This window comes from Campylobacter hyointestinalis subsp. lawsonii, from assembly GCF_013372165.1.
GTDB lineage: Bacteria > Campylobacterota > Campylobacteria > Campylobacterales > Campylobacteraceae > Campylobacter > Campylobacter lawsonii.
Map to the genome: position 1 here is coordinate 1,438,847 of NZ_CP053828.1, position 57,671 is coordinate 1,496,517.

General features: G+C 33.7%; 65 protein-coding genes (2 of these 65 running past the window's edge). 25 read left to right on the plus strand and 40 right to left on the minus strand.

Features of this window, described 5'->3' with window-relative positions; translation table 11 throughout:
- The 4 genes in view from CHLWT_RS07415 to CHLWT_RS07430 are tightly spaced (at most 11 nt apart) and all read left to right on the plus strand, a layout consistent with a single transcriptional unit that may run on beyond the window.
- Window positions 1-510: the end of a prohibitin family protein gene (locus CHLWT_RS07415; protein WP_111982840.1), read on the plus strand. The gene continues 579 nt to the left of window position 1, outside the view; the window shows 510 of its 1,089 coding nt (coding positions 580-1,089); its start codon lies beyond the left edge, outside the window; it ends in the stop codon at window positions 508-510.
- Window positions 511-521: 11 nt separating this feature from the next.
- Window positions 522-1,262 (plus strand): phosphoribosyl-AMP cyclohydrolase, encoded by a 741-nt coding sequence (hisI, locus tag CHLWT_RS07420; protein ID WP_112000702.1) that lies wholly within the window; start codon window positions 522-524, stop codon window positions 1,260-1,262.
- Window positions 1,246-1,779 (plus strand): DUF2393 family protein, encoded by a 534-nt coding sequence (locus tag CHLWT_RS07425; protein WP_111986001.1) that lies wholly within the window; start codon window positions 1,246-1,248, stop codon window positions 1,777-1,779. The genes hisI and CHLWT_RS07425 overlap by 17 nt, the downstream gene beginning before the upstream one ends.
- Window positions 1,779-2,309 carry a DUF2393 family protein gene (locus CHLWT_RS07430; protein ID WP_170253169.1) on the plus strand — a complete coding sequence of 177 codons (531 nt, stop codon included), beginning with the start codon at window positions 1,779-1,781 and terminating at the stop codon, window positions 2,307-2,309. The genes CHLWT_RS07425 and CHLWT_RS07430 overlap by 1 nt, the downstream gene beginning before the upstream one ends.
- Window positions 2,310-2,311: 2 nt before the next feature.
- On the opposite strand, the gene purF is transcribed toward CHLWT_RS07430, so the two are convergent.
- The 16 genes from purF to CHLWT_RS07510 all read right to left on the minus strand — a co-directional run bounded on the left by purF (window position 2,312) and on the right by CHLWT_RS07510 (window position 16,329).
- Window positions 2,312-3,652: an amidophosphoribosyltransferase gene (purF, locus tag CHLWT_RS07435; RefSeq protein WP_111949933.1), complete on the minus strand. Its 1,341-nt coding sequence runs from the start codon at window positions 3,650-3,652 to the stop codon at window positions 2,312-2,314.
- 52 nt (window positions 3,653-3,704) lie between these two features.
- Window positions 3,705-5,303, minus strand: a complete 1,599-nt coding sequence (locus CHLWT_RS07440) for a class I SAM-dependent methyltransferase (protein WP_112000701.1) — start codon at window positions 5,301-5,303, stop codon at window positions 3,705-3,707.
- Window positions 5,304-5,328: 25 nt separating this feature from the next.
- A complete protein-coding gene (gene dapB, locus CHLWT_RS07445; protein ID WP_112000700.1) occupies window positions 5,329-6,093 on the minus strand; it encodes a 4-hydroxy-tetrahydrodipicolinate reductase in 765 nt (254 codons plus the stop codon).
- 111 nt (window positions 6,094-6,204) lie between these two features.
- Window positions 6,205-6,987, minus strand: coding sequence for a complement resistance protein TraT (locus tag CHLWT_RS07450; RefSeq protein ID WP_151062146.1), 783 nt, complete (start codon window positions 6,985-6,987; stop codon window positions 6,205-6,207).
- A gap of 76 nt (window positions 6,988-7,063) precedes the next feature.
- Window positions 7,064-8,005: a thioredoxin-disulfide reductase gene (trxB, locus tag CHLWT_RS07455; RefSeq protein ID WP_063997772.1), complete on the minus strand. Its 942-nt coding sequence runs from the start codon at window positions 8,003-8,005 to the stop codon at window positions 7,064-7,066.
- A gap of 131 nt (window positions 8,006-8,136) precedes the next feature.
- The gene (gene trxA / locus CHLWT_RS07460) at window positions 8,137-8,451 is read right to left on the minus strand and encodes a thioredoxin (RefSeq protein ID WP_063997771.1); all 315 of its coding nucleotides are present in this window, start codon (window positions 8,449-8,451) and stop codon (window positions 8,137-8,139) included.
- Window positions 8,452-8,519: 68 nt separating this feature from the next.
- Window positions 8,520-8,858 (minus strand): YraN family protein, encoded by a 339-nt coding sequence (locus tag CHLWT_RS07465; RefSeq protein ID WP_112000225.1) that lies wholly within the window; start codon window positions 8,856-8,858, stop codon window positions 8,520-8,522.
- A 2-nt stretch (window positions 8,859-8,860) separates the two neighbouring features.
- Entirely contained in the window at window positions 8,861-10,129 is a 1,269-nt protein-coding gene (locus CHLWT_RS07470; protein WP_111968871.1) for a homoserine dehydrogenase, read from the minus strand.
- On the minus strand, window positions 10,126-11,334 hold the full coding sequence (locus CHLWT_RS07475) for an LL-diaminopimelate aminotransferase (protein ID WP_111996168.1): 1,209 nt from the start codon (window positions 11,332-11,334) through the stop codon (window positions 10,126-10,128). The genes CHLWT_RS07470 and CHLWT_RS07475 overlap by 4 nt, the downstream gene beginning before the upstream one ends.
- Window positions 11,335-11,343: 9 nt before the next feature.
- Window positions 11,344-12,156 (minus strand): hypothetical protein, encoded by an 813-nt coding sequence (locus tag CHLWT_RS07480; RefSeq protein ID WP_112000226.1) that lies wholly within the window; start codon window positions 12,154-12,156, stop codon window positions 11,344-11,346.
- The gene (locus CHLWT_RS07485) at window positions 12,150-13,067 is read right to left on the minus strand and encodes a hypothetical protein (protein WP_170253170.1); all 918 of its coding nucleotides are present in this window, start codon (window positions 13,065-13,067) and stop codon (window positions 12,150-12,152) included. The genes CHLWT_RS07480 and CHLWT_RS07485 overlap by 7 nt, the downstream gene beginning before the upstream one ends.
- Complete coding sequence (gene rlmB / locus CHLWT_RS07490) at window positions 13,060-13,740, minus strand: 23S rRNA (guanosine(2251)-2'-O)-methyltransferase RlmB (protein ID WP_112000227.1); 681 nt, start codon at window positions 13,738-13,740, stop codon at window positions 13,060-13,062. Before rlmB ends, CHLWT_RS07485 begins: the two co-directional genes overlap by 8 nt.
- 36 nt (window positions 13,741-13,776) lie before the next feature.
- Window positions 13,777-14,592, minus strand: coding sequence for a 16S rRNA (cytidine(1402)-2'-O)-methyltransferase (rsmI, locus tag CHLWT_RS07495; RefSeq protein ID WP_112000228.1), 816 nt, complete (start codon window positions 14,590-14,592; stop codon window positions 13,777-13,779).
- A 4-nt stretch (window positions 14,593-14,596) separates the two neighbouring features.
- Window positions 14,597-14,797 (minus strand): 50S ribosomal protein L31, encoded by a 201-nt coding sequence (gene rpmE, locus CHLWT_RS07500; RefSeq protein WP_059427610.1) that lies wholly within the window; start codon window positions 14,795-14,797, stop codon window positions 14,597-14,599.
- A gap of 60 nt (window positions 14,798-14,857) precedes the next feature.
- Window positions 14,858-15,118, minus strand: a complete 261-nt coding sequence (locus tag CHLWT_RS07505; protein WP_111982617.1) for a hypothetical protein — start codon at window positions 15,116-15,118, stop codon at window positions 14,858-14,860.
- On the minus strand, window positions 15,115-16,329 hold the full coding sequence (locus CHLWT_RS07510; RefSeq protein WP_063997763.1) for a saccharopine dehydrogenase family protein: 1,215 nt from the start codon (window positions 16,327-16,329) through the stop codon (window positions 15,115-15,117). Before CHLWT_RS07510 ends, CHLWT_RS07505 begins: the two co-directional genes overlap by 4 nt.
- 119 nt (window positions 16,330-16,448) lie before the next feature.
- Here CHLWT_RS07510 and CHLWT_RS07515 point away from each other — a divergent pair, with 119 nt between their 5' ends.
- Window positions 16,449-17,018, plus strand: a complete 570-nt coding sequence (locus CHLWT_RS07515) for a hypothetical protein (protein WP_112000229.1) — start codon at window positions 16,449-16,451, stop codon at window positions 17,016-17,018.
- 20 nt (window positions 17,019-17,038) lie between these two features.
- On the opposite strand, the gene CHLWT_RS07520 is transcribed toward CHLWT_RS07515, so the two are convergent.
- The 10 genes from CHLWT_RS07520 to CHLWT_RS07565 all read right to left on the minus strand — a co-directional run bounded on the left by CHLWT_RS07520 (window position 17,039) and on the right by CHLWT_RS07565 (window position 25,691).
- Window positions 17,039-17,782, minus strand: coding sequence for a TonB family protein (locus tag CHLWT_RS07520; protein WP_112000230.1), 744 nt, complete (start codon window positions 17,780-17,782; stop codon window positions 17,039-17,041).
- Window positions 17,748-18,131 carry a TonB system transport protein ExbD gene (exbD, locus tag CHLWT_RS07525; protein WP_063997760.1) on the minus strand — a complete coding sequence of 128 codons (384 nt, stop codon included), beginning with the start codon at window positions 18,129-18,131 and terminating at the stop codon, window positions 17,748-17,750. The genes CHLWT_RS07520 and exbD overlap by 35 nt, the downstream gene beginning before the upstream one ends.
- Window positions 18,125-18,547 (minus strand): TonB-system energizer ExbB, encoded by a 423-nt coding sequence (gene exbB, locus CHLWT_RS07530; RefSeq protein ID WP_112000231.1) that lies wholly within the window; start codon window positions 18,545-18,547, stop codon window positions 18,125-18,127. Before exbB ends, exbD begins: the two co-directional genes overlap by 7 nt.
- A 10-nt stretch (window positions 18,548-18,557) precedes the next feature.
- The gene (locus tag CHLWT_RS07535) at window positions 18,558-19,349 is read right to left on the minus strand and encodes a class I SAM-dependent methyltransferase (RefSeq protein WP_112000232.1); all 792 of its coding nucleotides are present in this window, start codon (window positions 19,347-19,349) and stop codon (window positions 18,558-18,560) included.
- On the minus strand, window positions 19,346-20,074 hold the full coding sequence (locus tag CHLWT_RS07540) for an ABC transporter ATP-binding protein (RefSeq protein ID WP_111948047.1): 729 nt from the start codon (window positions 20,072-20,074) through the stop codon (window positions 19,346-19,348). Before CHLWT_RS07540 ends, CHLWT_RS07535 begins: the two co-directional genes overlap by 4 nt.
- The gene (locus tag CHLWT_RS07545; protein ID WP_112000233.1) at window positions 20,071-21,045 is read right to left on the minus strand and encodes a FecCD family ABC transporter permease; all 975 of its coding nucleotides are present in this window, start codon (window positions 21,043-21,045) and stop codon (window positions 20,071-20,073) included. The genes CHLWT_RS07540 and CHLWT_RS07545 overlap by 4 nt, the downstream gene beginning before the upstream one ends.
- Window positions 21,032-22,045 (minus strand): ABC transporter substrate-binding protein, encoded by a 1,014-nt coding sequence (locus CHLWT_RS07550; protein WP_170253171.1) that lies wholly within the window; start codon window positions 22,043-22,045, stop codon window positions 21,032-21,034. The genes CHLWT_RS07545 and CHLWT_RS07550 overlap by 14 nt, the downstream gene beginning before the upstream one ends.
- 94 nt (window positions 22,046-22,139) lie before the next feature.
- Window positions 22,140-24,143 (minus strand): TonB-dependent receptor plug domain-containing protein, encoded by a 2,004-nt coding sequence (locus CHLWT_RS07555; RefSeq protein ID WP_112000234.1) that lies wholly within the window; start codon window positions 24,141-24,143, stop codon window positions 22,140-22,142.
- 258 nt (window positions 24,144-24,401) lie between these two features.
- A complete protein-coding gene (locus tag CHLWT_RS07560) occupies window positions 24,402-25,016 on the minus strand; it encodes a non-canonical purine NTP pyrophosphatase (protein ID WP_111948044.1) in 615 nt (204 codons plus the stop codon).
- 36 nt (window positions 25,017-25,052) lie between these two features.
- The gene (locus CHLWT_RS07565) at window positions 25,053-25,691 is read right to left on the minus strand and encodes a TVP38/TMEM64 family protein (RefSeq protein ID WP_112000235.1); all 639 of its coding nucleotides are present in this window, start codon (window positions 25,689-25,691) and stop codon (window positions 25,053-25,055) included.
- Window positions 25,692-25,873: 182 nt separating this feature from the next.
- Here CHLWT_RS07565 and CHLWT_RS07570 point away from each other — a divergent pair, with 182 nt between their 5' ends.
- The 10 genes from CHLWT_RS07570 to CHLWT_RS07615 are packed head-to-tail and all read left to right on the plus strand — an operon-like array spanning window position 25,874 to window position 36,988.
- A complete protein-coding gene (locus tag CHLWT_RS07570) occupies window positions 25,874-26,938 on the plus strand; it encodes an LptF/LptG family permease (RefSeq protein WP_112000236.1) in 1,065 nt (354 codons plus the stop codon).
- A 57-nt stretch (window positions 26,939-26,995) separates the two neighbouring features.
- Window positions 26,996-28,207, plus strand: coding sequence for a diaminopimelate decarboxylase (gene lysA / locus CHLWT_RS07575; protein WP_112000237.1), 1,212 nt, complete (start codon window positions 26,996-26,998; stop codon window positions 28,205-28,207).
- Window positions 28,207-28,980, plus strand: a complete 774-nt coding sequence (locus CHLWT_RS07580; RefSeq protein WP_063997750.1) for an HAD-IIA family hydrolase — start codon at window positions 28,207-28,209, stop codon at window positions 28,978-28,980. The genes lysA and CHLWT_RS07580 overlap by 1 nt, the downstream gene beginning before the upstream one ends.
- Window positions 28,973-30,049 (plus strand): prephenate dehydratase, encoded by a 1,077-nt coding sequence (gene pheA, locus CHLWT_RS07585; RefSeq protein ID WP_112000238.1) that lies wholly within the window; start codon window positions 28,973-28,975, stop codon window positions 30,047-30,049. The genes CHLWT_RS07580 and pheA overlap by 8 nt, the downstream gene beginning before the upstream one ends.
- Before the next feature lie 2 nt (window positions 30,050-30,051).
- The gene (gene hisC, locus CHLWT_RS07590) at window positions 30,052-31,152 is read left to right on the plus strand and encodes a histidinol-phosphate transaminase (protein ID WP_111971157.1); all 1,101 of its coding nucleotides are present in this window, start codon (window positions 30,052-30,054) and stop codon (window positions 31,150-31,152) included.
- Window positions 31,153-31,158: 6 nt separating this feature from the next.
- On the plus strand, window positions 31,159-32,862 hold the full coding sequence (gene fliF / locus CHLWT_RS07595) for a flagellar basal-body MS-ring/collar protein FliF (RefSeq protein WP_111985559.1): 1,704 nt from the start codon (window positions 31,159-31,161) through the stop codon (window positions 32,860-32,862).
- Window positions 32,862-33,890 carry a flagellar motor switch protein FliG gene (gene fliG, locus CHLWT_RS07600; protein ID WP_063997746.1) on the plus strand — a complete coding sequence of 343 codons (1,029 nt, stop codon included), beginning with the start codon at window positions 32,862-32,864 and terminating at the stop codon, window positions 33,888-33,890. Before fliF ends, fliG begins: the two co-directional genes overlap by 1 nt.
- The gene (fliH, locus tag CHLWT_RS07605) at window positions 33,887-34,687 is read left to right on the plus strand and encodes a flagellar assembly protein FliH (protein WP_112000239.1); all 801 of its coding nucleotides are present in this window, start codon (window positions 33,887-33,889) and stop codon (window positions 34,685-34,687) included. The genes fliG and fliH overlap by 4 nt, the downstream gene beginning before the upstream one ends.
- A 2-nt stretch (window positions 34,688-34,689) precedes the next feature.
- Window positions 34,690-36,519, plus strand: coding sequence for a 1-deoxy-D-xylulose-5-phosphate synthase (dxs, locus tag CHLWT_RS07610; protein ID WP_112000240.1), 1,830 nt, complete (start codon window positions 34,690-34,692; stop codon window positions 36,517-36,519).
- Between the two features lie 58 nt (window positions 36,520-36,577).
- A complete protein-coding gene (locus CHLWT_RS07615) occupies window positions 36,578-36,988 on the plus strand; it encodes a Fur family transcriptional regulator (RefSeq protein ID WP_063997743.1) in 411 nt (136 codons plus the stop codon).
- Between the two features lie 20 nt (window positions 36,989-37,008).
- Here CHLWT_RS07615 and CHLWT_RS07620 read toward each other — a convergent pair whose 3' ends face one another.
- From CHLWT_RS07620 to CHLWT_RS07635, 4 genes are read right to left on the minus strand one after another with little or no spacing between them, the layout of a single operon-like run.
- Entirely contained in the window at window positions 37,009-38,052 is a 1,044-nt protein-coding gene (locus CHLWT_RS07620) for an ABC-2 transporter permease (protein ID WP_112000241.1), read from the minus strand.
- A complete protein-coding gene (locus CHLWT_RS07625; protein WP_112000242.1) occupies window positions 38,049-39,098 on the minus strand; it encodes an ABC transporter permease in 1,050 nt (349 codons plus the stop codon). Before CHLWT_RS07625 ends, CHLWT_RS07620 begins: the two co-directional genes overlap by 4 nt.
- Window positions 39,088-40,737 (minus strand): ATP-binding cassette domain-containing protein, encoded by a 1,650-nt coding sequence (locus tag CHLWT_RS07630; protein WP_112000243.1) that lies wholly within the window; start codon window positions 40,735-40,737, stop codon window positions 39,088-39,090. The genes CHLWT_RS07625 and CHLWT_RS07630 overlap by 11 nt, the downstream gene beginning before the upstream one ends.
- The gene (locus tag CHLWT_RS07635; protein ID WP_111948030.1) at window positions 40,721-41,707 is read right to left on the minus strand and encodes an HlyD family secretion protein; all 987 of its coding nucleotides are present in this window, start codon (window positions 41,705-41,707) and stop codon (window positions 40,721-40,723) included. Before CHLWT_RS07635 ends, CHLWT_RS07630 begins: the two co-directional genes overlap by 17 nt.
- Before the next feature lie 142 nt (window positions 41,708-41,849).
- Here CHLWT_RS07635 and CHLWT_RS07640 point away from each other — a divergent pair, with 142 nt between their 5' ends.
- The 4 genes from CHLWT_RS07640 to serC are packed head-to-tail and all read left to right on the plus strand — an operon-like array spanning window position 41,850 to window position 46,204.
- On the plus strand, window positions 41,850-43,241 hold the full coding sequence (locus tag CHLWT_RS07640; protein WP_112000244.1) for a CYTH domain-containing protein: 1,392 nt from the start codon (window positions 41,850-41,852) through the stop codon (window positions 43,239-43,241).
- Window positions 43,242-43,952, plus strand: a complete 711-nt coding sequence (gene ubiE / locus CHLWT_RS07645) for a bifunctional demethylmenaquinone methyltransferase/2-methoxy-6-polyprenyl-1,4-benzoquinol methylase UbiE (protein WP_111948028.1) — start codon at window positions 43,242-43,244, stop codon at window positions 43,950-43,952. It begins immediately after the preceding gene.
- Complete coding sequence (gene xseA / locus CHLWT_RS07650; RefSeq protein WP_112000245.1) at window positions 43,953-45,116, plus strand: exodeoxyribonuclease VII large subunit; 1,164 nt, start codon at window positions 43,953-43,955, stop codon at window positions 45,114-45,116. It begins immediately after the preceding gene.
- An 11-nt stretch (window positions 45,117-45,127) separates the two neighbouring features.
- On the plus strand, window positions 45,128-46,204 hold the full coding sequence (gene serC / locus CHLWT_RS07655; protein ID WP_111948026.1) for a 3-phosphoserine/phosphohydroxythreonine transaminase: 1,077 nt from the start codon (window positions 45,128-45,130) through the stop codon (window positions 46,202-46,204).
- Window positions 46,205-46,211: 7 nt separating this feature from the next.
- On the opposite strand, the gene CHLWT_RS07660 is transcribed toward serC, so the two are convergent.
- Both CHLWT_RS07660 and CHLWT_RS07665 read right to left on the minus strand, forming a co-directional pair.
- On the minus strand, window positions 46,212-46,547 hold the full coding sequence (locus CHLWT_RS07660) for a hypothetical protein (RefSeq protein ID WP_111971147.1): 336 nt from the start codon (window positions 46,545-46,547) through the stop codon (window positions 46,212-46,214).
- A gap of 96 nt (window positions 46,548-46,643) precedes the next feature.
- Window positions 46,644-47,240: a peroxiredoxin gene (locus tag CHLWT_RS07665; protein ID WP_063997733.1), complete on the minus strand. Its 597-nt coding sequence runs from the start codon at window positions 47,238-47,240 to the stop codon at window positions 46,644-46,646.
- A gap of 228 nt (window positions 47,241-47,468) precedes the next feature.
- On the opposite strand from CHLWT_RS07665, the gene accD reads away from it, so the two are divergent.
- From accD to recO, 6 genes are read left to right on the plus strand one after another with little or no spacing between them, the layout of a single operon-like run.
- On the plus strand, window positions 47,469-48,350 hold the full coding sequence (accD, locus tag CHLWT_RS07670) for an acetyl-CoA carboxylase, carboxyltransferase subunit beta (protein ID WP_111971146.1): 882 nt from the start codon (window positions 47,469-47,471) through the stop codon (window positions 48,348-48,350).
- Window positions 48,350-48,799 (plus strand): 23S rRNA (pseudouridine(1915)-N(3))-methyltransferase RlmH, encoded by a 450-nt coding sequence (locus CHLWT_RS07675; RefSeq protein WP_063997688.1) that lies wholly within the window; start codon window positions 48,350-48,352, stop codon window positions 48,797-48,799. Before accD ends, CHLWT_RS07675 begins: the two co-directional genes overlap by 1 nt.
- Before the next feature lie 9 nt (window positions 48,800-48,808).
- Window positions 48,809-49,177, plus strand: coding sequence for an RNA polymerase-binding protein DksA (dksA, locus tag CHLWT_RS07680; protein ID WP_063997687.1), 369 nt, complete (start codon window positions 48,809-48,811; stop codon window positions 49,175-49,177).
- The gene (locus CHLWT_RS07685; RefSeq protein ID WP_112000246.1) at window positions 49,174-50,178 is read left to right on the plus strand and encodes a hypothetical protein; all 1,005 of its coding nucleotides are present in this window, start codon (window positions 49,174-49,176) and stop codon (window positions 50,176-50,178) included. The genes dksA and CHLWT_RS07685 overlap by 4 nt, the downstream gene beginning before the upstream one ends.
- Window positions 50,175-51,092, plus strand: a complete 918-nt coding sequence (locus tag CHLWT_RS07690) for a tRNA dihydrouridine synthase (RefSeq protein WP_111948021.1) — start codon at window positions 50,175-50,177, stop codon at window positions 51,090-51,092. Before CHLWT_RS07685 ends, CHLWT_RS07690 begins: the two co-directional genes overlap by 4 nt.
- Complete coding sequence (recO, locus tag CHLWT_RS07695) at window positions 51,093-51,707, plus strand: recombination protein RecO (protein ID WP_111948020.1); 615 nt, start codon at window positions 51,093-51,095, stop codon at window positions 51,705-51,707.
- Here recO and CHLWT_RS07700 read toward each other — a convergent pair whose 3' ends face one another.
- The 8 genes from CHLWT_RS07700 to CHLWT_RS07735 form a co-directional block, all read right to left on the minus strand.
- On the minus strand, window positions 51,708-53,144 hold the full coding sequence (locus CHLWT_RS07700; RefSeq protein WP_063997683.1) for a Ppx/GppA phosphatase family protein: 1,437 nt from the start codon (window positions 53,142-53,144) through the stop codon (window positions 51,708-51,710). It lies immediately after the preceding gene.
- Complete coding sequence (locus tag CHLWT_RS07705; RefSeq protein WP_034962533.1) at window positions 53,144-53,395, minus strand: YfhL family 4Fe-4S dicluster ferredoxin; 252 nt, start codon at window positions 53,393-53,395, stop codon at window positions 53,144-53,146. Before CHLWT_RS07705 ends, CHLWT_RS07700 begins: the two co-directional genes overlap by 1 nt.
- A 78-nt stretch (window positions 53,396-53,473) precedes the next feature.
- The gene (locus CHLWT_RS07710) at window positions 53,474-54,697 is read right to left on the minus strand and encodes a sensor histidine kinase (protein WP_176320885.1); all 1,224 of its coding nucleotides are present in this window, start codon (window positions 54,695-54,697) and stop codon (window positions 53,474-53,476) included.
- Window positions 54,698-54,735: 38 nt separating this feature from the next.
- A complete protein-coding gene (gene hsrA, locus CHLWT_RS07715) occupies window positions 54,736-55,407 on the minus strand; it encodes a homeostatic response regulator transcription factor HsrA (RefSeq protein ID WP_034962532.1) in 672 nt (223 codons plus the stop codon).
- Between the two features lie 79 nt (window positions 55,408-55,486).
- On the minus strand, window positions 55,487-55,804 hold the full coding sequence (locus CHLWT_RS07720; RefSeq protein WP_112000247.1) for a dihydroneopterin aldolase: 318 nt from the start codon (window positions 55,802-55,804) through the stop codon (window positions 55,487-55,489).
- Window positions 55,801-56,418, minus strand: coding sequence for a glycerol-3-phosphate 1-O-acyltransferase PlsY (gene plsY, locus CHLWT_RS07725; protein ID WP_112000248.1), 618 nt, complete (start codon window positions 56,416-56,418; stop codon window positions 55,801-55,803). Before plsY ends, CHLWT_RS07720 begins: the two co-directional genes overlap by 4 nt.
- A gap of 21 nt (window positions 56,419-56,439) precedes the next feature.
- Entirely contained in the window at window positions 56,440-57,570 is a 1,131-nt protein-coding gene (locus CHLWT_RS07730; RefSeq protein WP_111948017.1) for a PilZ domain-containing protein, read from the minus strand.
- 61 nt (window positions 57,571-57,631) lie between these two features.
- A protein-coding gene (locus tag CHLWT_RS07735) for a beta-ketoacyl-ACP synthase III (RefSeq protein WP_112000249.1) crosses the window boundary here: on the minus strand, window positions 57,632-57,671 show its 3' end. Its footprint extends 947 nt past the window's final position; 40 of the gene's 987 nt are visible here — the last part of the coding sequence; its start codon lies beyond the right edge, outside the window — the gene reads right to left on this strand; the stop codon is at window positions 57,632-57,634.

The following is a 57,671-nucleotide window of genomic DNA, read 5'->3' on the forward strand; positions in this document are numbered from 1 at the left end:
CCAGAGCGTCGTAACGATATAGCAGTAGCCATAGATAATGGTATAAGAACAGACATAGACAGCCAGCAAAACAAGCCTGTTGAGCTTTTAAGTGTTCAACTTCGCGAGATAATACTTCCACCAAAAGTAAAAGAGCAAATAGAACGCGTTCAAATAGCAAAACAAGAAGCTGAACGAACAAAATACGAAGTAGAACGAGCAAATCAAGAAGCGCTCAAAAAAGCAGCCCTTGCTAAAGGTAACGCAGAAGCTGTTAAGATAGAAGCTCAAGGTAAAGCAGACGCTGTTAAGATAGAAGCAAACGCTCAAGCTTATGCAAATAAAGAAATAGCAAATTCACTCAATTCAAATTTACTTCAACTAAAACAAATTCAAACTCAAAAAGAGTTTAACGAAGCTCTAAAAGTAAATAGCGATGCTAAGATATTTTTAACACCTGGAGGAGCCGTGCCAAATATCTGGGTAGATACGAAAGATAAGCCTAAACAAAGTATGATAGAACAAAAATAAAAGGAAAAAATGTGTGCGTGAATTGGGATAAAATAGACGGACTTTTACCTGTTATCGTTCAAGAAGAGAGCTCAAATGAAGTTTTGATGTTGGCTTATATGAATGAAGAAGCTCTAAATTTAAGCCTAAAAACAGGTTTTGCTCACTATTTTTCACGCACAAAAAATAGAATTTGGAAAAAAGGTGAAGAGAGTGGAAATATCCAAATAATCAGATCCGCTTTACTTGACTGCGACAATGACTCATTACTCATAAAAGTCGAACAAAAAGGCGGTGTAGCTTGTCATACCGGTAAAAAATCTTGCTTTTTCAATGAAATTTCACTCACTTCAAAAACACTTACAAATACCAAATTTATAAAAAATGAAAAATACGATATCTTCGATCATCTATACCACGTCGCGCTTGATAGAAAACTAAACTGCGATACACAAAACTCATATATAGCAAAACTCTACTCAAAAGGGCAAAACGCATATCTAAAAAAAATCTGTGAAGAAGCCGGAGAGTTTTGTTTTGCACTTAAAGATCTATCTAAATTTAAAAAATACAAGGAATTTGGCAAGGAAAGTTTTGGCGAACATAAAGTTGGTGATCCTAGCTATGACGTGATATATGAAGCCGCAGATATATTTTTTCATGTCATAGTTGCGTTAGCAGACTTTGATTTACATCCATCGCGTATTATAGATGAACTAAAAAGAAGAGAGGGGATAAGCGGTATAGAGGAGAAAAATGCACGCGATAAATAGTCTAAAAGAGATGATGCGATTTTATGCAGCACATTTTGCATTTATTGACTATTTTGCCATACTTTGGGTTTTAGCTGTTTTTTTAGTAGTACTTTTTTTAGTTATCATTTTGATAGTAAAAAGACCATTTTTTGCTAGTTTTATACTTATACTAGATGCTTGTTTTCTCATTTTTGGCATCATCTACACGCATAAGATAATTGATGAAAATATAAGAAAAAGAGAGCTAGAACTAAATTTTATCAAACAGCTAAGTTTTTCAGATACTCTTATAGTGGATTTAAATTTAACCAATCTATCCAAAAAACCATTTTCTTATTGTAGTGTAAAAGTCAAATTCTACACCCATTCAGATAATAAATTTAAAAATTATATAAACTCTCTAAAGCCATTTAAAGTGCAAAAAAGCGTTATCAACGAGCAGATAGACATAAACACTACAAAAAATGTAAGGCTAATCATAAATAATTTTAAGCCGATAGATTATAATACAACTATAAATTCGGAGTGTTTCTGATGTATTTTACAATTTTTCATATCATAGCGTTAGTTATTATCTTCGTGTTTTTTATACTATTTTTGATTTTGACTTTAAAAGAAAAACGGATATCTGTTGTAATCAGTATGGTAGGACTAAATATATTCGTGATGACGGCTATAGCGATATTTTCAATGCTTAGCATAGATCAATATACAAAAAAAGCTAGGATAGAAAATCTTAATTATGATCGAGTTTTGCTAAATGAAAGCATAATGTTTTTTGGCACCATAAAAAATATCGGGGATTACGCGATCGCAAGTTGTACTCTTGAGATAAAACTCACAAACTCACCGGTAGAAAAAGGCGGTTTAGACGGAAATCTATTTAAACAAAAAGGCTTTTTAGATGCTTTAAAACCAAAGCCAGAAACTAAAAGTTCAGTAGAGAAGGAGTTCAAAATAGGCACAAATTTAAAACCAAGAGAATCAAGAGCTTTTAGCGTCTCTTTACCATACCCAGCCACTTTTAGAACCCCAACTTATCATTATAAACTCTATTGCCATTAGGATTATTTTATAAAATAATCACCATCAAAGCTAACAAGTGAGTATTTTCTCTCATTTCCAAGAGCGTTTGTAAGCTCATCTATACTTAAAAACTCCAAACTATCAGCACCTATGAATTTACATACTTCGTTAGAATTCATATTTGCACTTATGAGTTCGGCAAAGCTCGGTGTATCTATGCCATATTTTTCAGGAAATTTTATCTCTGGAGCTGCGATTTTCATATGAATCTCTTTTGCCCCTGCGTGTCTTAAAAGCTCTACGATCTTCTTACTAGTCGTTCCTCTTACGATGCTATCATCTATCACGACTACGCTTTTACCTTTTAAAACATCGCTCATAGGATTTAGTTTGAGTTTGACTTTGAGATTTCTCATCTCTTGAGTAGGCTCGATAAATGTTCTTCCTACATAGTGGTTTCTTACTATTGCCATCTCAAAAGGAATTCCGCTCTGCCTTGCATATCCAAGAGCTGCTGGCACGCCTGAGTCTGGTACTGGTATGATGAGATCAGCTTTTATTTTTGATTTTTTAGCTAGAGTTTCGCCTAGCTTTTTGCGGATATTATAGACATTTTTACCATCTATCACGCTATCTGGTCTAGCAAAATATATATACTCAAAAGCGCAAATTCTAGGATCTGTTTGTCCAAAAAGCTGTATGCTTTTAAACTCACTTTTTCCCTCTTCAAAAATCAGCATTTCGCCTGGCTTTACATCTCTTAAAAAAGTAGCCCCAACAAGATCGAACGAACAAGTCTCACTAGATACGATATATCCACCATCTTTAAGCCTACCGATACTCAGAGGTCTTACGCCATAAGGATCACGTAAAACAAACATTTTTGATCTACTAAGTATCAAAAGGCAGTAAGCCCCTTTTATCTGCTTTACGGCTTCTACTATGCGGTCTTGCAGATGCTCTTTTTTGCTTCTTGCTATCAAATGAAGTATGTTTTCTGTGTCCATATTTGACTGAAATATCGCACCGCCATCAACAAGACTTTTGCGAACTTCATCTTTATTTATCAAATTTCCATTATGGACTATACTTATCTCACCCAAAGAATACTTAGCGCTCACAGGTTGAGCATCTAGCACACTATCGCTTCCAGCTGTGCTATAGCGATTATGTCCGATAGCCATTTCACCTTTTAGCACTTCAAAGCTGCTACTATCAAATACTTCAGTTACTAGACCGCGATTTTTTATAGTTTTGATATGATGATTATTGCTTGCACTGATGCCACTAGCTTCCTCTCCTCTGTGCTGCATAGAAAATAACCCATAATAAGCCGTTTTTGCAGCGTCTTTTGAATTTATAACACCGACTATTGCACACATTGTCTGCCTTAAATTTTTGAACTTATAGTGTATATTTTACTATAAAAATTCTTTATATTTTTTCAAAAAAATGTCCATTAGTTAAATTTTTAGAAAAATCTTTTATCAACTTTCTAAAATGCATTATCTGTGCTTGTTTATCTTTTATAACCTCTACTATCTTGCCATCTTTTTCTATAGTCGGAAGCATTTCGGCTTTTTGAAACTTCTCATATATAAACTTAACTATATTATCTATGCTATTTTTTCCATCAAATTTTAATGCTGTTTCAAGAGTATTTTTATCAAAATAGATAGGCATATTAAATATACTTGAAACTCCTAAATGCTCACTTTGGGTATCTAAAAAATACTTTATATAAGGAATATAATTTTGCTTTATTCTAGCTTTATTTTCTTTATAATACACCGCTTCAAATTTGGTAGTTCTTAGCCTTATGACGATTTGGGCATAATTAGACAGATCAAAAAATGCTCTTAATAAAGCATTTTTTGGAACTATCTCGCCAAGCTCTTTAACACTAAGTGAAGCTGGATAAGCTTCATAAAGAGCATTTACTAAAGGCTCATCTATCGTTCCTTTGGCTCGTTCTTTTAAATTTATATCTTGTTGTGTAAAAATCATATGAAAATCTTTGATATTTTCTAGCATTTTTTCTTCGTTTAACTCTATTTTATTTGAAGCGTGAGTTATGATTGAGTTGCGAAATCTAGAGTTGTTTAAAAAGTCAAAAATTTGCTCTTTTTGATGATGCTCAGGGTAGTTTAGCATAGCAAACTCAACTAAAGTTTTATCGTTTAGATCTTCATAATACGGCTCTATAAATGAATCACAAACATAACCCAAACCAAACTCACCTATATCATCTACAAAATCTAAAAAGTAAAAAGGCTGATTGCAAATTTCTAAATATTCGTGATATAAATAGCTTTTATTTGGAGTGTTAAGTATCGCATCACAATGTGTTTTTTCAATATTTATTCTAAATTCGTTGTATAGATCGCTACATACATAAGCCATTTTATCTAATGCAACTTTTTTAAACGTTAGCGAGTCAAGTGCTGCTTGAAATTTATCATCTCTTGGGGTAGCAGCTGCACTAAATCTCATAAAATCACGCTGGATTTCTAGATACTTCCAGCCTGGATAACAGTTATAACTCACAAAGCAAATGCCCTGCGGTGCTAGAAAATCACGAACTATTTCTAAAAATTTTGCTCTAACAAAAGTCGGAATCCAGCTATAGACACCGTGCATAATGATAAAATCAAATTTAATATCACTATTTTTTAAATTTAAAAATTCGCTAAGCCCCCCCCCATTTATAAAATCAGCAAATTCGCACATATCAATATCTTTAAAATATATATTGCTAATTTCCATACGCTTAGCCGCATCTTTAGCGATTTCAATCTGTTTGCTACTTAGATCTATACCAACAAATTTAGCATTTGGCGTATTTAAAGCCTGAGGTAAGATATTTCCTCCACATCCGCAACCTATCTCTAAAACAGCTGAATTTTGCGGTAAGCAAATGTCTAATCCGTGCATTTTAGCTAAGCAGTGTAGATAGTCGATATCACACTGAACAAACGAAGATGAGCTATAAACAAGATCTTCGTAGGTTGTTTTTATCTCATCGTTTATCATAATTATCCTCTTAAATTTAGTATTTTTAAATTCCTAAGCAATCATATATAGTATAAAGCCCTGCTTGTCTGCCATCTAGCCAAATAGCAGCCTTTATAGCACCTTTTGCGAAAGTAGCCCTAGAAGTTGCAGTATGATTTAGCTCTATAAACTCTCCGTCATTGTAAAATCCCACAGTATGGCGACCTACTATATCTCCACCGCGAAGAGCCATAACAGCTATCTCATCTTTGCTTCTTGCTCCCACCATTCCATCTCTACCACTCACTCTGACACTACTTAAATTTAAATTTCTAGCTTTTGCTGCATGAGTAGCTAAGGTAAGTGCCGTGCCACTAGGAGCGTCTTTTTTATGCCTGTGATGCATCTCTACTATCTCGATATCAAACTCACTAAGAGCTTTACTAGCAAGCCCTACTAGTCTATTTAGCACAGCTACGCCTAAACTCATATTTGTAGCTTGAAGAACTGGCATAAGAGAACTTGCAAGTCCTAAAAGCTCCTCGCCTTCGCTGCCAAGCCCAGTTGTACCGATAACTAGAGGTTTTGGATATGTCCTTGCGTAGTTTATCAAATTTATCGCGCCGTCTTTTATGGTAAAGTCTATGATAACATCGCTATTATCAAATAAAACTTTTAAGTCATCAGTGACCAAAGCATCGCCCACATTACAAAGCACCGGATCTATGCTATAAGCTACGCTGAGTTTTGCTAAATCGCTATTTTTTAAATTTGAGATTATCTCAGTGCCCATTTTACCGCTTGCGCCGTGCAAACCGATCTTTATCATACTAAACCTTAAGTGTAATTTTTGTGGATTTTAGCATAAAGTTATTTATAAAATGGTTAATAAATTTAGATAATTTTTATATATAAAGCCGGAGAAGATCTCCGACTAATATCAAAACAGACCTACTATCTGTGAAGCTATCTTTTCTTCTAGTATAGGAGTTGCTTCTGAAAGCTGAAGTCCTGTTTTTGTAGCTTCGGCAAATATCATAGTTTTTTTCTCTATATAATCTGTCTCATAAGTCTGATTTTTAGTATCTATTTGATTGCTTTGTAAAGCGCCTGTGGCATTTACATTTCTTATATCGCCACCAAATGAGTTTATAAAGCCTGACTTTGATCTATCTTTTACGCTAGATTGTCCGCTTACATTTCCTGTCTCACTAAGAACAGTGCCATTTTTCGCTTTTTGTCTGATATTTATATCGACTTGCATCTGCCAAATAGTGTCTTCTGTAAGCTTTCCTAATACTCCGCCCACCAAAGCTCCTGCAGCTCCTGCAGCTATCATACTACCAGCACCGCCATTATTATAACCGCTGATAGCAGCTCCTGTGGCACCTAAAGCCACAGCACCGCCAACGGCATTATTTTCTGATTTTTCATCGCAATACAAAACATTAGTCATTAACACGTAAGTAGCGACTTCTGGATCATCTGTTATAGTATAACCTTTTGCCTGTAAGCCTTGGATAATTTTTTGTTCCAAATTTATGTCATGTCCGCTAGTATTTTTTATACTGACAAAGATGACTCTTTTGTCTTTAGCGACTGGATCTATAAATATACTTTGCGTCATTTTAGCGCTTGTTTGCAAGGTTGTAGTAGCACAACCAGCTATCAATGAAGCCGCAACGACACTGCTAAGTATAGCTTTAAATGATGTTCTCATCATAATACCTTAATTGATAAATTTAAGCCTAAATTATATCAGATAACTATAAATTTGGCTTAAATAAATTCTTTTTATATCAATGCAAACTCTCTATATAGCTCATCGCTGAAAGTGCCGCTACTGCCCCATCTGCCGCCGCACAAACGACTTGTTTAGGAGCGTCTTCTCTAAGGTCACCCGCTGCAAAAAGCCCTGGAATATTTGTTTGCATTTTTAAATTTACTCTTACTTGTCCAGTTGGCAAGATATCGCAGATAAATTTGCCATCTTTATCTTTTAAAACCTCATTTCTTACATTTAATCCAACAAAGGTAAATATGCCAGGAACTTGCAAATCACGCACACTTCCATCTTTTAGTTTGACTTTTACACCTTTTACTCCGGCTATATTGTCGCCATAAACTTCATCAACGCTAGCATTTGTTATAAACTCGATTTTAGGATTTTTCTTAGCTTTTTCCACCGTAACAGGAGCTGCTCTAAACTCATCTCTTCTATGTATCAAATACACTTTTGAGCAGATATTTGCTAGATATTGAGCTTCTTCAAGAGCAGTATCGCCACCACCTAAAACAGCAACTTCTTTATTTTTGTAGAAAAATCCATCACAAGTCGCGCAAGTAGAAACGCCTTTTCCAAAGAATTCATCTTCGCCTTTAAATCCTGCTCTTTTTGGAGTAGAACCGGTGCAAACAATGACCGCTTTTGCTTTTTCTTCTTTACCGCCTTCTAAAAAAATACTAAAGCTACCATCGCTATTTTTCGCTACTTTTTCTACGTTTGCCATTTCGTGTTTTAAACCAAACCTAGTGCATTGCTCAGTCCATGGCGCCATAAAACTCATACCATCCATCACAGTAGCGACACCTGGATAGTTTTCCATCTCAGAGCTACTAGTGATCTGACCGCCAGGCATTCCTTTTTCAAACATAACCACGTTTTTAAGTCCGCCTCTAGTCGCGTAAAGTCCTGCGCTTAGTCCTGCTGGTCCGCCACCTATTATTGCTACATCTAACATAATTAAACTCCTTTAATATAAATTTATATATGTATAATTACGTAAAATTGATAATTATAAAAAAATAAATTTTAAAATCAGATTGATAGATAGTGAGCGTAAAGGGGATATCTTCCCCTTTTTTAGTTATATTATAAAAGCGAATTGATTTTATCTGCGATAGCCACTTTTGATTGAGCGCCTATCATTTGATCTACTATTTGTCCGTCTTTAAAGAAAAGTAGAGTTGGAATAGAGCGAACACCATACTCAACAGCCAAATCTTGAGCCTCATCTGTATTTACTTTGCAAACTTTAGCTTTTCCCTCAAACTCGCCAGCAAGCTCATCAATAACTGGTGCTAGCATTCTGCAAGGTCCGCACCAAGGTGCCCAAAAATCAACCAACGCAACGCCTTCTTTTGCTACATTGAAGTTTTCTGAAGTAAGTTCAATATATTTACCCATTTTTTTCTCCTTAATAAATTTTAAAAAATTATACATTAAAAATCTTAAATTAAAAGATAATATAAATTTTAAAAACTTATATTTTCTAAAAATTTAAATTCACCTTTTTCTACGCATATTAAATCTATCTGATAATCTGAATTTATGTTAAATTTTAACATATAAAAGTTAATAGTTTTTATTATCTTATAAATTTTCTTTTTAGTGACTCTATATACAGTCTCATAATCCTTAGATGTAGATTTAACCTCTATAAAATGATACACATCATCTTTTTTTGCGATTATATCTATCTCACCAAATTTAGAGTGGAAATTTCTGCAGATTATCTCAAAACCCAAACTTTTAAGATAATCTGCAGCTAAATCTTCACTCCTAAATCCAAAAATATACTCTTTTAAACTCAAATTTATTCTTCGATTCGTATCATAAAAGGTCTATCTTTTATAAAACTCTCGCTCTGAAGAAGACCTACTACTCTTAACATATCAGCTTCTAAACAAGTATGCGTTGTAAAATACAAAGTACTAAAATCAAGGCTTTTATCGATTCTAGGTTTTTGTAAAAAACTATCTATAGAAAGATTGTTTTGACTCATTAAATTTGTTATTTTAGCTAAAACACCTATTTCATCAACCACTTTTAGCCTTAGATAATACTTTGTTTTTATCTCATTTGGCTTAAAAAGTCCAAGAGGCAAAACTTCTAGTGGAGCTTTATAGCCTAGCATAGGATTTTTAACTTCCCTAGCGATATCGATAAGATCGCTTATAACAGCACTTGCAGTAGCACTTCCACCAGCCCCAGCCCCATAAAACAAGCTCTCGCCAACAGCGTCTCCAGTGACGCTTACTGCGTTCATCACGCCATCTACTTTTGCTATCATTTTTTCTTTTTGAATAAGTGCTGGATGTACGCGAAGTTCTACTTTATCTTCTCTTCTTTTTGCTATAGCTAGTAGCTTTATAGCATACTCAAATTCATTTGCAAAATATATATCTTCATTCGTGATGCCTTCTATACCTTCTATAAGTATATCTTCTGGTTTAGCATGAACAGAATACGCAAGACTTGCCAAAATAAGCAGCTTATGAGCAGTATCAAAACCACCAATATCAAATGTAGGATCGGCCTCAGCGTAACCTAATTCTTGAGCTTTTTTAAGCACTTCATCAAATTTAACGCCACCTTGCATCATATTTGTAAGTATATAGTTACTAGTACCATTCATAATACCGACTATCTTTTGGATATGGTTTGCACTTAAACCTTCTCTTAAAGCCTTTATGATAGGAATGCCACCAGCTACGCTAGCTTCGTAACCAAAAGGAGTGTCTCCAGCTAGTTTTTCAAGCTCATTTCTATGATATGCAAGCATAGCTTTGTTTGCGGTAACTACAGGCTTTTTCTTTTCTAAGATTTTACTAACGACTTTATAAGGTTCATCTATACCACCCATAAGCTCGACATAAACATCTATATCATCTCTATCGATCACGCTATTTATATCATCGCTTAGAGGTATTTTAGAATCTCTTTTTTTATTTAGATCGCGAACAACGCCAACAACAGGAGTTATATTCATACCAGATCTAGCAGAAATTAATTTTTGATTTCTAAGCAAAACATTAGCAACCTCACTGCCAACGGTTCCTACTCCAAGTATCGCTACTCTCATTCAAATTCTTTTAGATATTTTTTAATGTTTCTCGCAGCTTGCCTGATACGGTTTTCATTTTCTATAAACGCGATCCTTACGTATTTATCACCCGCTACGCCAAATCCAGCGCCGGGGCTAACTGCTACGCAAGCTTTTGTTAGTAACTGTTTTGCAAACTCTTTGCTACTGATATTTCCCACTTGAGTAGGAAGCTTTGCCCACGCAAACATACTAGCTCTTGGTTTTGCTATCTCCCATCCAGCAGAACAAAACGTATCTATCAATATATCTCTTCTTTTTTCGTATGTTTGACGAATTTGCTCAACACAATTTTGATCGCCATCAAGTGCTACAGTAGCTGCTACTTGAATAGGAGTAAACATACCATAATCAAACCACGATTTTATCTTTTTAAGAGCAGCAACTAGTTTTTTATTTCCACATACAAAACCGACTCTCCAACCTGCCATATTGTATGATTTTGATAGCGTATAGCACTCTACTGCAACGTCTTTTGCACCTTCAACCTCAAAAATACTAGGAGTTTTATACCCATCAAAAGTAAGTTCTGCGTAAGCTATATCGCTTATGATATAAAATCTCTCTTTCTTTGCCATTGCAACTAAACGCTCATAAAAACTTTTTTGACAAGTTACAGTAGTAGGATTGTGAGGAAAATTTACTACTATATATTTTGGTCTTGGGATACTTTCATCAATAGTATGTTGTAAATTTTCAAAAAATTTATTTTCATCTAGCTCAAATTCGGCATTATAATCAAGAGGCATCTTCGCTACATTGCCACCGGCTATGATAAATGCTTGAGTATGTATAGGATAAGCAGGATCAGGCACGATCGCAACATCTCCTGGATTTATTATAGCTTGAGTTAAATGAACAAATCCCTCTTTGCTTCCCATGGTTGCGACTGCTTCAGTTTCAGGATCAAGCAAAACTCCGTATTTTCTTTTATACCAATTGCAAATTGCTAAACGAAGTTTATATATACCTTGAGAGACGCTATAACCGTGAGTTTTGTCTTTTTTAGCACTCTCACAAAGTTTATCTATGATATGCTCTGGCGTTCTGCCATCGGGATTTCCCATAGAAAAGTCGATTATATCGGCACCATCACGCCTAGCAGCCATTTTTATAGCATTTACTTCGGCAAAGGCATAGTTTGGTAATCTTTCAATTGTATTAAAACGAATCTCGTCAAACATAAAAACTCCTTATGATTTTATATAAATTTTTAAACCGCGTTTTATATTTTCCAAACTAAAAGCATCGTCTATTAGTATATAAAATGCATCGTCTGGAAATTCAATATTTAAACTTTTTTCTTTCATATCAGATTTTATCTGACTTATGAGTTTTAAATTTCTATCATATATTTTTACAAGCGATATCCAATTATCAGCCGGATTTGCCATTATTTCTATATTTTTTTTACCATTGATATTTAAAAAATATGGCTCTAATGGTTTAGAAAGCTCAACTGTTGTGTCTGATTCATAAGGCAATGTTTTTAAAATCGCCCTACTCATATCTATATCATAAGTATAAGAAAACGCACCTGTTTTATAAATACCTTTTATATATACATTATTTTGTTTTAGCTCTTTATATAAACTTCCAGGATTTAAGATAAACTTAGTATTTATAGTCACAAGCCATGAAATTTGTGAGTTTTGAGTAGAAAAGTTTTTTGTAAGAAAGTAGTTATATCCAAGATTATTTAAACTTTGAGTTATGACTTTTAAAAAAAGTATGGTAGGACTAGTGCTTTTAAACGTAAGATCCATATATGCAGGAGATGAATAACTCAAGCTTAAAATAGAATTTGTTCTTAGTAAATTTGTGATCTTATCGTAGTTTGGATTTGAGTTTTCATCCAAAAACATAGCTTCATTTGAAAAAAGCGTTCTAAGCTTAACCAAGTTTTGTTCATAGACTTTATCGCCCAATAAATTTTTTAAATTTAGATCTAAATTTGCACTAAAACATAGGCTTGAAACAAGAAAAAATAGTAATACCCTTACCACTCTTTGCCTTTGTTTATAGTAACATACTCATCGTAATCTATCTGTCTTATTTCGCCGTTTTGAACTAAAAATCTGATGGAATTCTTTGAATTATAACTTCTATTTTGATCACTAAGCTCAAGAGTTATATCGCCGTGCCCTGCTACTACTATAGCATTTCTACTTAGATCTATTTCAAAAGGTTTATTTGTGGTTTTAGAACTTTTTTCATTTGTATCTAGGTACTTGATGCCTATCCAAACGCTTTTTCTAGGATTTATAGTGGCAAATAAATTTGATTTTGAAATTTTTAGTATATCATCTACTTGCGATGAAGTGATGTTGTCTTCTGTTTGCGTAGCAACTTGTTCAGTAGATACTTCATTCATCTGGCTACTTTGAGATTCATTTATATCTGTGATATTTGCGTCTATTATCTTTTCATCAAACGGAATGGTTATATTTGTTTCTATTTTTAAATTCTCTTTAGCATCTTCTACTACTGGGCTATTAGAGTACGTAACGCTTTTATTTTTATCATCAAAAAACGAGCCGATATCATCAAAATATTTTGTAAAACCAAACAGCCATATAAATCCACAAATAATAACAACAAAAGCAACAGCCAATATCCACGACCCACTATTAGAACTATTAGTAGATGTATAAGCAGGAATTTTTGGAGCTACGCAGAACACAGGGTCGCCCTCTTCTGGATGCTCTAGACAATAAGCCTTAAACTCCTCAGTCCAATCGCTAAGATCCCAATCATACTCTCTTGATAGAATTTTGACAAAACCTATCGCGTTTAGCTTTTTAAGCTTATCAAAGTTTTTATCACACATATACTCTAAATATTCAGCTTCTATATGAGTACGCTTTGATACTTCCTTTGCACCAATATCTCTAATTTTCAATATATCATTAGCCATTTATCATCCTATTAAATAATATTCCAAACGCCACGCTGACATTTAAGCTATCCCAGCCTTCACGCATTTTTATGCCTAAACTTTCATCGCATTTTTCAAGAGCTTTTTTATGGATTCCTTCGCCTTCATTGCCCATCACAAGTACGATTTTTTTATCAAATTTACACTCGTTAGGATTTTTACCTTTGGCATCAGAGCCGTAAATTTTATATCCCACTTGTTTTAGTTCATTTAAAAGACTTAGCCCGTCATTTACTAAAGCTATCGGAATCTCATAAGCAGCACCGCTACTAGTTCTAACTATACCCTCCATAGCAGCATTTTTTGCTACTATGATAACACCACCCCCGCCAAGCGCGTAAGCACTTCGCACTATACTGCCTATATTTCCAACATCACTAAGTCCATATAAAACTGCTATAAAATCTTGTTTTTTGATAAGATCTAAATTTGCAAACTCAAATTCACTGACTTCGGCCAAAAAGCCTTGATGATTTCCACCCCGAGCCAAAGCTTGAGCTTTTTTATTATCTACTTTTTGAATTTTGATACCGCTTTTAGCGATCTTACTAAAGATATCCTTTTCAACTTCTTTAGCTAAGTAGATATTTATAAACTTATCTTTATGTTTATCTAATAAATGTAAAAATAATTGTTTTCCATAAATAATCATAACTATGATGATATCCTAAAGCCGTTAAAAATTAGCTTATTTTATCAAATTTTGATATATTTTTTTTGAGTTCTCGCCTGTGATTTTGCAAAGTAATTTCGCCTTTTGTTTTGGCGGTATATCAAGAGCTAAGATATCGCTCTGACTTATACGCTCAAATGCACTAACAAAAGATCTATCTACGACTATGCACCACTCTCCGTTTAAATTTGATTCTTTTAAGATAGTGAGTAAATTTGTAGCATTGTCTTTAAATTTGGTTTCAAATTTCTTCGTAGCTTCTTTTATGGCAAAGATCTCTCTATCTGGCGATAATTTTGCTATATCTTCTACTAGACTTAAAATTCGTTTTGGAGACTCATATATAATCACCGGATATAGTGAATTTAACGCATTTTGGATCGCTATGCGTCTTTCTTTGCCCGAATTTGGTAAAAATCCTAAAAATATAAATTCTTTTTCTATTATCCCACTAGCTGCAGCTGCTAGTAAAAGAGCGTTTGCACCACTTAAAACTTCATATTTTATACTATTTTTCTGAGCAAATTTCACTAGCGAAATTCCTGGATCACTTATACAAGGCATTCCTGCGTCGCTTGCATAAACACAAATCCTAGTTTCAAGCTTAGATTTATCAAATTTATCAAAAAAATCTTTTTCGTTGTGAGTATGAAGAGAATAAAACTCTTTTGGGCTGATCTGCAAATTAAATTTAGCGTTCAAAAGAGTTATAAGAGATTTTGTTACTCTAGTATCTTCACAGATGATGATTTCACAAAGTTCTAAGACGTCCAGGCATCTCTTTGAGATATCATCTAAATTCCCTATCGGGGTCGGAAGAAAATAGAGCAAGGTTTTATTTCATATTGTATTTTTTCTTGAATTTATCAACACGTCCTGCACTATCTACGATTTTTTCGCTACCTGTAAAAAACGGATGGCATGCGTTGCAGATATCGACTCTGATCTCTGGTTTATTTGACTTGCTTTTAAATGTGTTTCCACAAGCGCAAGTAACTGTGCATTCAACATACTCTGGATGTATATCTTTTTTCATTGCTTGTCCTTTTAAATTTTATAAAGTTTGGCATTATAGCTAAAAATCCTTAAATTCAATTTACTTCGCATCGCAAAGCAGTTCACAAGATGTTTTAGTGCGTAAATTTAAATACTTAGCATTTAGGCATCTTGCATTTTTATCGCCACTTAAAATCTCAAGTTCATCACCTATTTTCCAGCCTTTGCAAGGTAAATTTAAAGCCAAATAGTCTTTGGCATCTATGGTGAGTTTTAGACCATCTTCGCTTATAAAGTCTATTTTTAAATTCCCGGCAAATAAAGAAACACAAAAGAGAGATATAACGATGATATATTTCATTTTACTATCCTATTGCTATTTGGATCCATTTCGATGATTTCCCACGGCAAACCTTGTTTATTTAGCTCGTCCATAAATGGTTTTGCATCAAAATCTTCCATATTAAATACGCCTTTACCGCTCCAAATTCCATTAGCGACCATCATACTTCCTATCATCGCAGGAACTCCTGTGGTGTAGCTCACTGCTTGAGCACCTGTCTCTTTGTAGCACTCTTCATGATCACAGACGTTGTAGATATAAACTTTTCTTGGTTTATTATCTTTTATACCTGTTATCACGCAACCGATGTTTGTTTTACCTTTTGTACGCTCCCCAAGACTAGCAGGATCTGGTAAAAGTGTCTTTAAAAATTGTATAGGTACGATTTTTACGCCGTTATGTTCTACTTCATCTATGCGTAGCATTCCAACGTTTTCAAGGCATTTCATATGAGTTAGATAACTCTGCCCAAATGTCATAAAAAAGCGAATTCTTTTAAGCGTAGGTATATTTTTTACTAAGCTCTCAAGCTCTTCGTGATAGAGCAGATAGCTATCTTTTACGCCGACTTTTGGATAGTCCCATTTAAACATTATCTCCATAGGATCTGTCTCTATCCATTTGCCATTTTCCCAGTATCTACCCTTTGCGCTTACTTCGCGTAAATTTATCTCAGGATTAAAGTTTGTAGCAAAAGGGTATCCATGATCTCCAGCGTTACAATCTAAGATATCGATCTCATAAATTTCATCAAACAAATTTTGTTTTGCATAAGCACAAAATACATTTGTCACGCCCGGATCAAATCCACTGCCAAGAAGCGCCATAGTCTTAGCACTCTTAAAATCGCTATCTTTTGCCCATTGCAACTTATATTCAAATTTAGCAGTATCTGGATGCTCGTAGTTTGCAGTATCGATATATGGGATTCTAGCCTCCACGCACGCATCCATAAGGGTTAGATCTTGATAGGGCAAAGCAACGTTTAAAAGCAAATCAGCTTTTATATCTTTTATCAAATTTACGACTGCTTTTGTATCATCAGCGTCGATTTTGACCGTGTTTATATCCACGTTTAAACGCTCTTTTATAAATTTAGCTATTGCGTCGCATTTGCTTTTTGTTCTACTTGCTAGAGTTATCTTTGTGAAAGTTTTTGTATTCATAGCACATTTTACGGTCGCTACTTGACTCACGCCACCAGCGCCGATGATCAAAATATGACTCATTTTAATCCTTTGATAAATTTTTAGCAATTGTATCAAATTTTTGCTAAAATACCATATAAGACAAGCCTTAAATCAAATCAAATTTGAACGATATTATATAAAAGTTCTAAGGAGAAATTATGCAAATCAATACAGCTTTAAACAGATATGATCAGACATTTGCCACTAAAAGTTCTACTTTTAGCACAAAAGATAAAAGCATAGATGAGCTAAAACAGATGGGTGCTAAAGGTATAAGCACTGCGTATTTTATGGAATTTTCACAGCAAAGCTTAAGTATATCTTCAAACAACACAGCAGCTCAAAGCTCACTTATGGATATACTTAGTGGTGCAAGTGAAAAAGGAAAAGAATTTATCTCTAGTATGGCTTTGCTTAGTGGATATAGCGGTAAAGACATAAGTACTATGGATCAAAATGAGCTTAAAGATTTAGTAAGCGAAGATGGATTTTTTGGCATTAAGCAAACAAGCGAACGCATCGCAAATTTTGTTATAAGTGGCGCAGGAGATGATACAAATAAATTACAAAAGGGTTTTGAAGGTATGAAAAGAGGTTTTGAAGAGGCTAGCAAACTTTGGGGCGGAAAACTTCCTGATATATCAAATCAAACCATAGACAAAGCCATACAAAAAGTTGCTTCAAGGATCGAAGAGTTAGGCGCAAATGCACTTAATATAAATGCTTGAGCTTTAAATTTAGTAGCATTTTACTTGAGTTCAAAAGCGATATCAAGTGAAATTTGATACTCGCTATCTACTTTTGGAAAGTTTGAACTCGCATTTTTCAAAGCTTTAAGAGCTGCGGCATTTAGTGAGCTAAAGCGGCTCTGTTTTTTTAATCCGTAGCTCTTTAGCCCATTTTTATCCAAGACAAACTCCACTTTTACCACGCCTTGTTGCCCTAGTTTTCTTGCTGCTCTTGGATAAGTTACGTTTTTGACGATCTCGTTTTTTATCTTTATAAATAGCTCATCATCACTTTTTAGATAAATAGGCTTTGAGATATCGCCGGTAGTAGTTGTTCTTTCATCTTGCAAAAGAGCGCTTGAAGTTGTATTTACGTCTATTGCGTTTTGATCTGATGCCGTTTTTTGGGTTGTATTATCTGCTTTATTTGAAATGTTTTCTTTTGGTGTTTGCTTTTTTTCCACTTTTTTTGGTATAGGTTTTTTAGGAGTTTTTGGGTTAGGTTCTTGTTTTGGCTCTTCTAGTTTTTTAGCCATTTCTGGAATAGTTGTTGGCTTCTTGGCTTTTTCATCACTTTTTACATTGTCATTTAAAGCTTCAAATTTATTGAGAGATAGCTTAAGGCTGTGTTTAGTTTGCTCTTTTGGAGTTTTGATATCCAAATTTAGAGCGTAAGCAAAAACGCAAACGTGCAAAACGACCGATATCAAAAACGCTAGTAAATTTATACTAATCGTTTTTTGTGACGATGGAGAAATTCTCATGGTTTTTCTCTTTTAATATATCAATGATCCACACGAAAGTCTCAAATTTACTCTCTTTATCGCTTTTTATCTCTATAAAATCACTATTTTCTAGTTTAAATATTTCGTTTTTTAAGGCTTCTTTATCTACCAATCTGTCATTAAAATATAAGTTATTTTCTTTATCTACGCTTATTACAATCTGGCTTTTTTCTATATTTTTTATACTAGAATCTGCATTTGGCAAACTTAGCTTTATGTGTCCGCTAGTTATAAACGTCGATATGCTAAGCACAATGCAGAGCAATACTAGCATAATATCTATAAAAGGAACTATATTTAGACCATCATTTTTAGGAAGTCTCAAAATGTTTCCTCAAATTTAGCGAGTAAAACATCTACTTTTCTATTTAGCAAATTATATACCGCCAAAGTTGGGATCGCCACTGCGATACCAAGAGCGGTAGCTTTAAGGGCTAAAGAAAGCCCTATCATTATAGTATTTGCGTCTATGTTTCCTGAGGCACCCATATCATAAAACGTTATCATTATCCCACAAACCGTCCCTAAAAGCCCTACGTAAGGAGCGTTTGAGTATATCACATACAAAAAAGTTAAATTTTTAGTAAGCGCTATCTCAAGCTCTTTAACACTCTTATAATGCTTAGTATCGATCAAGCTATAAAACAGAACTCTTTCTATGCTAAAATATAGTGCGAAAAAGCTCATAAAACCAAGAATTCCCATAATGACAACATTTTGTTTTAAAAACAGAACCACTTCCATAATGCAAACCTTAAACTAAAATTTCTATAAAAGCCCAATTCATTTCTTTATATATAGTGCTGTTTTTTTCATAATAAACTCTTAAATTTTGCTTATCAGCTTCGCTCAGATTTTTACCATAACTCCACTGCACTGCAGCGATAAACTCATCAAAACTACTAGCTTTAAATTTACAATCACTATGGCTTATAAAATCAACTTTTGCAAGATAACCCATCTGATAAAGTATGTTTAAAATATAAATATAATCAGGCTTTGGATAGACTTTATCACTTAAGATATTGCTTATCTCATCGCCTAAAAAACTTCTTCCGATATTGTAAGTTATATAGACTGCTTTATTTGCTTTGCTAATAAGCTTTGTTAAAGCGTCTTTTGCATCATCTACTTCAAGACACCTTGAAGCAGTGACTATGTCGCATTTTGGAAGATCTTTCCAGCTATCTTCAAATGATATCTTTTTAACGCTTACATTATCTAAATTTAAATTTTTTGCATTTTGCTTGACGCATTTTAGCATCTCGTCGCTATAATCGCAGCAAAGTACGTTTTTAGCATCTTTTGCAAGTCTAAGTCCTATAGTTCCAGGGCCACATCCCATATCTAAAACACTAGTAGAACTATCAAATTTTATCTTAGAGATAAAATCATCAACGTAATGACTTTTATGCACACTTTCATTCATACTAGAAGCTTTTTTATCCCAGTCCGCACTACTTTTTGGCTTAAAAGTGCTTATCTTTTTTTGCTCTATATAAAGTCCAGCAAAATCTATCTCATCGTAATTTGAACTCATCATCATAGTAACTCCTCATATTTTTTATAATCAACTCCATATAATTTGGATATCAAAGAGCTATCTAAAAGCTCACTAGCAGTGTCTCTAAATATCTCACCATTTTTTATCAAAATCGCCCTTCCACCTATAAATCTAGCGTGTCTTGGGTGATGTGTGGTTATGATAAAATCATACCCGCTACTAGCGACCATTTTTATCATCTCTAAAAGCCTTATTTGATTGCCAAAATCAAGCCCGTTTATAGGCTCGTCCATTATGATAGTTTTTGCTCTGCTAGCTAGAGCTCTAGCTATCAAAACAAGCTGCTTTTGTCCTCCGCTAAGGTTTAAAAACTCATCATTTACTAAATTTAATATACCAAGACTTTCTAAGGATTGTATAGCTATAAGTCGGTCATTTTTAGAGTAGTTATCAAAAAGCCCTTTATACGCAAGTCTTCCCATCAAAACCATATCAAGTACGCTATAGTTAAACGGCGTGAAATTTGATTGAGGTATATAGCTTATAAGACTTGCTAATTCTCTTGAACTAAAAGAACGTAAATTAGCTCTGTTTATCAAAACATCTCCGCTAAATTTGATAAGCCCCAAAATAGCTTTTAAAAGGCTCGACTTGCCAGAGCCGTTTTCACCAAGTATATTTAAAATTCCACCCTCAAACTCAAAACAAATTTGCTTTAATACCTCTTTTTTAGCATATTTCACGTTTAAATTTACTAACTTTATCAAGCTCTTCTCCTAAGTAAAACAGCTAAAAATATAGGGATTCCAAATAGGCTTGAAACTATACCAATAGGAACTTCGTAAGTAAAAAGCTCCCTACTTAAAAGATCACAAACAAGCAAAAACAAAGCTCCTATAAATGCCGAACTAAACAGCATAGTGCGTGAGTTTGCCCCATAAATAAATCTAGCTATATGAGGCACGATAAGTCCTATCCAGCCTATGATTCCAGCTAACATTACGCTTAAAGCAGATATCAAAGTAGCAAAAAATATAACACAAATTTTAAGCATCTTCACATTTACCCCAAGACTTTTTGCTTCTTCTTCGCCCATACTAAGAGCGTCTATCTGCTTGCCAAAAAGTATAAGAGATAAAGTACCAAAAACCATAGGTATAAAAACGACAAAAACAACTTCTTTTGTAGCAAAACTCAGGCTTCCCATAAGAAAATAAGTTATCGCAGGAAGTGTTTCATTTGGGTCTGCTGCGTATTTTAAAACTGCTAAAAACGAGCTAAAAAGAGAGCTTGATATAACGCCGCCAAGAACTAGCATTATCATATTTTTACTTTCGCCAAACAGAGCAATGATCACTGCTAAAAAAACAGCGACAAAACCAAATATAAAAGTAAAAAGCATCTGATAAAACACACCAAAACCCATCACCATAGCAAGTGCCGCGCCAAAACTAGCACCACTCAAAACTCCAAGGATAGACGGACTTACTAATGGATTTATAAACATATTTTGATAAGCACCACCTGCTACGCCAAGAGCCGCGCCTATGATGATAGCTGCGATCACTCTAGGAAGTCTTATATCAAGCACGATAACAGAAGCAGGAATTTGCTCACCGCTAAAAATCCCCGTAAAAACTCTCAGATATTCACTCATACTTATATCAAATTTACCATTAATCAAAGATATAACGCTAAATATAACAAGCAGAGCAAAAATAAAACTAATTTTTTTCATTTAATATAAAATCCAGATCGTCTTTACTTAGATCCACATACAAAAATAGCCTGTAAAACTCACTAGCTTCACGCCTTATATCTAAGCCTAAAGCGTCTTTATGCAAAACGTCTATAAGCCATCTAAGCCCTAAAAGCTTTGTAAAACTAGCAGGTTTTCCTACCCACGAAAAAGGGCTTCTGGGTATGAGATAGACTCTTTTATTTTTTACTGCGTTTATCAAGCTCCACTTTTTATCACTCCAAATTTTATCAAAAAATTCCTTTTCATAGACTAGTATGACTTCAGGGTTTGCCGCTAAGATCTTTTCAAAATCCGCCTTTACTCGGCTCATTTTGTTTTTCGATTTACATTTAAATTTGGCACTGTCTCCACCTGCTAGATCTACTAGTTTTATAAAACTTGAGCTTCCGCACTCAGTCTCAAGCCCATCACTACCAAAAGCGTAATAAACGCTTGGTTTATCTAAACTTAGTTTTGCTAAACTATCAGCCATTTTTTGACTTTGGTTAGCGTAAGCTATCAGCTCATCTGCTCTTTTTTGGTTGCCAAAAACCTCTCCAAATGCCTTGTATAATTCAACTCCAAAGCTATCTTCATCATCTATATACAAAACTGGGATTTTTAAAGCTCTAAAAATTCCTCCGTATTTTGGATCGTCTTTTGTGCTTCTGCTAGTTATGATGAGATCTTGTTTTAAGCTTAAAACCATTTCGATATTTGGCACTCTACCTTGTCCGTAAAATCCACCTACAACTGGCAAACTATACACATTTTTATCAAGATATCTTTTTTCGATATCCCAAAACTCAAAAACAAGTCCTGCTATCAAGCTTTTATCAAAGCTATAGAGGCAGTAGAGCAAAGTCGGATTGCTCGCATAGACTTTTTTGATATTTTGCGGATTTAAATTTTCGCAGTTTTGACACTCAAATTTACCTAAAATCAAACTCGCATTAGCCACTATAGCTAAAAAACACAAAAGTATAAATTTAAACATAAGGCATTATCCTTCTAGCGTAATCTTTTAAAATTTCTTTATGGCGTTTGTAGCTTAAAGCTGCTGGTTTAAAACGCAAAGATCCCGTGTCTCATTAGTATTTGTACCTCGCATTAAACACGAAAGTTCTACCATTTTCATAATAACCATCTGTATAAGCATAAGCTTTATCAAACAAATTCTCAACACCTAAATCAAAACTAAGATTTTTTGTAGCATCATAGATAAGCTTTAGATTTGTCACTGCAAAACCTGCTGGAGAGTAAGTGCCGTCGCTATTTGATTTGGCACCAGTTTGTCCATACTCGCTCAAATAAACTCTAAATTTAGAGTTAAGTTTGAGATCTGCATAAGCAAAGAATTTATGTTTTGGGATATCTGTAAGATATATGCCCTCTTGCTTTGCGTCTGAATGCATATAAGTATAGTTTGTTCCAATTTTTAGGTTATCAAGAAGCATAGCATTTGCTCCTAGCTCCACACCATAAATTTCAGCTTTGCCAACATTTTGGTTTTGTTCTAGAGCCCCTACTTTTATGGCTTCGATCTTGTCACTAATATCTGAGTAAAATAGTGCTGAACTAATATCAAAGCTATCAAAGTCTCTTTTGTAGCCTATCTCATAATTTAGTGATTGCTCCGGAGCTAAATTTGGGTTTTGTAAGTATCTATTAAATCTTGAACTATATCTTTCCTTTAGCGTAGGAAAATATGTCTTTTTAGCAAAACTTGCATAAATGCTGTCTTTATCATCAAAACTATGCTCTAAAAGTGCTTGATAGTTAAATGCGTCATCGTCTTTTGTAGGAAAGTTAAATAGATAGTTAGCTGATCCACCCCACTCAGGCACTCCAAATTCCTGAGCAGATACGGCGTCTCTTTTATCATATCTAGCGCCAATGGTTAAAGACGTCATCTCACTAAAACTATATGTATCTTCTATAGCAAAGCTATACATCCTATCTTTGCTTTTTTGCCACGGCTCATTATTCGTAGGTAGTTTTGGATATAGATTGCGTTCTTTATGGACATCCTCTTTAAAACTAGGGGCAAATTTGATAATATTATTATCGCTTGTATTTACACCTACTTCAATCCCGCCGCCAAAGCTATAATCATCATAATAGCTTACCCATCCTTGCTTTGCTATGGTATTAAATTTGCTATTAGCCATATTTTGTAGCTCATTTATAAATTTATCATAGTAAATTTTGCTTTTGATATACCAGCCATCAAACTGAGTATCTGAGAGAAAATACCAACTCTCTTTATTCCAATCAGGCCAATACCAATACCTATCTTTTCCTAAGCTATTTGGATTTTCTCCTTGATAAATTTTGCCTGTTTTATCACCTTCTTGTTTAGCGTAAGTAAGGCTATACTCGTCCGTATCATTTGGAGTAAAACCTGCTTTTAGCCCTATCTTTTTATCTCTTGTTTCATTTGAATGGCTAAGATCAGTAGTTGAATATATACCATCAGGAGTAGGACCGTTGTAGCCTTCTCTAAATGAGCCAGTAGCTTGCAAATAAAACTTTTCTTGCTTAGTTCCTACTCTAAAATCCTCTCTGCTATCAAATAAATTTTTGCTAGCTTCGCCTTTTGTGGAGCCGTATTTCATACCATAGTGAAGTTCTGCTTCAAGCTCTTTTGTAGGCTTTATAGAAACTAAATTTATAACGCCGCCAAGCGAGTTTGGTCCGTATAAAACACTACTTGCGCCTTTTGAAATATCGATTTGAGATAGATCTGCAGTCGTAAATCTACCAAGATCCATATTTCCATCGTATGGTACGTAAGCAGGAATTCCATCTATATAAATAGGAACTCTAGTAGAAGTAAATCCACGTACGTTTATCATACTTTCATTTCTGCTACCACTAGCACCCTTTATGCTAACTCCTGGCGTAGCTATAGCGACGTCTGTTACGCTGATAGCGTTATTTAGCTCCATCTGGGATTTTGAGATCTTTTCTACACCGGGGGGGGGTGTAGCGTTTTTGTTGGTGCTGATCTCGACTACACCAAGATCAAATACATCATCAGCTCCAAATAAAACAGAGCAAAGAGCAAAGCTTAAAAATAGATGTTTTTTCATATAAATTCAAATCCTTTCAAAAATTTAGATTTGTTATTATAACTATTTTTTTAAAAATAGTAAAATTTATATTTTAAGTTTTATTTATCTATATATAGATATTTTATCAGTATATTTTATTAATTTCATAAATTTGATAAACGAAATTAACATAAAATTTAGTAAAGCGTTATATTTATATTCTACACATTTTATATATTTTTGTATATTTTGTAGATAATAAGTCTAAATTTTTATATAAATTTAGACTTAACTGGATTATTTGTAGTGTTTGCTAAGACTTTTTAATATGTATCTTGCTAACGCAAGCCCACGAGATCTATGGGAAATAGCTAGTTTTACGCTCTCATCTAACTGACTTATTGTTTTATCATATCCATTTGGTATAAACATAAAATCATACCCAAATCCATTATCTCCAAGCTCTCTATCAATAACCTTGCCATACATAAATCCATGCGTACTAAACTCACCAAATTTACTCACGACTGCTATACAAGCAGTATAAAATGCTCTGCTTTTTTTAAGCCCGAGTTTATGAAGTTCACGGGTAAGCTTTTCTCTGTTGCTTGCATCAGTAGCACGCTCACCGCTATATCTAGCTGAGTAAATTCCTGGCGCAAAACCAAGCGCTTCTACGCTTATCCCACTATCATCACTAAGACTTACAAACTCATTTTCAAGTCCAAGCTCACAAAGCTTTGTATATACTGCTCTTGCTTTTATAAGCGCGTTTTCCTTAAAGCTTTTTCCATTTTCTTCTATTTCAAAAGGCTTACAAATTTCACTCAAGGCATAAATTTCATAATCCTTATAAAATGCTTTTATCTCTTTTACTTTATCTTTATTGTTTGTCGCAAGAACTATTTTCACGATTTTTCCTTAAAAAAGTAGAATTTTAGGCTTAATCTAAGTTTTATCTTTTTCATAGATCTTATCATATCCAAATCTTAGAACAACAGATAAAACAACCAAAACAAACACCCAAAAAACAGCCCAAAAGAACTTTGTCGAGCCTATATCAGTTACGTTTAAACCTAAATTTAAAAAGACAACGCTACTTATTATTTTGCCTAAAAAGCTTCCCCAAAAAAATCTCCAAAATTTAAAAGCAAACGCTCCAGCAAAATAATTTATAGCGTTATATGGGATAAGTGGGATAAGTCTAAGTAAAAATATAGTAAAAAACTCATCTTTTATGAAAGCTTTTTTAAATTTATTCACATCAAAAAATCTAGCCAAAAAGTCCTTGCCTAAATATCTGCCTATAAAATACATAATAACCGAGTTTATAGCAACTCCTACCATAGTCAAAACAAGACCTTTAAAAAGACCAAAAAAGACTCCGCCAACTACAGCTAAAACAGCTGCTGGAAACATAAAAATAGGTAAAATAATCCATAAAAGTATATAAATAATCTCACTAAATTTACTCTGTTTTTCTATATACAATCTTAGAGTTTGGGTATCTAAATTTAAATAAACAATTACGCAGATACAGCACAAAGCAGAAAACACACAGAATTTAACGATATTTTTATTTGTCATTTTTGACCTATTTATCTATTTTATTTTTACGAATAATTTTGATATATACACATAAAAGACCATAAAATCAAAGCCGCCTACGTTTATACAGATAAATTACTGGCAAATTTTAGCTTGTTTTAGTTAATAATTTAAGTCAAATTTTGCTAAAATCGAGCCTTAAGTTACAATTTGGATATATTATGAAATTATTTGCAAGATATACTAGCGCGGTTTATTTAAAATACTTTTTTATTATTTTTATAGCTTTAGAGCTATTTTATGTAGGTATAGATACTTTAACGAATTTAAAAGATTTTCCAAAAAGTGCAAATTTAGCTCTCATTTATGTTAGTTTAACAGCACTTACGGCGGTAAATTATGTATTGCCTCTAAGCCTTATTTTTGCACTCATAGTCTCAAAAATAAATATGATAAGAAGCAATGAACTAGTCAGTTTTTACTCACTTGGCATTAGTAAAAACGCACTTATAATGCCACCTTTTCTCATCTCTTTGTTTATAACGTTTTTCTACATTTTTCTTTCAGCCACGCCATTTGCCTATGCTAGAGATTACCAAAAAAATCTGATGAATTTCCAGTCTTCTTCAAGCATATCTAAAAATAGTATATTTTTAAAATACGAAAATAAATTTATATATATCGAGTCCTTGCTTCCTGAGATAGGAGTTGCAAATAACGTCAAGATATTTGAGACTACAGATAGCGAGATAACAAGTAAGATATTTGCAAAAAAGGCTGATTTTAAATACAATGCATGGGCGCTACAAGGTGTTTCTATCATCACTTTACCACAAAATCTTGACCTAAATAAAAGCGGTTATACAAAAACTGAAGAAAAAGAACTTCTAGTTTTAAACGGATTTAAACCAAAAACAATCGACAACATATACCAATCAAACTCTAATTATTCAATTATCGATGCCATAGACTCTCTTCTAGCTCTTAAAAAAGAAAATTTGAATTTAAATAAAATCAAATCAACCCTGTATTCTTTACTATTTTTTCCGTTATTTGCACCACTTATGGTGATGATATTGTATTATTATCTACCAGTCACAGGTAGATTTTTTAATCTAGCTCTTGCTAGTTTTATACACATTATAGTTACACTTTGCTTATGGGGAGTTTTATTTGTGCTTATCAGATTTAGCTCAAATGGAGTGATAATTCCTGAAATCGGCATCATAGCACCTATAATTTTACTAGCCATTTTTGCATTTAAAAAGTTTTATCAAAATAGTTAGCTTTTTTTTAGACAAATTTAGATAAAATAGCGACCAATTATATTGTTTGGAGACGCGATGGATTATTTACTGCTTGCCAAAAAGTATGGTACGCCACTTTATGCCTATGATTTTGACTATATAGAAAATCAATATAATAAATTAAAAAAAGAATTTAACGCTAGAAAATCTCTCATAGCTTACGCGGTTAAAGCAAACTCAAATTTGAGCGTTTTAAAACATATCGCTGCTCAAGGAGCTGGTTTTGACTGCGTGAGCATAGGTGAGATAAAAAGAGCGCTTATAGCAGGCGCACAAAACTATAAGATCATATATAGCGGTGTTGGTAAAAGCGATGAAGAGATAGAACAAGCTCTAAATTTAGATATCTTGATGCTAAATTTAGAAAGCGATGAAGAGATGAAAAGAGTGGAGTTAATAGCTGAAAAACTAGGCAAAATAGCTAGAATTTCAGTACGCGTAAATCCAAACGTAGATCCAAAAACGCACCCTTATATCTCAACCGGACTTAGCGAAAATAAATTTGGAGTCAGCATAGATAAAGCTCGTAAAATGTATCTCTACGCACATAAAAGCAAATTTTTAGATCCGATCGGCATTCATTTTCACATAGGAAGTCAGCTAACAGATCTATCACCAGTAGTCGAAGCAGCAAACATCGTAAGCAAACTCTTAAGAGAGCTAAAAGCTCTTGAGATAGATATCAAATTCTTTGATGTAGGGGGCGGCGTTGGTATCAGATACGATCAAGAAAACGATCCTGATCTATACGCTTATGCTCAAGGAATTTTATCAGCGCTAAAAGGAATGGACGTAACCATAATCTGCGAACCAGGAAGATTTTTAGTAGGAAATTGCGGAGTATTTATCACAAAAGTACTTTATGAAAAAACAAATGACGCTAAGCCTGAGTCCCGTAAAAGATTTGTGATAGTAGATGGCGCGATGAATGATCTTATTCGCCCTAGTCTTTATGAAGCATATCATGAGATAGACGCTTTAAAAAAAGGCAAAGGTGAGCTTTGCGATGTCGTAGGGCCTGTTTGCGAAAGTGGAGATTTTTTAGGTAAAAACATAAGCTTACCAGAGCTTAGCTCAGGAGATATACTAGTCGTAAAATCAGCTGGAGCTTATGGTTTTTCAATGTCTAGCAACTACAACTCAAGACCAAGAGCCGCAGAGATTGCGATAAAAGGCGGAAAAGATAGATTGATCCGCAAAAGAGAGAATTTCGAAGATCTAATTCAAAATGAAAAAGAGTTTATATAATGTATTTCATAGACGTACAAGGCACACTTATAAGTGATAGCGATAAAAGCCCTATAAATGGAGCTTGTGAGCTTATAGATATCTTAAATTTAAAAAACATTCCATATGTTGTTATCACAAATAACACAAAAGCAAAAAGTGATGACTTTTTAGAAGGATTGCGTAAAAAAGGATTAAATATAAAAGATGGCGCCTACCTTGATCCATTTTGCGTTTTAAAAGAGGCGTTAAGTCCCTCAAATGTAGCGATGTTTGGAGCGAGTGAGTTTATAGCCACTATGCAAAGCTTAGGATACGTGCAAGATCTAAAAAATCCAAAAGCCGTACTCATCGCTAGCTGGGACGATTTTAAATTTAGTGATTTTGCTAGTATAAACGAGCTGATATTAAATGGAGCTGAGTTTATCGCTATGCATGAAACTAGCATTTACAAAAAAAACGGACGTCTTTATCCTGGAGTAGGAGCAATAGCTGCTATGGTATCATACTCTACAGGAGCTAGCTATAAGGCGGTTGGGAAACCTAGTATGGCATTTTATAACGAAGCCTTAAGGCTCATAAATTTACAAAAACAAGGCATTAAATTTAGCGATATAACTATCATTAGCGACGATGCAAAAGGTGATCTTGTAGGGGCAAAAGAGCTTGGAATGAAAACTATTTTAGTACTAAGCGGTAAAGTAAGTGACGTGGCAAAAACAGGCGTAAAAGAGAATATAATAGATCAAATTTATAAAGATGTACAAGATTATATAAAGGTTATAAATGCTTAGCATTGATGATTTAAGAGTTAAAATAGACTTGGTTGATGACCAAATTTTAACTCTACTAAATGAGAGAATGGATTATGTCAAAAAAATCGGCGAATTAAAACAAAACTCAAAGACATCTATATACCGCCCTGAGCGTGAGCGCGCCATACTTTCGCGTTTAGAAAGCCAAAAATATAATCGCTTAAGCAAAGAGGCCATAGAGGCGATTTATTTAGAAATTTTTGCAGTTAGCAGAAACCTTGAAATGCCTCAAAAAGTAGCATTTTTAGGGCCTATTGGCACATACACACATCAAGCGGCCGAAAGTAGATTTGGCGCTATGAGCAACTACACCCCACTAGCCACTATAGAAGCAGTTTTCAAAGAGCTAAATAACGGCGAAGCAAAATACGGCGTAGTACCTATAGAAAACAACACCGAAGGAGCCGTAGGTATAACGCTTGATTGCCTTGGAAAATATGAAAAAGTAAAAATTGTAGCTGAAATTTATATGGATATTCACCATAGTTTTGTTAGTATAAATGAAAATTTAAAAGATATAAAAAGAATTTACTCACATCCTCAAGGATACAATCAATGCAGAAAATTTCTAGAAGATCATAATCTAAGTGAGATAGCGTTTATCCCAACAAAATCTACAGCCGAAGCCGCCCTAAAAGCGTCACAAGATAGCGAGTCTGCTGCCATCTGCTCGAAAATATCAGCAAATATAAGCAACGTTCCTATAATGTTTGACACCATAGAAGACAACCTTGCAAACCGCACTAGATTTTTTGTCTTAAGCGATTTTAAAAACCAAAGAAGCGAACACAACAAAACTAGTATTTTAGCAAAAACAGACCATAGACCAGGCGGACTTATTGAGCTACTTTCTATGTTTAGAAACGAAGGTATAAATTTGACGAAATTAGAAAGTCGTCCGGTGAAACAAAAAGACTTCAAAACGGTATTTTATATAGATTTTGAAGGACATATAGATGATGAAAACGTACAAAGAGTTATAGAACTAGCCAGTAAAAACAACCATGAAATTCATTGGCTAGGTAGCTACATCAATCAAGAAGGATAAAAATGAAGTTCAACACACATTTGCAAAATTTACCTATTTATGAAGCCGGAAAACCTATAGAGCTAGTCACTAGGGAGTTTGGCATAGATCCAAAAGAGATTATCAAGCTAGCTAGCAACGAAAATCCACTAGGAACTAGCAAAAAAGTAATCTCTATCATAAAAGAAAAAGCCAGTAGTGCTAGTTTGTATCCAGATGATAGTTTTTATGAGCTAAAAGATGCTTTAGCAAACCTATATGAAGTAAGCTCAAAAAACATTATCATCGGTAGCGGAAGCGACCAGATCATAGAGTTTGCACTACATGCAAAAGCGAACGAGAAAAGCGCGATTTTAACAGCAGGTATAACTTTTGCTATGTATGAGATCTACGCCAAACACGTCGGTGCAAAAATTTATAAAACAAAAAGCAAAGAGCATAATCTAAATGAGCTAAAAGAACTCTATCTTGCTCATAAAGATGAGATTAGTATTATATTTCTATGTTTGCCAAACAACCCTTTGGGCGAATGCCTTGATGCAAAAGAAGTGATGGATTTTATAAGTATCGTTAGCGAAGATACGTTAGTGGTGACTGATTGTGCTTATATGGAATTTGCTAAATTTAAAGATAGCAAAAAAGCTATAAATCCAAAAGAGCTTATAAGTAAATTTAAAAACACACTATATCTAGGTACGTTTTCAAAAGCTTATGGTCTTGGTGGAATGAGAGTTGGATATGGTATAGCAAATACAGAGATAATCACTGCTCTTCACAAACTAAGAGCCCCTTTTAACATCACTACTTTAAGTCTAGCAGCAGCATTACAAGCTTTAAATGATCAAAAATTTATAGAAAAAACTATTAAAAATAACTTTAAAGAGATGAAAGTGTATGAAAAATTTGCAAAGAAAAATGGTATAGAATTTATCCCTAGTTACACGAATTTTATCACTTTTGTGTTTAATAAAAAGCAAAATGCGTCACAAATAGCAGATAATCTTCTTAAAAAAGGCATTATATTAAGAAATTTAAAAAGTTACGGACTAAATGCCATTAGAATCACGATAGGCAAAAAGAAGCAAAATAAACGAGTTTTAGCTGAGTTAAAGAAGGAAATTTAATAAAATATGGATTTTAAAACACTCTTTCATCAAGTCGGTCAGCTATATCAAAATCTCACAAAAAAACAGAAAATAGTCGCAGCTAGTAGCATAGTTGTCGTAGTTGGGTTTTTGGTATTTTTAAGCCTATATAAAAGTAGCGGGGGTGGGAGTGAGCAGTACGACGGATATAGTGTTTTATTTAGAAATTTAAATCCAGCAGACTCAGCACAGATCATCGACCAGCTAGAAAAAGACGGAGTAAGCTACAAACTTGCAAATGAGGGAACAATACTAGTTCCTACAAAAAGCGTCTATAAAGAAAGGATCGCAATTGCGAGTCTTGGCATTCCAAAAGAAGGCAAAAATGGTTTTGAGATATTTGATAAACAAGATTTTGGAGCTACTGATAACGAACAAAGAGTTAAATTCCAAAGAGCGTTGCAAGGTGAGCTTGCTAGAACTATCGAGAGCCTTGAGCCGATACAAAGAGCTACTGTATATATAGCGTTCCCAAAAGACAGCGTATTTACCGAACGTCAAATCCCGCCTACTGCTTCTGTTGTAGTCAAGATAAAAGACGGCGAAAAACTAAATAGAAAACAGATAGATGGCATAAAAAGAATAGTTGCTGGTTCTGTATCAAATTTAAAACTAGAAGACGTAAAAATAGTAACTAGCGATGGCGTAGCAGTAGGAGAAGACGAAATAGCTCTAGAAAACGAGCTAGTAGCTGCTCAGATAAAATACAAAAGAGAATTTGAAAGCTCATATGAGCAAAAAATCATAGATATGATAGGCAAATTTATAGGAGGGCGAGATAAAGTCACAGCAAAAGTCAGCATTGAGTTTGACTTTTCTGCTAAGGATAGCCATAGTGAAATTTATGATCCAAACTCAGTCATTAGAAGCGAACAAAATATAGAAGAAAAAAGAGAAGGCAGACAAGAAAAAGAGGTAGGTGGAGTCCCAGGTGCAGTTAGCAACATAGGTCCAGTACAGGGGCTAGAAGATAATAAACTAAAAGAACTATACTCTAAAAACGTAGCAAATACAAACTACGAAATATCAAAAAAAATCATAAAAGTAAAAGATCAATACGCAACCATAAAAAGAGTAACTGCAGCAGTAGTAGTCGATGGCAAATATGAAAACACAAAAGACGAAAATGGCGCATTTACCGATATATTGACGTATGTTCCATTAAGCACAGAAGAGCTAGATAAGCTTAAATCTTTAGTTGAACAAGCCATAGGGTATGATAAAAACAGAGGAGATGAGGTAACTGTTAGTAATTTCGAGTTTAAGCTATCACAAAAAGGTCAAAGCTCAAAAGTAGATTCGTTTATAAATACTTATTTAAATCCTTTATTGCCATTATTTAAATATATCATAGCATTAATAATACTCTTTGTATTTTACAAAAAAGTCATAACTCCATTCTTAGAAAAAATGCTAAAAGACGCAAAAGAAGACGAGTTCATACCTCAAAAAGAAGATATGAAAGTCGAAGAAGATACAGAAGATGTTTTAGAGAAATTTAAAGCAGCAAGAAAAAGAGTTGAAGAACAGCTTGGTATTGGCGAGGAATTCAATGAAGATGAACTAAAATATGAAGTATTATTAGAAAAAATGAAACTTATCGTATCAGATAGAGGTGAAGAGATAGCAAATTTACTTCAAGGTATGATAAAAAACGACTCTGACTTTAGTTCTCGCAAGGAGTTTTGATGACAAAGCTAGACGAACAACAAAAGATGATCTATGATGACCTTAGTATGCCAGAAAAGGTCGCAATACTTCTAATTCAACTTGGCGAAGACGCTACAACGCTTATATTTTCTCATATGGATATCGACGTTATCACCGAAATATCAAGATATATAGCAAGTGCTAAAACTATAGATAAAACAGTCGCCGCAGCTGTTTTAGAAGAGTTTTACGCCCTTATGCAATCAAATCAATATATGAAAAGTGGCGGTATCGAATACGCAAAAGAAATTTTATTTCGTACTTTTGGTCCTGAGATCGCACAAAAAATCATGGATAAACTTCAAAAATCCATGGAAACAACTAAGTCTTTTGGCTACTTAAGTCAAGTCAGACCTCAGCAACTAGCTGATTTTATCATGAAAGAACACCCTCAAACCATAGCTCTTATAGTAGCACATATGGACGCTACTAGTGCGGCTGAAACGCTTGTATATTTTCCTGATGAGCTTAGAAGCGAAGTGATAATTCGTATGGCAAATTTAGGCGATATAAGCCCATCTGTAGTAAAAAGAGTTTCAACCGTACTTGAGAGCAAACTTGAAAGCCTTACTAGCTACAAAGTCGAAGTCGGAGGCCCAAGAGCTGTTGCTGAAGTGCTTAACCGTCTTGGTCAAAAAGCTAGTAAATCTACTATCGGCATCATCGAACAAACAGACGCTAATCTTGCAACAACCATAAAAGAGATGATGTTTACATTTGAAGATATCAACACGCTTGATAACAACGCTATACGCGAGATACTAAAAGTAGTAGATAAAAAAGATCTAATGATAGGATTAAAAGGTAGCGGCGAAGAGTTAAAACAAAAATTCCTATCAAATATGAGCCAACGTGCAAGCGAAGCATTTGTAGAAGAGATGCAGTTCTTAGGTGCAGTTCGTGTAAAAGATGTCGAAGAAGCTCAAAGAAGAGTCGTAGAAGCAGTACAAAAACTCTCCGAAGAAGGAGTATTCCAAGTCGGTGAAAGCGATGAGATGATAGAATGATACTAAGCAACGTCATAAATCAAGAAGAAAATAAAGAACATATCGTAGAACAGTATAGATTTAAGGTAATAAGCTCATTTTCGCAACCTGCCCCAGAAAAACAAATAGAACAACCTATAAAAGAAGATCAGCCTGAGTTAGTAGAAGAGACAAAAGATGAGGCTCAAAAAGCTGTAAATTCATCAGAAGATACGAAGTTAGAGCCGAGTTTTATAGAAGAACTTCTAAAACGAACTGAAGAGCTTAGCGAAAATATAGTAAAACTTCAGCTACAGATAGAAAATCAAGAAAAAGAATTTAAAGAGAGACTTGAAACTGAAGTAAATAGGACAAAAGAAGATGCATTAAAAGAAGGAGAGAGTTTAGCTAAAGCTAAATTTGATGCTGAACTTAGTGAAATTGAGACAAAATATACAAACTCTATCAAAAAGCTTGATGAAGAAAAAGATAAACTAGAAAAACTATACCAAAAAAGCGAAAAAGAGATAGCAAACACAGCTATAGACATAGCAAAAGAAGTGATATTAAAAGAGATAAAAGATAGCTCAGCTGCCATAGCATCAAATATAGCAAAAAATTTGATTGGGGAGCTAGAAAATGCTTCGCAAATAGAGATAAAAACAAACCCAGAAGACTATGAGTTTGTCAAAGAAAATATCAAACTATCTAGCAACCTAAAAGTATCTGCTGATGATGCCATAAGCAAAGGCGGGGTTATTATATTGAGCGATATAGGAAATATAGATGGAAGCGTTGCTGAGAGATTTGAAAAAATCAAAAAAATACTAAGTGAGTAGAAATGGATATAAAATCAAAAAGCATAGATGAACTCTCAAATTTATGCAAAGATATCAGAAGTAAAATACTTAAAATAGTAAGTCTAAATGGAGGCCATCTTAGCTCAAATATGGGTGCAGTAGAGTTGAGCGTGGCTATGCACTATGTTTTTGATCCAAAAAACGATCCGTTTATATTTGACGTAAGCCACCAAAGCTATACTCATAAGCTCTTAACAGACAGATGGGACGATTTTGACACTCTTAGACAATTTGGCGGTATAAGTGGATACACAAAACCTAGCGAGAGCAAATTTGACTACTTTGTAGCAGGACATAGCTCTACTTCTATAAGTATCGCAGTTGGTGCTTGTAAAGCCATAAAACTAAAAGGTGAAAAAAGACTTCCAGTAGCCTTAATAGGAGACGGGGCAATGAGTGCTGGTATGGCTTATGAAGCTCTAAATGAGCTTGGGGATAGAAAGTATCCTTGCGTCATTATATTAAACGATAACGAAATGAGTATATCAAAACCCATAGGAGCTCTTAGCAAGTATCTATCTCAAATGATGGCAGGGCAGTTTTATCAAAAATTTAAATCCCGCGTAAATCAGTTCTTAAGCTATGTTCCAGACTCAGCAGCATATATGGCAAAACGCCTAGAAGAAGGTATAAGGCTCATAACACCGGGTATGTTTTTTGAAGAGTTGGGGCTTGAGTATATAGGACCAGTTGATGGGCACGACCTAAAAGCACTCATTTCTACTTTAAATACTGCAAAAACAATGAATAAACCGGTCATAGTTCATGTCCAGACCATAAAAGGCAAGGGATATGAGCCAGCTGAGGGTAAATTTGAAAAATGGCACGGAGTAAGCCCGTTTGATCCACAAAGTGGAGAATGCACCAAAAAAAGTGGCACAAAAAATGCAACTTCTATATTTAGCGATCTGCTTTTAAGCTTAGCTAAAAAACACGAAAATGTTGTGGGAATTACTGCTGCTATGCCAAGTGGAACCGGACTTGATAAGCTTATAGAAGCCTATCCGGAGCGTTTTTGGGACGTGGCTATAGCCGAGCAACACGGAGTTACATCTATGGCAGCTATGGCAAAAGAAGGCTTTAAACCATATATTGCTATTTATTCAACCTTTATGCAAAGGGCGTATGATCAAGTTATTCACGATGTGGCAATTATGAACTTGCCAGTCGTCATCTGTATGGACAGAGCAGGAATTGTAGGAGAAGACGGCGAAACTCATCAAGGAGTATTTGATATAAGCTTTTTAAATGCAATACCAAATTTAACGCTAATAGCACCTAGAGACGCCGCAACTTTCTCAAAAATTATGGATTTTTCATACTCTTTTAACTCACCTTTAGCCATCAGATATCCAAGAGGAAGCTTTATGCTAGATAGTGAGTTTGAAGCAAAAGATATAAAATTCGCAAAAGCTCAGATCCTTAAACAAGGAGATAGTGACGTAGCATTCATAGGATATGGAAATGCAGTCGGAAAAGCTATAAAAGTTGCTAAAAATTTAAATTTTAAAGGAACAATCATAGACTTAGTGTTTGCAAAACCACTTGATGAAGAGATGCTTTTAGGGCTTGCCAAAACAACTAAGCGTTGGTATATTTTTAGCGATAGTGCAAAAAAAGGTGGGATTGGCGAGATATTAGCTGGATTTTTACAAGAAAAATTATTATCTAATATCAGCATAAAAAGCTTTGAATACGAAGATAAATTTATAAAGCATGGAAATCAAGCTCTTATCGAAGATAGCTTAGATATAAGCGTAGAAAAAATTTCTGAATTTATTTTAAAAGATAAAAAATATTATCTATTATAATCTATTCTTAAACTTTTTTCTGATAAAATCAGCCACAAAAATTTAAGAGGAAAATAGTATGGATTTTATCGAAATGCTTAAACAAGCAAATTTAAAAGCTACTCCGCAAAGGCTGTGTGTTTTAAAGCTTCTTGATAAACACACCCATCCAACTATAGAAGAACTATACTCTGAGATAAAAAAGGATTATCCTTCTATATCTTTAGCTACGGTTTATAAAAATTTAAATACTTTGATTGACGAAAAATTAGTCATAGAAGTAAATACGCCTAACCAAAAAGCAAAATACGACATATACGAAGTACCGCATATTCACGTAGTTTGCTCAAATTGCGGCTCGGTAACTGATGTAAGTTGCGATGATGCTAAAATGAGCGAGTATCAAGAGCACCTAGAGAAAAAAATAGGTAACTTTATAGATAGACTAAACATCGTAGCTACGACATCAGGCTGCAAAAAATGTAGATAATCCGACAAAAATCGGATTATCTATCTTAGAATACTTCTTCTAAAAAATATCAAAGTTATTATAAATACAACTATACCAAAAACAGCCATAGGCAAGATATACTCTAAAGACTGCATAAAGCTTATATCTTTTAAAAGTACGCCTTTTACAAAAGCTATGTGATAAGTTAGCGGTACAAAGTAACTAATCGGCTGAAGCCATGATGGCATATTTTCTATAGGTGTAGCAAACCCAGAAAGCATAAACGAAGGAAGTAAAAATACAAAAGCTCCTAGTATGGCTTGTTGTTGTGTATTTGAAAATACAGATATAAAAAGCCCGATACTACACACGCAAAATATAAAAATAGCAGTCCCTAGATACAAAAGCCATAAAGAACCCACTATAGGCACTTTAAAGAAAAAATATGCTATAAACAAAACTACGCTTGATAAAACCAAACTTATCAAAAATGCAGGTAAAAGTTTCCCAAGAAGTATCTCAAATGAGCTCAAAGGCGAAACTATAATCTGATCAAAAGTGCCAACTTCTCGCTCTCTTGATATGCTAAGAGATGTTAAAACTATAGACATCACCATAAGGATAGAACACGATAAATTTGGAACTATCCACCAAAAATTATCTAAATTTGGGTTATAAAAATTTCTCTCATCTATGCTTAAACCAGAAATAGTTTGCTCTATATAGCCATTTGCTATCTGAGCAGAGTTTGAATACCGCCCATCCATCACAAGTGCTAAGTTTTCACCCTTACTAAAGTTTTTTGGTATCACTAAAAATGCTAAAACTTTTTGATTTGTGATCAGTCTTTTGCCCTCTTCATAGCTTTTTACCATGGTTATATTTTTTATAAATTTAGCACTCTCAAGCTTTGTGATAACCTCTTTAGCGTAGCTTGAACTATCTAAATTTAAAATAGCTAAATTTAAATTCTTAACCTCAAGTGTAACAGAAAATGCAAAAATCAGTATCTGCAAAAGAGGTGGCACGATGATGACAAACATACTTCGCCTATCATTTTTTATGGCCAAAGCCTCTTTTTTGATGAGCGCAAGTAGTCTCAATCTAGCCTCCTTTTAGACTTCAAAATCACAAATGCAAACAGCACAGATCCTATCAAAAGCATACATAAAGCATCTTTGATAAATATCTCATAACTATCTCCAACTAAAAATATATTTCCCAAAGAGCTTACAAAATAAGTCGCCGGAACTACTTTTGCGACATATTGCAATAAATTTGGCATATTATTTATCTCAAATATAAATCCAGATAACAAAAACGCAGGTAGAAATCCTACGAGTATGGAGACTTGAGCTGCTACAAACTGATTTTTAGCCAAAGTAGATATAAGCAGTCCTATGCAAAGTGCTGGAAAAAGATAGATAAAACTTAGTAGAAAAAGTATAAAAATGCTGCCGCGAAAAGGGATTTCATACCAAAAATATGCCACAAAAAAACATATAAGCACAGAAAGCATCGCCAAAACAAAATACGGTATGAGTTTGCCTAAAATTATTTCTAAATTCGATAAAGGAGTAGTCATAAGTAGCTCCATAGTCCCTCTCTCCCACTCTTTAGCAACTATAAGAGAAGTAAGAAGTGTGCCTATTAAAGTCATAATCACAGCTATAGATCCAGGTATCAAAAAATATCTACTTGATAGCTTTTCATTAAACCAAAACCTGCTATCTATAGTATTTTTTGATGATATAATACTACTTGCATATTGTTTTATCAAATTTGCACTATTTGGTTCGCTTCCATCAGTGATAATTTGGAATTTCAAGCCACTTTTATCATCATCTATAACCAAAAATCCACTTATCTTACCCGTTTTTAGATCTACTATTAGCTCATTTTTATCATAGCTTATTTTGGTATCAAAAAAATTTGAAGCACTAAATTTAGACATTATCTCTTTTGCATCTTTAGAACTACTAAAACTCACCAAGCCAAAAGGTATATTTTTTGCGTCTAAAGATACGGCATAACCCATTAAAAATAGCAAAATAAGCGGTAAAAGTATGGCGATAAGAGCCGTGCTAGGATCACGAAGAGCTTGCAAACTCTCTTTTAATGCCAGAGCAAAAATCCTTTTAAAGCTCATTTGAACCCTTTACAAGTCTGATAAACGCCTCTTGCATACTGATATCATCTCCAAATTTAGATTTTATCTCACTTGGCGTTCCTACTGCTATACAAGTTCCTTTATTTATGATCATAATCCTATCGCAAAGTTCAGCCTCATCCATAAGATGAGTTGTAATCATAACGCTAATGCCAAGCTTTGAGATAGCATTTATATGTCTCCAAAACTCTTTTCTAGTGATAGGATCAACACCGCTTGTCGCCTCGTCTAAAAATAGCACAAGTGGCGAGTGCATAAGCGAACAAGAAAGTGCCAAACGCTGTTTTAGCCCGAGACTTAGCTCATCTACTTTGTTTTTTAAGTATGGTTTTAAACCGAAAATTTCTATCATAGAAGCTATTTTTTCACTCTTTTGTCTTCCTTTTAGACCATAAAGTCCAGCAAAAAACTCAAGATTATCTTTAAGACCTAAATTTCCATACAAAGAAAACTTTTGAGCCATATATCCTATGGCGCCTTTCATATCATTTATATCTTTGTTATATATCAAAGACTCTCCGCTACTTCTTGCTAAAAGCCCACATATCATCTTAAAGGTAGTTGATTTTCCCGCTCCATTTGGCCCTAAAAATCCAAATATCTCACCACTTTTTATCTCAAAACTTACATTATTTGTAGCTACAAATGAACCAAATTTCTTTGTCAAATTTATAGCTTGAACGGCAAAACCATCTATCTTACGAGCTGGTGTTAAGACTTTGCTTAGCTCTGAGTGAGCTTTTGTTTTTATTTTTAGTATGTCTATGAAAGCATCTTCAAAATTAGGTTTAATGCTTTTAAATTTAACATCTTTAAAATCATCAAAAAATGCATTATCTTCTGTTTTTAGTATAAATTTAATATCTTGTCCTATCAGATAAGCATCAAGCACATTTTCATACTCCAAAAGCTTTGTTAAAAGCTCTCTTTTATCTGCTTTAGTTCTAGCCAAAAATACCCTATTTTCAAGTATAATCTCTATCTTTTTTGGGCTATCATCATATAGAATTTGACCTTTATTTAAAAGTATGACTTTATCGCACAAACTAGCTTCATCAAGATATGAAGTGGCCCAAAGTATGCAAACATCATTTAGACTTCTTGCCATATCCCAAAGCTCTGCTCTAGATATAGGATCTACGCCTACTCCTGGCTCGTCTAATAAAAGCAATTTAGGCTTTTTTAAGAGTGTCACGCCAAATGCGAGTTTTTGCTTCATTCCGCCGCTTAAACTACTTGCAAGCCTATCTTTAAACTGCTTTAAATTTGTAAATTCAAGTAGCTCATTTATCCTATCGTTTGGGTTTTTTATACCTTTGAGTTTTGCATAAAGTTTTAAATTTTCTTCGCAGCTAAGATCACCATAAAGTCCAAACATTTGTGGCATATAGCCTATATTGTCTAAAAACTCTTGAGAGCTCATCTTGCCTCCTAGCACTTCTAGCTCTCCGCTACTTGGGCTTAAAAGTCCAGCACATAGCCTAAGAAGAGTGGTCTTTCCTGCGCCATCAGGCCCTACTATTCCTGTTATCCCAAAAGTAGCACTAAAGTTTAGCTCACTTAAAGCTTTAGTGAGCGGTTTATGAAAAACTTTTGAGAGATTAGTTGCTTTTATCATCGCTAAATTTAATATGTACTGGCATTCCTTGTTTTATCCTTTCATCTGCGTTACTTAAAGTAACTTCAAATTTATAAACAAGATCAGCTCTAAGCTCTTGTGTTTGGATATGTTTTGGAGTAAATTCTGCAACACTTGAAATAAAACTCACATATCCTTCATAAGGCTCTTTTTTTGCGTCACTAAAAACTCTCATTTTTGCCCCTAATTTAAGAGTTCCAAGATGAGGCTCATCTATATAAGCTCTTATAAAAAACTTATCCATTCTAGCTATCTCTACAATAGGCTCATTTGCTCCTGCCATACTTCCTGCTTCTTTGTAAATTTTTTGCAAAACGCCATCGTAAGGTGATTTTAAAACTGAATTATTTAAGTCTAACTCTACGCTTTGTAGCTGTATTTTTAGGGAATTTACAAGCTCACTCTGAGCCAAAATATCCTCTTTTCGGTAACCATTTTTTAACTGCTCATAATTTGCTTTAGATAGATTTAAATTTGCTCTCATCGCTTCAAGCGTAGTTTGTGAGTTCATAAACATCTCTTTTGAAGTAGCGTTTGCTTGCATGAGCTTCTTTTGTCTATCAAAAGTGTTTTGCGCTTCTTTTAAATTTGCCATAGCCATTTCGTATTTTGCTTTTGCTTGTTCTATCTCTTCAACCCTATAGCCTGATTTTAATTTTTCTAAATTTATCTCTTCAAGTTTGATCTTTGTTTGTAAATTTAAAAAAGAGTTTCTAAGATATGAATCATCCATAAATACGATATCTTCGCCTTTTTGAACTCTTAATCCCTCTTTTTTGCTTATCTTTTCTATCTTACCTAAAAATCTAAAAGCAAGATCGACCGTTTTTGTATCCACATTGCCGTAAAATACGGAAACTTTGGCATCAAGGGCATTTTGTTTTTCATAAAATTTATAACCCAAAAACACCAAAACAAACGCTAAAATAATTAGCAAGATCTTTTTCAAGCCCATCTCCAAAAAACAAAATTTAGCGTAATTATACAATTACTGGCGTTAAATAGTTCTGAATGATAAACTAGATATAAAGCTATGTTTTAGTAGATTTTAGTTAAAATATTTGCGTTTTTATAAAAAATAAGGACTAGCTTTGGTTTTGGAAATAAAACGTAAATTTTTACTTGATGAACCGTTACAACCAGCTCTAAAAGAGGACGGTGCAGAGTTTAAACAAATAGACATCTTGCAATTTTACACAAAAATTTCATCAAACGAAGAGATAAAATTTAAAAAAGTCGAGGAATTTTATACTAAAACAAAGACAATCAAAAAAGGTCTTATAAAAGAAGAAAAGCAAGAGCCAATATCAAAAAAAGAGTTTGAAGTAGCTCTTAATTGTGGAGATTATCCACGTATCTCAAAAAGCAGATTTAGCTTTAAACTAAATAATCAGCCCTGTAGTATAGATATCTATAAAGACGAGCTTTGCGGACTTTTTATATTTGAGATAGAATTTATGACAAGAGATGATGCAAATAAGTTTGTGTTGCCTGAGTTTTTACAAAACAGCGTCTTAAAAGAGATAACAGGCGATAAAAATTACACAGATATAAATTTAGCACTTTTTGGAAAGCCAGATTTTAAATTTAGTTATAAAAACTCACTAAAAATTATAGAAAAACTAGGCGACTTCAAGCTATTTTTTGCTTCATCTATAAGCACTTACGACGCCATTAGAATGGTGCTTTTTCAAATTTGCAGATCTATGCTAAAAAACAACTTAAGCTACCTAAAATCAAAAGATAAAAACTCACTTGAAAAGCTCTGTTTTGATATAGAAAAAACTCTATTTTTCTTAGAAACTTTTACAAACGTAATAGATGAAAAAGTCGTAAGTAAATTTATAAACGAATTTGAAATTTTACATTCTAAAATATCAAATTTGATAGAGCTAAATTATGCCCTTGAATGTGCCGGAGCCGCTGGATTTGAGTTAGACAAAGCATTTGTCACAAAAAGGCAAATTCTAGAAGATGAAATAAGACTAGCTCTTAGCTCTGATGATTTTGATGAGCTAATAAAAGAGTGGGATATCGTGCTTAGCGACGAAAATGATTTTTACGTATCAAGCAACTATAGGATTCCTATAAAATCAAGTGTTGCGTATAATCTTAGAAAAATTAGTCTAAAAACCATAAAAAGTCTAAGAGGTCAAAACCCAAAAAATACACTCTCTGAGTGCAAAAAACTAAATGTTTTTTTAGGATACTTCGAGGATTTATTTATGATAAAATGCGAGAGCAAGCTCATTAAACAAACAGATAAAATAATAAAAATATATAAATTTATTTCAGAATGCAAGGTATTTTTAGACATTAAATTTAATCTAAAATCTAGTCAAAATTTAGATACTTTCAACAAAAATATAGATTCTCAAATCAAAAAATTAAACAAAAAAATAGCTAAAAAATCCAAAAAAATCATAGAAAATTTATATAAATTATCAAGAAATTTGAAGGTTTATTATCAGAAGGAAATTTAAGTGGAAAAACAAGAAAAAATCATAGAAATGTTCAACCAAATAGCGCCGACTTATGATAAAGCAAACAGAGTTCTTAGCTTTGGAGTTGATATAAGCTGGAGAAAAAACGCGTGTGAAATCTTACTAGATAAGCTAAAAACAAGCGATATAAACATAGTAGATATTGCATGCGGAACAGGCGATATGATGGGTATTTGGGAGCAAATGGCAAAGAAAAAAAATATAAAAATTTCTTCTATGACTGGCGTTGATCCAAGCACCGGGATGCTTGAAATCGCCAAAGAAAAATTTCCAAACTACAACTTTATAACCGCATTTGCAAACAAAACTTCGTTACCAAGCGACTTTGCAGACATAGTAAGCATCAGCTATGGTATAAGAAACGTAGTTGAGCTAAAAGAGGCGTTAAATGAATTTAATAGGATATTAAAACTAGGCGGATACGTCGCTGTATTAGAATTTACAAAACGTCAAAATAGCGGATTTATATCAAAAATAAGAGATTTTTATCTAAGCAAAATATTACCAAAAATAGGCGCTCTCATCAGCAAAAATGAAGAAGCCTACAGATATTTACCAAGTAGCATAGAAAACTTTTTTGATAAAACGGCGTTTTGTGCCTTGCTTGAAGAAGCCGGATTTGAAGTAGAAATCTGCAAAGGCTATAGCTTTGAAGTCAGCACGCTCTTTGTAGCAAAAAAAGTGAAATAAATGACTGTTAGCGAACTAAATGAACAAGCCAAAACTCTACTAGAAACCCACTTTAGCTTTGTTGAAGTCACTGGGGAAATTTCTAGACTTATAAAACACAGCTCTGGGCATTGGTATTTTAGCTTAAAAGATGAAAAAAGCGTCATAAGTGCCGCTATGTATAAATTTAGCAATCAATCAGTCAAATTTGATGTAAAAGACGGGCTAAAAGTCACACTGCAAGGAAAACTAACTATTTATCCGCCAAGTGGAAGCTATCAGCTTTTAGCAAATAAAATGTTGCCTGAGGGAGTTGGTGAGCTTGAGTTTGCATTTAATCAGCTAAAAGAAAAATTAGAAAAAGAGGGGCTTTTTGATATCAAATTTAAAAAATCTCTCCCTAAATTTCCAAAAAAAGTAGCTCTTATCACTAGCCTTACTTCAGCAGCCTACCAAGATATGTTAAAAGTAATAAAATCAAGATTTAAGCTGTGCGAGTTTGTGGCATTTAACACTTTAGTTCAAGGCGAAAATGCCGCTAAAAACATCATAAATGTGCTTAATAAAGTTGATAAAATGGGTTTTGATGCTTTAGTTTTAGCAAGAGGTGGCGGAAGCAAAGAAGATCTTTGGTGCTTTAATGACGAGAGTTTGGCAAGAACTATATTTGCTTTGCAAACTCCGATTATATCAGCTATCGGACACGAGATAGACTATAGCATAAGCGACTTTGTGAGCGACCACAGAAGTCTTACTCCAACAGCTGCGATGGTAGATCTTTTACCTGATGAGTTAAATTTAATGCAAGGTTTAGATATGGCATTTGATACTTTAACAAACTATGTAAATCAAAAAGTACAAAAATGCCAAAATATTTTAGATTTAAAAATATTAAATTTAAAAAATCAAGCACTAAGCCAAAAGATAGAAAAATTAGCCATAAGTTTAGAAAATAAAAAGGCAAATTTAAACAATATAGTGCAATCAAAACTGGTAAATCAGACGCATAAATTAAGAGAGTTTGAACTGATATTTTACGAGCGTGAGCAGTTTTTTAAAGCCACAAAAAATATGGTTCAAATAGAAAAAGACGGAAAATTAATCTCACTTGAAAAACTAAAAAAAGATGATGTTATAAAACTTTACTCGCAAAATACACAAAAACAAGCAATAATAAAATCTTAGAAAGGTAAAAAATGAACAGAGTTTTAAATTTCAGTGCAGGACCTAGCGCCTTGCCACTTAGCGTTTTAGAAAGAGCAAGAGATGAGTTTATAAGCTACAAAGGTATGGGATTTAGCATAATGGAAGTAAGCCATAGGGGAAAAGTTTTTGACGAGCTTCACAACAACGCCATAGCTAAAGTAAAAAAATTTTACGGCTTAAATGACGATTATGCCGTATTATTTTTACAAGGCGGAGCGACTTTGCAATTTGCTCAAATTCCTATGAATTTATATAATGGTGGCGTGGCTGAGTATGTAAATACAGGCGTTTGGACTACAAAAGCTATAAAAGAAGCAAAAATTCAAAATATCAATTACAAGGTAATAGCAAGTAGCGAAGATAGCAAATTTGATCACATTCCAAATTTTAATTTTAGCGATGATGCTGATTATGGCTATATCTGCTCTAATAACACAATTTATGGCACACAATACGCCACACTTCCTAGCCCAAAATGCCCTTTGGTAGTCGATAGTAGCTCTGATCTCTTAAGCCGTGATATTGATTTTAAAGCACATAATATCGGATTATTCTATGGCGGAGCACAAAAAAATGCAGGACCTGCTGGTATAACCATCGTTATAATCCGCAAAGATTTAGCAAATAGAGTCAAAGAGAGTGTCCCAACTCCTCTTCGCTATACGACTCAGATAGAAGCGAATTCTTTGGCAAATACGCCTTGTACGTTTGGTATATATATGTTTGATCTAGTTTTAGACTGGATAAAAGATCAAGGCGGACTAAATGCTATAAATAGCATAAATCAGAAAAAAGCTGCTATGCTATATGATTTGATCGATGGCTCAGATTTTTACACAGCATTTGCAAAACCAGGCTCAAGAAGTATAATGAATGTTAGCTTTGCTACACCTAATGCTGAGTTAGATATGAAATTTGTCAAATTAGCAGAAGAAAATGCGATGATAGGTCTAAAAGGTCATAGAATCTTAGGCGGTCTAAGAGCTTCAATATATAACGCAGTAACCACGCAAAGCGTCCAAACTTTATGTGAATTTATGAAAGAATTCCAAAGAACACACGGATAAACCTATCCTAAGCAAGCGCTTTTTCTAACTCTAAAATCCTAGTATTTATAATCGTGATTTTAGTTATTAAATCAGTAGCTTGCTCTGTTAAACTCATTAGCATATTTTTAGCATATTCATTTGGAATACTCGATAAGGCTCTTATTTTCTCTTCAACTTTACCTAATTGCTTTTGTAATCTTTCTAACTGCTCTTCTAAAAGCTCTATAGTCTCTTGGATCATAGCAGTTGGACTTTTGCTTTCTTGAGTATCCATATTATCATCTTTTTTGTTAATTGAAATCTTTTTGGTATTACTAAAATCTTGCGAAGTTATATCTATTCTTGTAGAATTTATTTGCATCTATTACTCCCATATTAATTCATTATATTTTAATATCGGAATAAATATTTAAATTTAAAGAAGTTTAAAGCCCCAAAAATGGAGCTTTAAATCAAATTATAGTTTATCACCATCAGTTGAAAGATAGCTAGCTACGCCTTCAGTTGTAGGTTTCATACCTTTATCACCTTTATTCCAACCAGCTGGGCAAACTTCACCATGCTCATTTGTAAATAGCATTGTATCTACCATTCTTACCATTTCATCAATGTTTCTTCCAAGTGGAAGGTCATTTATAACAGCGTGGCGAACTGTGCCATCTTTGTCTAATAAGAAGCTACCTCTTAGAGCAACTGCATCATCAAACAATACATCAAATCCTTTTGCCCACTCTTTTTTAAGGTCAGCTACTAGTGGGAATTGAACTCTACCGATACCACCTTGTTTAACATCAGTCTCTCTCCAAGCAAAGTGGCAATACTCGTTATCGCAACTTACACCGATAACTTCAATGCCTCTTTCTTTGAATTCTCTATATCTATGATCAAATGCTATAATCTCACTTGGACAAACAAAAGTAAAATCTTTTGGGTAGAAAAATACAACTGCACCTTTTGGGCCTATATGTTTGTAAAGTTCGAAATTCTCTTCGATTTGTCCATTGCCAAGTACTGCTACACCGCTTAGTTGTGGCGCTTTGTTTGTTACTATCATAAGTAATCTCCTTAATAATTTTTATTTGTAAGTATATTGTATTAAATATAATTTAATTAATTTTAAACACTACTATCTTTTTTATCTTATTTATACAAAAACATAAAAAATTTAGCACAAAATTACACATTTAATATATTTTTATTGAATTTAAATGCAATTTTTCTTTAAAGATAAATTTGGCTAAATTTAGCTATAATCGACCAATTTTTTAATGTAAGGAAAAAAATGTTTGGTGACTTTTTTTCAAAAATAAGACGAAAACAATCAGATCCTAGCGAAGCACCAACCCACTGGATAAAATGTGATAGCTGTAACTCTTTAATGTATTATAAAGAGGTCGAAGCATGCTATAATGTATGCCCAAAATGTGGCTACCACATGAGACTTAGCCCTAAAAAAAGAATAGAACTAATAGCAGATGATGGAAGTTTTGTTGAATTTGATTCAAATTTAAAGCCGATTGATCCACTTAAATTTGTAGATAAAAAATCATATAAAAAAAGAATTAGCGAGAGCGAAGAAAAGACGGGTAAATCAAGCTCTGTTATCTCAGGAGAGGCCACCATAGACTCAGTTCCTATACAGCTAGTTGTATTTGATTTTGGATTTATGGGTGGAAGTCTTAGCTCAGTAGAAGGCGAAAAAATCACAAGAGCTGCTAAAAGAGCCATAGAAAAAAGACAAGCTCTCATTATAGTAAGCGCTAGTGGTGGGGCTAGAATGCAAGAAAGCACATTTAGCCTTATGCAAATGAGTAAAACTAGTGCGGCTTTAAAACTCTTAAGCGATCATAAACTGCCATATATTTCAGTGCTGACAGATCCTACTATGGGCGGGGTTTCAGCCTCGTTTGCTTGGCTTGGTGATTTGATCATCGCAGAGCCAGGAGCACTTATAGGATTTGCCGGTCAAAGAGTGATAGAACAGACCATAAAGACCAGCTTACCTGAGGGGTTCCAAAGAGCAGAATTCTTACTTGAGCATGGTCTAATAGATGCCATAGTCCCTAGAAGCGAACACAAAAAATACATTGCAGATATGGTAAGATTTTTGACAAATAACCCAAAAATAGAACAGAAGATAGATTTTAAATTTAAGGCGGTTTGATGCAAATTTTAGTTCATTGTATTCAAAAAAGCAGTGATGATTTTAAAGAGATAAACGAATACATAAAAATGAGCTCAAAATGGGCTGATATAAAAGATATAAATAAATTTAATTCTCAAATAGCAAAAGCACAAAGCCTATCAAAACAAAATGCCCACGTTGCTTATGACAACGTTTATATGCCTTGTGTAGATGGTTTTTGCATAGGGCTTGACGAAAAAGGCGATGAACTAGACAGCCCGCAGTTTGCAGATCTTCTAAAAGATAGTCAAAAAATTTCATTTTTTATCGGTGGTGCTTATGGTCTAAGCTCGGAATTTAAGTCAAAAATGAATAGGTTAGTAAGTCTATCTAGGCTTACTTTAGCACACAAAATAGCAAAGCTTATGCTTTTTGAGCAAATTTTTCGTGGTCTTTGCATAAATGCAAATCATCCATACCATAAATAAAGGAATTCGATGACAAATAGTGATTTAGAGTATTTTAAAAAACTTCTTGAAGAGAGAAAATTACAAATCAAAAAAAATATCTTAGATGCAGAGGGTGAAATAAATGGATTAAGAGATAGTGGAGCAAGTGATGAGTTTGATTTTGCAAATATAAGTGCAGACTCCATTTTAGAACAGTCTATCTCTTCAAAACAAAAACAAGAGTTAAACGAAATAGGCGTAGCTTTAACAAAGATAGCAAACAAAACTTATGGAATTTGTGAAATGTGCGAAGATGAAATAGACATAGAACGTCTAAAAGTAAATCCTCACGCACGCCATTGTATAAGCTGTAGAGAACTGATGGAAAAAAATAATAAAAATAAGGATTTAAGATGAAAGCAAGAAGGTATATACTGTATTCTATTTTGTATGTTGCCTTGGTTTGGGTGCTAGTTTTTACATTTTTTAATGGACGATTTACGATAAGCGTATTTGAATACAGTATAGACTTGCCTATCGCATCATGGGTCATCTTACCAATAGGGCTATTTGCGTTGCTTAGCATCTTGCATATGAGTTACTACGGGTTTAAAAACTTTTTAGATGCTAGAGCAGTAAGAAGCGATCTTCAACTCTACAACATACTTGCAAAAGAGGTTTTTTTAGGGCTTGAGTCAAATAAAGAGTTTAAAACAGATCTTTTTTTAAATCCTAGCGAGGCTACTAAAGCACTATCTCCGTGGCTAAATTTAGGCGAACCTAAATTTAATAACGATGATCTAAAGTTAGCTTATGAGACTTCGCAAAAGATCAAAAATGGTGAAGTTTGTGAAATTAAAAAAGTTAAACTTTTAAAAACAAATCCGCTATTTATACAAAATGAAAAAAATAAGATAAAAGCCGACTATAAGTACGCCTTGAGTATATTATCCACAAAAGGCGATATAAATGAAAGTCTATACAAAGAAGCATATAACGCCTTGATAGAGTATGGAACTTACCTAGAAATATCTAAATTTAATCTAAAATATTCTAATGAAGATATCATAAAACTCATAAATAGATATGTTGAAGATAAAAACTTTGAGATAGCAACTTCTGATCTGTTTAATATCATCAATAAAAATCAATTTGAGTGCGAAGAATATATCAAAATGGCTATAAATTTAAAAACAAAAGTGGCTCCAGATAAGCTAATTGGTATATTTGACAAACTTAGAAATGAGCATTTAAATGCTAGTGAAGCTTACTTATATCTGCTTTATGATTTTCAAATGATAGAAGAGCTAAGAGAAGCTTTGGCAAGCTCTCAAAACGATGATTTTGACAAATTAAAAACTCTTATGTTTTTAAGAGATAATGGAAAAATGGTATCTGCAGATATTTTCTATAAATGATAGACTTTAGCTCAAAGCCTCTGTTTTTAGCCCCTTTGGCAGGATTTTCTGATATAGCACTTAGGGGCGTGGTCAAAAAATTTGGTTGTGATGTTACGACAAGTGAAATGATAAGCTCTAACGCTTTGGTTTATGAGTCAAGCAAAACCCTTGCTATGATAGAAAAAAATACGGCAGAAACGCCATATATAGTTCAAATAGCAGGAAGCGACAAGCGCATTATAGAACAAGCCGTTTTGATATTAAATGATATAGATGGTATAGATGGTATAGATCTAAACTGTGGATGTCCAGTTCCTAAAGTAGTCAAACAAAATGCCGGTTCTGCCCTTTTAAACGATATAAATTTACTATGTGGCATTTTAGAAACCATCAAAAAAACTTCCAAAAAAAGATACACTTCGGTTAAAATTCGTCTTGGATTTAACCAAAAAACGGCGCATTTAATAGCGCGAGATCTACAAAACGCCGGATGTGATTATATCTGCGTTCATGGACGTACAAGAGCTGGTGGATACAGCGCAAAAGTCGATTATGATGCGATCGCTAAAGTAAAACAAAGCGTAAATATACCGGTCATTGCAAATGGCGATATAAATAGTAAGAACATAGAAGAGGTTTTTAAACAAACTAGCTGCGATGCAGTGATGATAGGAAGAGCAGTAATCGGTCAGCCGTGGATCTTTTATGAGATAAAAAATAAAAAAAGTATAGATCCTAAGCTCAAAAAAGACATTATTATAGAGCATTTTGATCAGATGATAAAACATTATAAGGATCAAGGAGTAGCGATCTTTAGAAAACACCTACACGAATATTCAAAAGGTATAAATGGTGCAAGTTCTTTTAGAAATGATATAAACTCAATAACAAACAAAGATGAAATGCTCCAAGCCATAAAAGCATTTTTTTAGATGCAAGGCTATATATTGCGCGTACAAAAGGTGCGTGATGAGGACTGCTTAGTCTTTATACTTACCGAAAATAAACTAGTAAAATCATATAGATTTTATGGCGCAAGACACTCTATTATCACTCAAGGCTTTAAGCTTGATTTTGAGCTTGAAGGCGGAGGAGTATTTTTACCCCACCTTAGAAATACTATGCATTTAGGATTTAAATGGCTTTTTCAAAGAGAAAGACTGCTGGTTTGGCAACATTTTATGAGATTGCTTTATGAGCATTTAAAGGGCGTAGAAGAACCTGGCGATTTCTACTATAATTTATTAGATATATGCGCGTATAAATTTGAAAAACAAAATCCAAAACGAGTGATTATAGAGGCATATCTACAAATTTTGGATTTTGAAGGAAGACTGCATAAAGATATCTGCTGTTTTTTATGTAATCAAAAAATAAAAGGAGAGCTATCTTTGGCTAGAGGTTTTCTACCATCTCATATCAGTTGTCTTAATAAAACCAAATTCTTGCATCAAGATATCGCAAAACTATTTTCTTCAAAAAAATGTACGCATATTAGCGATAATGACATAGATAGCCTTTATTATATCGTATTAGAAGGTCTTTAGCTAGTCAAAAGTTATAGCAAAAATAGCGGGTTTAAATAGTTTTTTGATATTATCTTTTGCCATCAAAAAGTTTTTTATACCCTTTATATGCAACGTATGATTTATAAACTCAAGCCTAACTTCATCAGATACACTTAGAGATTTTGCTAGTCCTAGCAAAAAGCTTAGCCACCAGACATCGCTCACATTAGGAAGTAAATTTGCAAACTCACCAAGATCTGTAACTTGCTTATTTTGATACTCTATGATAAAGGCTATCAAGGCTTTTTGCTCGTGAGTATAACCATAATTAAGTCCATTTTTAACCAAATAACTACTATGTGTATGTTCTGAATAAAATCCGATAGACCTACCTATATTATAAAGTTTAGTCGCACAAAGCAGATCAGGAAGATATCTATCATCGACTTTATGGATAGGTTTTAAGATATCAAACAACCTTTTTGCATATCTATATGTATTTTCATTGCCTCTTTTAGAAAATCTATCTTGCAAACTTCTAAGGCTTGGATTAAAATTTTTTGGAAATTTGATACCAGGTCTTAGTATATTTGTAAGAAATATACCTTCTCTAACTCCAGCACCACTTGTGTATATGGTTTTAGCCCCTAGTTTTTTACTAAGTTTTGCAAAGATTGTCGCGCCTTCTCTAATGGTATCATATCTATCTTTTTTTATAGGAAAATCCTTCATATCAAAGATATTTGAATTTGCTAATTTTTCTATAAATGCAGAATGTTCAGCGTAAGGGTAAGAAAAGTTATGAACAAGCTTTAATGGATGTTTTTGTATCTGCATAATAGCATTTGATATAGCCCTAAGACTTCCACCTATAGCCACTATATTGTTACTAGCAAACTCTTTTGGTAAGTTCTGCAAGACTTCATCTATAAATTTAGAAGCACCTGCTGTATTTTTCTTATCAAAAAATAGCTCTTTTATCCTTACTGTTCCTATATTTAAAGATATGGTATTTTCTATCTTGCCGTTTTTTATCTTAGCTAACTCAGTAGATCCGCCACCTATATCTATAGTAGTAGCCTCATCAAGCGGAGAGAGTAAATTTAGTGTGGCGATCCCGCCGTAGTAAGCTTCTTTGTTGCCATCTATCACTTTTAGTCCAAGCCCAAGCTCTTTTTTGATCCTATTTATAAAGATATTTGAATTTGGTGCATCTCTAAGAGCCGAAGTACCTGCACATAAAACCTTATTAACTTTATAAAGTTTTATAAAATAGCTAAATTCTTTAAAAGCATAAAATACCTTATCCATAGCTGCGTCTTGTAAAACTCCGCCGTTTTCATACGCGCCCTCTCCTAATCTTACTTTGATCTTATACTCACGCAATATATAAAATCCTAGCCTACTCGTACGTTCAAAAATAGCCATTCTAGCCGAATTTGAACCAAGATCGATGACTGCTACACGTTTAGGCATTAATTCCCTTCTAAATACTGTTCATGTTTAAATTTAAGCTCTTCTGGAGTTTCGATGTTGTCTGGATCTGGAATGATACAATCAACTGGACAAACCACAATACAAGCCGGTTCGGCATAATCGCTAATGCACTCACTGCATCTATCTGGATCTATCATATATGTAGGCTCATCTTCGTAAATAGCCTCATCTGGACACTCTTCGCGACACGCATCGCAACTTATACAATCTTTTGTTATCATTAAAGACATTTTTAACCTTTCAAAGTAATTGTTTTAAAGCAGGTTTATACTATATTTTCACTTTAAAATATTTGAATTTGGCATAATTTAACGCTTTTTTAAATTTACTGGTATGGTTAAAGTCGCTATCGCTCCGCTTAAGTCTTCTTTGTTTTTTATACTAACCGTGCCACCCATAGCCTGAGCAGCACCTTTTGCTAAGAAAAGCCCAAGCCCCGTGCCACCTTTATCGCCATATCTCTTAAATGGCGCAAACAGATCCTTGCTCTCATCTATTCCCATACCACTATCGATAACATAGACGCTAAACTCTTTTCCTACTAGCTTTGATCTAATCTCGATCGTAGATTCAACTGGAGAAAATTTGATCGCATTTTGCACGAAATTTTGTATCACGTGTAAAAAAAGCGTCTGCTGAACTAATATCTTTAAAGATTGCGGTTTTAAATTTAGTTTTATATCTTTATTATCGCCTCTAGCTAGTATCAAAAAGTTATTTCCTATCTCATTTAAATAAGCTATAATATCGATATATACAGGCTTTTCAAACTGAGCTCCTTCTTGACGACCTATTTCTAAGATAGAAGTGATCATTTTATTCATTTGGTCTATAGATTCGTTATTATTTTTTAGAGCTTCTATATATTTTTGAGCCTCTCTTTGTTTTATGAGCGTAACTTCATTTTTAGTTTTCATAACAGCAAGAGGGGTTTTTAGCTCGTGAGCGGCGCCGACAAAAAGTTCTTTTTGATATTTAACAAACGTAAGTATCCGTCCGATCAGACGATTGATACTATCACCAAGAGGCTTAAACTCATCTGGAAGCTCATCTACACTAAATTCTTCTAAAAATCTCTCATTTAATTTACTAAGTTTTAAACTCAAAAGCTTTATAGGAAGTAGCAACATCCTAGATAAAAATAGAGCGTAAAATAGCACTAAAAATATAGCAGTCGCGTTTATTATCAAAATATCAACCAAAATTTGATTTACTATATTGCTGTATTCTGTAGTATCTTTTTCTATTACCAAAAGCATAGAATCTTTAAATGGATAATATAGCGTTAAAAAAGTACTCTCTTCTCTTTGAGTTTGGATAAATTTAGGACGTGAAAGTTTTTCTGAGTTTTCTTCTATTTTTATAAGGGTCAAATCTTTGATATTTGGATAATAAAATTCTATATTTCCGATCTGCAATTCGTTTGATAAAAGTATATTTTTAGCTTGTAAAGTTAAGCTTCCTACTATGTTTTCAAATATAGTGATCTTGATATAATGATATAACATCACCGAAAAAATTACAATCAGCATCGCTCCAGCAGATGCTAATTGTAATGCGAATTTAGCCCTTAAGCTTTTTTGGGAAAGCAAAATCTATATCCGCGACGTCTTACTGTTTCTATAGTAGAGATATTTAACGGTTTATCCATTTTTTGACGAATTTGATTGATAGCAACTTCTATAACGTTTGGAGTAACTAGCTCAGGTTCTTCCCAAATAGCATCTAAAAGCTGTTCTTTGCTTACTATTTGATCGCTATGACGTGCAAGATGAGTTAAAACTTCAAAAGGCTTTCCTTTTAGCTCTATCTCTTGACCTAGATATGTGATCTTTTCTTCATCTGGATCTATGGTTAGCTCATCTATTTTAATAACATTTGTGCCGCCAAAGCGAAGTCTAGCTTCAAGACGAGCTACTAAAACATCAAAATCAAACGGTTTTTTGATATAATCATCAGCACCAGCTCTTAAAGCCTTTATTTCGCTTTCTTTATCGTCTTTTGCTGAGATTATGACAGCAGATGTACGCGGGCTTTTTTGTTTTATAACATTGATAAGATCTACGCCATCTCCATCAGGCAACATCCAGTCGCTTAAAACTAGATCATAATTTCTAATACCTATATAATACTCAGCATCTTTGAAACTTTCTGAGCTATCTGTTTGGTAACCAAATTCCTGCAAACCCTCCGCTATTGTTTTATTTAGCGTAACTTCGTCTTCTACTATCAAAATTCTCATTATGTTTTCCTTAAAATACAAATTTTAGTCGTGATTCTACCATAAATTAAGTAATATTTCAAGTTATTTTAAAGTAAATTTAATAATACTTCTCTATCTGAGCCCCAACTCTAGCATTTGGTATAATATCTATTTTTGAAATTTTCATATAAAAATATCTTAAAGTAGGAAATATTTTTTTAAATTTTTTTCTAAAATGTTTCAATGCTTTTTCAACAGTTTCAAATTTCATCTCGTTAAACTCAGCAACTAAATACTCACAAACCAAAGCATAATCAACAAATTCTTTAGCTCTAAATTTAGCATCAACGACGATATATTGTGGCGTTATCCGCTCAAAATCCAAAAGCCCAATTATGGTTTTAAATTTAAGTTCCTCAATAAAAATAGTCGTCAAATCACTCTCTTTTCATCGCCTAAAATCAGCCTCTTGATGTTTGGTATGTGCTTATAAAATACGATAAACGCTATGATAAACACAGGAGCATGAGTATTGATAACAGGCATATCATAATCAAAAATAAATGAAGTTATCACTAGAGCAAGCAGGGCAAATAAAGAAGCCAAACTTGATATTTTCAAGACCTTTGCGACCAAAAACCAAACCACAAAAGCACAAATGATCTCAATAGGTAAAAAATATGCAAGCACTCCAGCGCCTGTTGCTATGCCTTTCCCACCTTCAAATTTAAGATATGGTGAAAAGCAATGCCCCACCACGCTAAGAACGCCCATAGTCCATAAAGTCTGCTCACTAAGATCAAAAGCAAATTTAGCTACTAAAATCGGAACAATGCCTTTTAGAGCATCGAATATTACCGTGGATAGCGCTACTTTTTTTGCTAATTTCGGATCTTTTTCTTTAAGAACTCTTAAAACATTTGTCGCTCCGATACTGCGGCTACCTTCTTTTGCTATATTTGTCTTACCATAGATCATACCAAAAATTAGGCCAAACGGAATTGCACCTATCAGATAAGCGAGCAGATAAGCGATTATATTTTCATTCATTTTTATCCTTTTTTATTTTTGCTACGCATAAAGCTTTACTTTATTATTTAGCTCTTCTAACGTCTCAATTTCCCTTTGTTTTGCAAACTCTATTATATCTTGTTTTACGGCTTGCTCTTTTATTATCTCACAGCAATATCTCATAGAACCTTGATAATTAAGCGCTATCACAAGACAGACTTCAAGACAAACTTTTATCTTTTTGCCATCTTTTGGCATAGTCAGTTCAAACTCCGCTAATAGATCATCTCCGCTACTAAATTTACCATTTTCCAAACTAACAACACCGATACCGCCTTGGGAAATATCATAAAGTTTTCCATTTATGGTAGTGCCATTTTTATTTTTAAGCGTTACGCGAGTAAGGGTATTTGGATGAACTCTTGGGTATCTTCTTTGGTTGGCAAGCATATTTTCTATATGTACGAAATTGCCTAACAAAACAGTGTTATTACTTAAATTTATACTCAAGATATCGGCTTTTGTATTTCGTAAAAGTCCGTCTTTCTTGACTATATAAGCACTCCCTTCTTCTTTCATAGCCACTATTTGCATCAAATTTACTTCACATAAAACGTTATTTTCGTCTATTTCTACTATCCTACCGCTACATTTTATAGGAACGCCGTTGTATAAATTTAAAAAATCAATACTCTCATTGAGTGCTTTTACACGTTTAAACTGATCTATACTGCTAGAAAAAAACATTGAATTTGAATCTGCATTGAAATTTATAATCTTTTTTTTGTCGTTTTCGTCTTCGTCTAAGATTTTAGCTTGTATAAATAATTTTCTAAAAGCTTCAATCGCATTTTGTAGATAAATGATATAGTCTATAGCTTTAGCCATATTTTTTACGGCTAAACTAAAACGTTTTAGCAAGAAAAAGAAAGAATTTAAAATGATATATTTAGTATAATTTTTATCATCATTAAAAAGTTTATAAACGTCTTTTAAAATCGAATCATTGTCTAATTTTTGACTAGATAAAGAGTCAAATATCAGAGAAAAAGTCTCTTCTAGATCATAATGATCTACATATATATCACCTTGTTTTACCAAATTTGTGACGTATTTAAGATAATCATCTTTGAGATCTTGTAAGACATCTATACAATCCATAATAAGTATCTCTCTACCAGCGTAGTCCAAGAAAATCCTTTATAAATAAGAAGAGATTATATCACAGTAATGTAAATCTGAGTCGATAAATCTATCTACCGCCAAATTTTATAAGTGCCGAACCCCAGGTA

Coding starts and splice junctions, on each gene's coding strand:
- CHLWT_RS07425 (WP_111986001.1), top strand. CDS start 1,246: ATGCACGCGATAAATAGTCTAAAAGAGATGATGCGATTTTATGCAGCA.
- exbB (WP_112000231.1), bottom strand. CDS start 18,547: ATGGAAGTGGTTCTGTTTTTAAAACAAAATGTTGTCATTATGGGAATT.
- CHLWT_RS07515 (WP_112000229.1), top strand. CDS start 16,449: ATGCAAATCAATACAGCTTTAAACAGATATGATCAGACATTTGCCACT.
- CHLWT_RS07550 (WP_170253171.1), bottom strand. CDS start 22,045: ATGTTTAAATTTATACTTTTGTGTTTTTTAGCTATAGTGGCTAATGCG.
- CHLWT_RS07705 (WP_034962533.1), bottom strand. CDS start 53,395: ATGTCTTTAATGATAACAAAAGATTGTATAAGTTGCGATGCGTGTCGC.
- CHLWT_RS07615 (WP_063997743.1), top strand. CDS start 36,578: ATGGATTTTATCGAAATGCTTAAACAAGCAAATTTAAAAGCTACTCCG.
- xseA (WP_112000245.1), top strand. CDS start 43,953: ATGACTGTTAGCGAACTAAATGAACAAGCCAAAACTCTACTAGAAACC.
- CHLWT_RS07675 (WP_063997688.1), top strand. CDS start 48,350: ATGCAAATTTTAGTTCATTGTATTCAAAAAAGCAGTGATGATTTTAAA.
- CHLWT_RS07710 (WP_176320885.1), bottom strand. CDS start 54,697: ATGCTGATTGTAATTTTTTCGGTGATGTTATATCATTATATCAAGATC.
- CHLWT_RS07430 (WP_170253169.1), top strand. CDS start 1,779: ATGTATTTTACAATTTTTCATATCATAGCGTTAGTTATTATCTTCGTG.
- CHLWT_RS07535 (WP_112000232.1), bottom strand. CDS start 19,349: ATGATGATGAGTTCAAATTACGATGAGATAGATTTTGCTGGACTTTAT.
- lysA (WP_112000237.1), top strand. CDS start 26,996: ATGGATTATTTACTGCTTGCCAAAAAGTATGGTACGCCACTTTATGCC.
- CHLWT_RS07685 (WP_112000246.1), top strand. CDS start 49,174: ATGAAAGCAAGAAGGTATATACTGTATTCTATTTTGTATGTTGCCTTG.
- hisC (WP_111971157.1), top strand. CDS start 30,052: ATGAAGTTCAACACACATTTGCAAAATTTACCTATTTATGAAGCCGGA.
- CHLWT_RS07510 (WP_063997763.1), bottom strand. CDS start 16,329: ATGAGTCATATTTTGATCATCGGCGCTGGTGGCGTGAGTCAAGTAGCG.
- fliG (WP_063997746.1), top strand. CDS start 32,862: ATGACAAAGCTAGACGAACAACAAAAGATGATCTATGATGACCTTAGT.
- CHLWT_RS07545 (WP_112000233.1), bottom strand. CDS start 21,045: ATGAAAAAAATTAGTTTTATTTTTGCTCTGCTTGTTATATTTAGCGTT.
- CHLWT_RS07665 (WP_063997733.1), bottom strand. CDS start 47,240: ATGATAGTAACAAACAAAGCGCCACAACTAAGCGGTGTAGCAGTACTT.
- fliH (WP_112000239.1), top strand. CDS start 33,887: ATGATACTAAGCAACGTCATAAATCAAGAAGAAAATAAAGAACATATC.
- dxs (WP_112000240.1), top strand. CDS start 34,690: ATGGATATAAAATCAAAAAGCATAGATGAACTCTCAAATTTATGCAAA.
- CHLWT_RS07485 (WP_170253170.1), bottom strand. CDS start 13,067: ATGGCTAATGATATATTGAAAATTAGAGATATTGGTGCAAAGGAAGTA.
- CHLWT_RS07450 (WP_151062146.1), bottom strand. CDS start 6,987: ATGATGAGAACATCATTTAAAGCTATACTTAGCAGTGTCGTTGCGGCT.
- fliF (WP_111985559.1), top strand. CDS start 31,159: ATGGATTTTAAAACACTCTTTCATCAAGTCGGTCAGCTATATCAAAAT.
- CHLWT_RS07700 (WP_063997683.1), bottom strand. CDS start 53,144: ATGCCTAAACGTGTAGCAGTCATCGATCTTGGTTCAAATTCGGCTAGA.
- accD (WP_111971146.1), top strand. CDS start 47,469: ATGTTTGGTGACTTTTTTTCAAAAATAAGACGAAAACAATCAGATCCT.
- CHLWT_RS07505 (WP_111982617.1), bottom strand. CDS start 15,118: ATGAAATATATCATCGTTATATCTCTCTTTTGTGTTTCTTTATTTGCC.
- plsY (WP_112000248.1), bottom strand. CDS start 56,418: ATGAATGAAAATATAATCGCTTATCTGCTCGCTTATCTGATAGGTGCA.
- CHLWT_RS07475 (WP_111996168.1), bottom strand. CDS start 11,334: ATGTTTGACGAGATTCGTTTTAATACAATTGAAAGATTACCAAACTAT.
- trxB (WP_063997772.1), bottom strand. CDS start 8,005: ATGTTAGATGTAGCAATAATAGGTGGCGGACCAGCAGGACTAAGCGCA.
- rpmE (WP_059427610.1), bottom strand. CDS start 14,797: ATGAAAAAAGATATACATCCAGAGTATGTTGAATGCACAGTTACTTGC.
- CHLWT_RS07440 (WP_112000701.1), bottom strand. CDS start 5,303: ATGATAAACGATGAGATAAAAACAACCTACGAAGATCTTGTTTATAGC.
- CHLWT_RS07660 (WP_111971147.1), bottom strand. CDS start 46,547: ATGCAAATAAATTCTACAAGAATAGATATAACTTCGCAAGATTTTAGT.
- CHLWT_RS07520 (WP_112000230.1), bottom strand. CDS start 17,782: ATGAGAATTTCTCCATCGTCACAAAAAACGATTAGTATAAATTTACTA.
- CHLWT_RS07690 (WP_111948021.1), top strand. CDS start 50,175: ATGATAGACTTTAGCTCAAAGCCTCTGTTTTTAGCCCCTTTGGCAGGA.
- hsrA (WP_034962532.1), bottom strand. CDS start 55,407: ATGAGAATTTTGATAGTAGAAGACGAAGTTACGCTAAATAAAACAATA.
- rlmB (WP_112000227.1), bottom strand. CDS start 13,740: ATGATTATTTATGGAAAACAATTATTTTTACATTTATTAGATAAACAT.
- purF (WP_111949933.1), bottom strand. CDS start 3,652: ATGTGTGCAATAGTCGGTGTTATAAATTCAAAAGACGCTGCAAAAACG.
- CHLWT_RS07470 (WP_111968871.1), bottom strand. CDS start 10,129: ATGAGAGTAGCGATACTTGGAGTAGGAACCGTTGGCAGTGAGGTTGCT.
- pheA (WP_112000238.1), top strand. CDS start 28,973: ATGCTTAGCATTGATGATTTAAGAGTTAAAATAGACTTGGTTGATGAC.
- recO (WP_111948020.1), top strand. CDS start 51,093: ATGCAAGGCTATATATTGCGCGTACAAAAGGTGCGTGATGAGGACTGC.
- CHLWT_RS07565 (WP_112000235.1), bottom strand. CDS start 25,691: ATGACAAATAAAAATATCGTTAAATTCTGTGTGTTTTCTGCTTTGTGC.
- dksA (WP_063997687.1), top strand. CDS start 48,809: ATGACAAATAGTGATTTAGAGTATTTTAAAAAACTTCTTGAAGAGAGA.
- CHLWT_RS07580 (WP_063997750.1), top strand. CDS start 28,207: ATGTATTTCATAGACGTACAAGGCACACTTATAAGTGATAGCGATAAA.
- CHLWT_RS07555 (WP_112000234.1), bottom strand. CDS start 24,143: ATGAAAAAACATCTATTTTTAAGCTTTGCTCTTTGCTCTGTTTTATTT.
- dapB (WP_112000700.1), bottom strand. CDS start 6,093: ATGATAAAGATCGGTTTGCACGGCGCAAGCGGTAAAATGGGCACTGAG.
- CHLWT_RS07625 (WP_112000242.1), bottom strand. CDS start 39,098: ATGAGCTTTAAAAGGATTTTTGCTCTGGCATTAAAAGAGAGTTTGCAA.
- CHLWT_RS07630 (WP_112000243.1), bottom strand. CDS start 40,737: ATGATAAAAGCAACTAATCTCTCAAAAGTTTTTCATAAACCGCTCACT.
- CHLWT_RS07570 (WP_112000236.1), top strand. CDS start 25,874: ATGAAATTATTTGCAAGATATACTAGCGCGGTTTATTTAAAATACTTT.
- serC (WP_111948026.1), top strand. CDS start 45,128: ATGAACAGAGTTTTAAATTTCAGTGCAGGACCTAGCGCCTTGCCACTT.
- trxA (WP_063997771.1), bottom strand. CDS start 8,451: ATGGGTAAATATATTGAACTTACTTCAGAAAACTTCAATGTAGCAAAA.